Here is a 55,092-nt window from a genome sequence, read left to right as displayed (position 1 = left end):
GTTAAGCGGCCGAGACATGGAAGACTGAGCTTTCGAGCTGCTGAAATTTAAAATTCAGGCGCTGGCTTGCCTGCGATGTGGACGCTTCGGTTTCCCAGTAGGATCGCGATGATGCCATCGCAGGCAAGCCAGCTCCCACATCGAATCTGCTGCATCTGATCGAACTCGGTAAATTAAAAAGGCCCACTATGAAAATAGTGGGCCTTTTTTTTTGCCTTCAAAAAATCATGCTGGCTCGGGCGTTACTCGCTGCTGCGCTTTCCCCTGAGCCTGTGCCCAGTTTTCCGGCAGGTTGATGTAATCCACCAACTCTCGCAGTCGACCTTGATCGCGGCCATTGAAGTTGAACACCAAGCGCGTCAAATGGCTGAACCTCGGCTCATCGTGTTCCTCGCCGGTATAGGCAAGCTGCTGGAACTCACCACTCAGCCGCAGGCTGGCAAACTCGCTTTGCAAATGAGCCAGCGCCCGTTCACTGAGCGGATGGTTCATGCGCACCACAAACTCACGCTTCAACCAGCGCGTGGAGTGAAAGTTGGCATAGAACTGGTTGATTTCGTCCACGGCTTCTTCAGCACTGTGTACCAGTCGGACCAGCTTGAGGTCGGTGGGCAGGATATAGCGATTGGCTTCGAGCTGGCTGCGGATAAAGTCCAGAGCGCCTTGCCAAAAACCGCCGCCCGGAGCATCCAGCAGTACTACTGGCACTAGTGGGCTTTTGCCGGTCTGGATCAGGGTGAGCACTTCAAGCGCTTCATCCAGGGTGCCGAACCCGCCCGGGCACAACACCAGCGCATCGGCTTCCTTGACGAAAAACAGCTTGCGGGTAAAGAAGAAGTGGAAGGACAGCAGGTTCTCAGTGCCGTCGATGGTCGGGTTGGCGTGCTGCTCAAACGGCAGGGTAATGTTGAACCCCAGGCTGTGTTCCAGGCCGGCGCCTTCGTGGGCTGCCGCCATGATGCCGCCGCCACCGCCGGTGATCACCATCAGGTCCGATTGCGCTAGCTGGGCGCCGACTTCCCGGGCCAGGGCGTACAACGGGCTTTCAACCGGTGTTCGTGCCGAGCCGAACACGGTCACCTTGCGGCGGTCCTTGAACTGTTCGAGCACGCGGAAGGCATTGTCCAGTTCGCGGATCGCCTGCAAGGTGATTTTGGCGTTCCAACGGTTGCGATCGTCCTGGGCCATGCGCAGAACGGTGAGGATCATGTCGCGATAAAGGGGAATGTTCGGGCTGCTGGGCGCGACCAGCTGGAGTTGCGCGTCGACCTGCTGAGTGAGGTCGGTCCCGTGTTCTTCAAAATGACGGAGCAGACGGTCATTCGATTCGTAAGGCATTCAACTTCTCCTTCTTCACAGAACCTGGGCCCTCGGCGAGGTATTCGTCCGCGGCCACGACACTGCATGTGTCGCCGCACGCCAGGGGCATTGCACGGTATGCACCGAGCGGCGAAGCGGGCTCTGTATGTTCCTTGTGATTTGGAAACCTTTGCACTGCAAGTCGCAGGAGGGCAACCCTCTTTTGCCCTGAAAATGTTACAGAACGGCGTGGAAAATACGCGGGGCAGGCGGTCGGGATGACTTGATCATGAGCCGAAAAACCCTTGGCTGGCAACCGGTTATTGGCCGCACATCAAGCAGTTTAGTCGTCGGTAAGCATAGGCAGCGAGGGAAGTGCGCGCCACAGGACAGCAGCGCGCGATGGTCGAGCAATCGTTACTTTTTCTTCTTCGCTGCGGCAGGTGCCGGGCAATCGGCTTCGACAAACTTGACCGACGCCACCGGGCGGTTGGTCTTGTTCTCGGAGATGTCATAGCGCATCACGGCGCCCTTGGCCATCAACTCGCGGTAACCCTTGTTCAGGCAAACGCTTTGACCCAGCTGGAAATACACGGCCTTGGGGTTGGCGCGCATCTGTTCGGCACGGTCAGGCTGCACGCTGAGGTGATCGATCAGCTGCATGCCTTCAACGGTGTAGGCCACTTCCAGGGTTTTTTCATCGATTTCCCGGGGCAGGTCCTTGTTGCTTTCGGCCGCGACGCTTTGCAGCTTCCTATTCATTTGGGCCTCCAGCAGCGAGGCCGCGTGGGCGCCCATGGGCAATACCAGCGCGAGGGCGACGGATGGGGCAACAAGGCGCAGCATGGAACGCAGCATGAAAATCTCCTGATTCGGTTACTGGTGCATAGACCAGCCACTGCGCTGTGCGTTCAGTGGCGCGCAATTATAGGTGAGCGCCTGCCACTACAGCCAGGCGTATCGCTCAGAAGTGCCGGCGGCTCTGGTAAACTGCCGCCACTTAAGCCTGTCTCGAGTTCCCCAGTGTCGATTTTGCCTTCTACGGGTTGCACCCGATGAGCCATGCCGTTTCCCGCTTGCGTACCCAACGGCTGGCGCGGGCCGTGCGCCCGTTCCTCAACCGAGGTTCGCGCGCCGAACGTTGCCCCGGCTGCCGGGTGATTCCCGAATATTGCCTGTGTGCCTGGCGGCCGCAGGTAGAGGCGCGTTCGGCGATGTGCCTGCTGATGCACGATGTGGAGCCGATGAAGCCGAGCAACACCGGCTGGCTGATTGCCGATGTGATTGACGACACCACCGCGTTCGCCTGGTCGCGCACCGAGGTCGATCCCGCGTTGCTGACCCTGCTGGCCGACCCGCAGTGGCAACCCTACATCGTGTTTCCCGGCGAATTCGTCGCGCCAGAGCGGGTTGTCAGTGAGGTGAAAGTGGAGGAGGGCAAGCGCCCGTTGTTCATCCTGCTGGATGGCACCTGGAGCGAAGCGCGCAAGATGTTCCGCAAGAGCCCTTACCTTGAGCACTTGCCCGTGTTGAGCCTGGCGCCTGAACAGCTGTCGCGCTACAAGCTGCGCCGCTCCAAGCGGGATGATCATTTTTGCACCGCCGAAGTCGCGGCGCTGTGCCTGGAACTGGCCAGCGATCAGGCGGCCAGTGAAGTGCTGGATGCTTACCTTGACGTATTCAGCACCCATTACCTGGCGGCCAAGTTCCTGTTGCCGCTGGACCCGGCGGACAGCGTTCATGCGCGCCTCTCGCCCCACATCCCGGCGGTATGACCAGACGACGTTTGCATGATGGCACTGTAAACCTGCAACTCGCTAAAATGCCCGCGGGCGTAGTGCTTGACCCCCCAGGCTACGCTGGGCATGCTGGGCGCCGATTGGGGCGTAACCGTGAATTTTCAGCGTCGTTGCAGGTGTTTTTGACGCTGAGCCTGCCCCCGTGGCGGTGGCTGCCTGGCCGTTGCCTTGTGTACTGGCGAACCCTGAACCCGTCAGGGCTGCCATAAAAACAGGATCATTTAATCAATGGCCACATACGAAATCCTGATAGCCGATGACCATCCGCTGTTTCGCAGTGCGCTGCATCAGGCGGTAACCCTGGGCCTTGGCCCGGACGTGCGACTGGTTGAAGTGGCCAGCATTGCCGAGCTGGAAGCACGACTCACCGAAAAATCCGACTGGGACCTGGTGCTGCTCGACCTGAACATGCCCGGCGCCTACGGTTTTTCCGGGCTGGTGCTGTTACGCGGGCAATACCCGCAGATCCCGGTGGTGATGGTTTCGGCCCAGGAAGAAGCTGACGTGGTGGTGCGCTCCAAGGAGTTTGGCGCCAGCGGTTTCATTCCCAAGTCCAGTTCAATGGAAGCGATCCAGAAAGCCGTGCGTACCGTGCTTGACGGCGATGTGTCCTGGCCGCCGCAAGCGTTTGAAGAAATCAACGTGTCCGACGAAGCCAAGGCTGCCCGTGATGGCCTCGCCAGCCTGACGCCCCAGCAATTTCGGGTGTTGACCATGGTCTGCGAAGGCTTGCTGAACAAGCAGATTGCTTACGAATTGAGCGTGTCGGAAGCGACCATCAAGGCCCATGTGACGGCGATTTTTCGCAAGCTGGGCGTGCGCACGCGCACCCAGGCGGCGCTGCTCTTGCAACAACTTGAGTCAATTTCGCAGCACTAAGACATTGCCGATTCACGCTTTTTTGACTTTGCGTGATCTAGTTTCCCCACTTCTTTGGTTCAGTTGCCTACATCTATGTCGCCTTTCAAGGGTCAAACCGGTATCAAACGTATCTTCAACGCAGGGGGCTATTCCCTGGATGGCCTGCGTGCGGCTTTCACTGGCGAGGCGGCATTCCGTCAGTTGGTGCTGCTCAACGTGATCCTGATTCCGCTGAGCTTTTTCCTGCACGTCAGCCGGGTCGAGCGAGCCTTGCTCATCGCGGTGTGCCTGCTGGCCCTGATCGTCGAATTGCTCAACTCTGCGGTGGAAGCGGCCATCGACCGGATTTCCCTCGACCTGCACCCGCTGTCGAAAAACGCCAAGGACATGGGCAGCGCTGCGCAATTCGTGGCGCTGACCATGATCACCCTGGTGTGGGCCGTGATTCTGATCTAAAGCATCAGGCGATGCTCGGCAGCACGATTTCGTCGCTGCGCTGAACCCCGGCGGTGAAGGCGCGGCACAGTTCCAGAAACTCGCGCATTGCCGAGGTCTGGTACTTCTGTTTATGCCAGATGAAGTAAAACTGCCGGGCCAGATCCAGGTCCGGGGTTTCCACCGGCACCAGGCTGCCACGGCGGAACGCATCGCGCAGCGCCAGCCGGGAAATGCAGCCAATCCCCAAGCCCGATTCCACCGCACGTTTGATCGCCTCGGTGTGTTCCAGCTCCAGACGGATATTCAGCGCGCTGCGATGATGTCGCATCGCCTGGTCAAAGGTCAGCCGCGTGCCGGAGCCTTGTTCGCGCAGGATCCAGGCTTCATGGGTCAACTCTTCCATGGTTGCCACGCCGCGTTTGGCCAAGTGATGCTGCGGCGCGCAAAACACCACCAGCTCATCTTCCACCCAGGTTTGCACTTCGATGTCCGGGTGGCTGCAGTCGCCTTCGATTAGACCCAGGTCAATTTCGTAGTGCGCTACCTGATGCACGATATGCGCAGTATTCTGCACATGCAGCTTCACCTGGCTCTCGGGGTGCTGTTGCATGAAGCTGCCGATCAATAGCGTGGCCAGGTAATTGCCGATGGTCAGGGTGGCGCCCACCGCCAGGGAGCCAAAGCCTGACTTGCCGTTGAGCAGGTCTTCGATCTCCTTGGCCTGGTCCAGCAGTGCCACCGCCTGCGGCAACAACTGATGGCCGAGGGCGTTGAGGCTCAGGCGTTTGCCCGCGCGGTCGAATAATTGGCAGCTGGACTGACGCTCCAGCTCGGTGATCGAGGTGCTGGCGGCGGATTGAGATAAGGCCAGAAGGCCAGCAGCGCGTGAGACGCTTTCCTGCTGGGCGACGGCGACGAAGACTTGCAGTTGACGGAGAGTAAATCGCATATCGATATAACCGATAACCCTTATCTTAATAATCCAGTTAACAGATATTGTCGCCGCCATTAGAATGCTGTGCAATTGCGCACCTCAATCTTGGCGCAGACCCACTTCCAGGAGTCCCCCGTACATGAGCAACATGAACCACGAGCGTGTCCTCAGTGTTCATCACTGGAACGACACTCTGTTCAGCTTCAAGTGCACCCGCGATCCGGGCCTGCGCTTCGAGAACGGTCAGTTCGTGATGATCGGCCTGCAACAGCCAAATGGCCGCCCGCTCATGCGCGCATACTCCATTGCCAGCCCGAACTGGGAAGAGCATCTGGAGTTCTTCAGCATCAAGGTGCCCGATGGCCCGCTGACTTCCCAATTGCAGCACTTAAAGGAAGGCGACGAGATCATCATCAGCAAAAAACCGACAGGCACCCTGGTGCTTGACGATTTGAAGCCGGGCAAACACCTGTACCTGCTCAGCACCGGTACTGGCCTCGCGCCGTTCATGAGCGTGATCCAGGACCCGGAAACCTACGAGCGTTTCGAAAAAGTGATCCTGTGCCACGGCGTGCGTTACGTCAACGAAGTCGCCTACCGCGAATTCATCACCGAGCACCTGCCGCAGAACGAATTCTTCGGCGAGGCCCTGCGTGACAAGTTGATCTACTACCCGACCGTGACCCGCGAGCCATTCGAAAACGAAGGCCGCCTGACCGACCTGATGCGCAGCGGCAAGCTGTTCAGCGACATCGGCCTGCCACCAATCAACCCCGAAGACGACCGCGCCATGCTGTGCGGCAGCCCAAGCATGTTGGACGAAACCAGCGAAGTGTTGAACAGCTTCGGCCTGAAAGTTTCGCCACGTATGCGTGAGCCGGGTGATTACTTGATTGAGCGTGCGTTCGTCGAGAAGTAAAACAGTCAGGGCAACAAAGAAGATCTAAATGTGGGAGGGGGCTTGCCCCCGATGGCGCCAAGTCAGTCAACAGAGATGTTGAATGTACCACCGCTATCGGGGGCAAGCCCCCTCCCACATTTTTTCCGGTTTATCCAGCCGCAAGCACTTCCAGCACACAGATCAAGCCCGCCTCGGGATAGTGCCAGCGCACATCCACATCCCAGAACTGCGCGCCATATTCGCGCTCCGGCCCCGGCGTCTGATACGCCGGCCTTGGGTCCTGCGCCAGGCACTGATCAATCAACTCCACCAGAGGCTCGCCAAGACGCTGAGCATGGCCTTGTGCCTGTTGCAGCGCGGTCTTCAGCCACTGCACCGGAATCAGCTGCGGCGCGCCACTAGCGATGCTGTTGCTGGCCGTGTCGATAATATCGGCGTAGGGCACATACGGCTTGATATCCAGCACCGGCGTGCCATCGAGCAAATCAATCCCGGAAATCCACAACCGCCCCGGCTCCACCTTGTCCAGCTTCACCACCGACTGGCCAATGCCGTTCGGGCGGTGCGTTGCACGGGTGGCGAACACGCCCATGGACGTGTTGCCGCCCAGGCGCGGCGGGCGTACTTTGAGGCGTGGCTTGTCTTCCAGGGCCTGGTGGAACAGAAACAGCAACCAGACATGGCTGACCTGCTCCAGGCCCTGCACGGCCTCACCCCCGTCGAACGGCGCCACCAGTTCCAGCACGCCGCGGGCGGCAGGCGCCAGTTGCGGTTGGCGTGGGATGGCGAACTTCTCCTTGAAGCAGGAGCGCACGAAGCCGACGGGGGAGACGTTGTAGCTCATGGTTTACGCACGAACCCGCAGCGTCAGGCCCTTGAGGAAGTTACGCAGCAACTGGTCGCCACAGGTGCGGTAGTTGGTGTGGCCAAACTTGCGGAACAGCGCGCTCAGCTCAGGCTTGGACACCGGGAACTCGGCGGCCTTGAGGATCGCGTGCATGTCGTCTTCCTTCAGTTCGAAGGCCACGCGCAGCTTCTTGAGGATGATGTTGTTGGTCACCGGGGTTTCGATCGGCTGCGGCGGACGGCTTTCGTCCTTGCCGCGCTTGAAAATCACCAGGCCGTCAAGGAAGTGCGCCATGACGTCGTCCGGGCAGAATACAAAACCTTCTTCCTCATCTTTCTTGAGGTAGGTCAGCAAGTCTTCCTTGGTCACGTCCATGCCGCCGAGCTTGATGATCTCGACCATCTTGTTGTCGCTGATGTCGAGCATGTAGCGCACGCTGCGCAGTACGTCGTTGTGAATCATGGTGGGCAATCCTGGTATTCAACTGGGGACACCGCCCACTCAGGCGGCGTCGAGAAAGGGGCAGCGGCTTAGAACTTCTCTTTGCCGGACAGGTAACGCCATTGGCCGACCGGCACTTTGCCGATGGACACGCCGCCAATGCGGATGCGGCGGATGGCGATGACTTTCAAGCCAACGGCTTCGCAGAACAGCGCGATCACGCCCGGCTGCGGATTTTTCATCGCAAAGCGCAGGCGGTTTTCGTTCTGCCAGCTGGCTTTCACGGGGGGCAGCTCTTTGCCCTTGTAAGTCAGGCCGTGGTTCAGGCGATTGAGGCCGTGGGCGACCATGTCGCCTTCAACCTCCACCACGTATTCCTGCTCGATCTTGGCGGCATCGGCGGTCAACTTGCGCAGAATCTTCCAGTCCTGGGTGAATACCAGCAGGCCGCTGGCCTTGGCTTGCAGGTCGGCACTGGCGGTCAGGCGCAGGAAGTGGCCCTTGAGCGGGCGTTTGCTGAAGCGGTGTTCTTCGGACAGGGTTTCGGCGCTGATCGAGGCCATCGCCGTTTCCGCGTCCACGCCAGCCGGCGCGTGCAGCAGAATGGTCACCGGCTCCGGTGCAGTGGCTTTGGCCTCTGGGTCCAGCTCGACCTTCTGGGTGGTGACCTTGAACTGCGGTTCGTCGATCACTTCGCCGTCCACCGAGACCCAGCCGCCTTCGATAAACAGCTCAGCCTCCCGACGGGAGCAACCGACCAGTTCGATAAGGCGTTTGGAGAGGCGTATGGGGTCAGTCATGACAAGGGCCGTAGCAAAAGGGGGCGGCTATTGTACCTGCCTGGCGCGGGTTAATCCCGGCTCCATTTCAGCGCAGGGGCTTTATTGGTCAATACACGGTTCAAAATGTGGGAGCGGGCTTGCTCGCGAAGGCGGTGTATCAGCCCAAGGTGTGCTGATGGGGGCACCGCGTTCGCAGGCAAGCCAGCTCCCACATTTTATTCTGTGTTGCGTCAGCCTCTGCGCAGTTGCTGCTGGCGCAAACGCATGTGCAGCAACGGATATGGCTGGCCCAGGCCGTCATGCTCTGCGCGGCCGATCACCTCAAAGCCCTGCTTGAAGTAAAAGCCCAGGGCCTGCGGGTTCTGTTCGTTGACGTCCAGTGTGTCGGCGTTCATGTGCTCGATCGCATAACGCAGCAGTTGCCGGCCGAGGCCCTGGCCACGGTGCTGCGGGTCGATAAACAGCATCTCGACCTTGCCTGACGCCACGCCGGCAAACCCGGTGATGCGTTGGCGCGCGTCCTTGGTACAGATCAGCATCACCGAGTCGAGGTAGCGCGTCAGCACCAGCTCCTTGAGCAACACGATGTAGCTGTCCGGCAAAAAGTCGTGGGTCGCCCGCACCGAGTCTTCCCACAGTTGCGCCAGGTGCGCGAAGTCGCTGAGTTTGGGTGTATGAATTGCCGAAAGCTGACGCATGCCCGCTGCCCCTTGCCTGTTTCTACGCCAATGGGCAAACGATAGACCTAAAAAAGCCCCGCATCTTGTCCAGAGGCGGGGCTTTTAAGGTTTTTTTGATCAGTCGCGCTTGACGGCCCATAGGTCGTATTCGTCGGCGTCGGTCACGGTGCACCAGACCTTGTCGCCCGGCTTCAGGCCGCTGGCATCGTCGATAAACACGTTACCGTCGATTTCCGGCGCATCGAAGAAGCAACGGCCTACGGCGCCTTGCTCGTCGACTTCGTCGATCAGCACTTCGATTTCCCGGCCGATGCGCAGTTGCAGACGTGCCGAGCTGATGGCCTGCTGGTGCGCCATGAAGCGCTCCCAACGGTCTTGCTTGACCTCATCTGGTACGATGGCTGCGTCCAGCAGGTTGGCCGGCGCGCCTTCAACCGGCGAGTACTGGAAGCAACCAACGCGGTCCAGCTGCGCTTCGGTCAGCCAGTCCAGCAGGTACTGGAAGTCTTCTTCGGTTTCGCCGGGGAAGCCGACGATGAAAGTCGAGCGGATGATCAGCTCCGGGCAGATCTCGCGCCAGTTCTTGATGCGCGCCAGGGTCTTGTCTTCGAAGGCCGGGCGTTTCATGGCCTTGAGGATTTTCGGGCTGGCGTGCTGGAACGGGATGTCCAGGTACGGCAGGATCTTGCCGGCAGCCATCAACGGGATCAGCTCGTCCACGTGCGGGTACGGGTAAACGTAGTGCAGGCGCACCCATACGCCGAGGCTGCTCAAGGCTTCGCAGAGTTCGGTCATGCGGGTTCTTACCGGCGCGCCGTTCCAGAAACCGGTGCGGTACTTTACGTCGACGCCGTAGGCGCTGGTGTCCTGGGAAATCACCAACAGCTCTTTGACGCCGGATTTGACCAGGCGCTGAGCCTCGTCCAGCACATCACCGACCGGGCGGCTGACCAGCTTGCCGCGCATCGACGGGATGATGCAGAAGCTGCAGCTGTGGTTGCAGCCTTCGGAAATCTTCAGGTACGCGTAGTGGCGCGGGGTCAGCTTGATGCCTTGCGGCGGCACCAGGTCGATCAGCGGGTTGTGGTCCTGACGCGGCGGCACCACGTCGTGCACGGCGTTGACCACCTGCTCGTACTGCTGCGGGCCGGTCACGGCCAGCACGCTTGGGTGCACGTTGCGGATAGCGCCTTCTTCCACGCCCATGCAGCCGGTGACGATGACCTTGCCGTTTTCCTTGATGGCTTCGCCGATCACTTCCAGCGACTCAGCCTTGGCCGAGTCGATGAAGCCGCAGGTGTTGACCACCACCACGTCGGCGTCCTGATACGTGGACACGACGTCATAGCCTTCCATGCGCAGTTGCGTAAGGATGCGCTCGGAGTCGACCAGAGCCTTCGGGCAACCCAGGGATACAAAGCCGACCTTGGGGTTGGCTTTTGCGATGGTGGTGGACATGTCTAACCTCGGTATTGAATGGCGCCGCCAGTCGGGCACGACACGGCGGTAGACGGGCGCTTGGTGCGCCTCTGATCAAAAAGTGCGCAATTCTAGCGACGGGCAACGCACTTGACCAGCTTTATGCGGGGAAATGCGACGAGTGCTGCGCTATGCTTCGCGCCGTTGCGCATGGGTAAAACCCTTGGGTCAATAAAACGTCTGTTACGAGAAGTAAAACAGCGCATGCTACGGTCAGCTTAGGCGCGTTGTTTATAAAAGACCTTGGGTCAAAGGGCAGGAGTGGTTGATGGGTCAGGCAAATAGTCAGGCGGCAGGTGCCGAGCATTCCAATGCAAAGCCGATTGGCATGCTGGTGGCGGCAGTCGGGGTGGTTTACGGCGATATCGGTACCAGCCCGCTCTATACCCTTAAAGAAGTGTTTACCGGTGGTTACGGTGTTCAGGTCAACCATGATGGTGTGCTGGGGATCCTGGCGCTGATCTTCTGGTCGCTGATCTGGGTGGTGTCGATCAAATACATGCTGTTCGTGTTGCGCGCCGACAACCAAGGCGAAGGCGGCATCATGGCGCTGACGGCGTTGGCGCGACGAGCGGCAGGGGAGCGCAAGAAGTTGCGCAGTTTCCTGGTGGTGTGTGGCTTGTGCGGCGCGGCACTGTTCTACGGCGACAGCATGATCACCCCGGCGATTTCGGTGTTGTCGGCTATTGAAGGCCTGGAGTTGGCGTTCGATGGCCTCGACAAATGGGTCGTACCGATCGCACTGGTGGTACTGGTGGCGCTGTTCCTGATCCAGAAACACGGCACCGACCGCATCGGCAAGCTGTTCGGGCCAGTGATGGTGACGTGGTTCCTGGTGCTCGGCGGCCTCGGTGTGTATGGCATCACCCTGCACCCTGAAGTGCTCAACGCATTGAATCCGATGTGGGGCGTGCGTTTCTTCGAAGCTCACCCTGGTATTGGTGTGGCAATCCTCGGTGCGGTGGTGCTGGCATTGACGGGCGCCGAGGCGTTGTACGCCGACATGGGCCACTTCGGCCGCAAACCGATCGCTCGCGCCTGGTTCATTCTGGTGCTGCCGGCGCTGGTGCTTAACTATTTCGGCCAGGGCGCCATGCTGCTGGGCGATCCGGAAGCCGCGCGTAACCCGTTCTACCTGCTGGCGCCGAGCTGGGCGCTGATCCCGCTGGTGGTGTTGTCCACCCTGGCCACGGTGATTGCCTCCCAGGCGGTGATTTCGGGTGCGTTCTCGTTGACGCGCCAGGCGATCCAGCTGGGTTATATCCCGCGCATGCACATTCAACACACCTCCAGCGCCGAACAGGGCCAGATCTACATCGGCGCGGTGAATTGGTCGCTGATGGTCGGCGTGATCCTGCTGGTGATCGGCTTCGAGTCCTCCAATGCGCTGGCGTCCGCGTACGGCGTAGCGGTGACCGGCACCATGCTGATGACCACCATCCTGGTGTCGGCGGTGATGCTGCTGTTGTGGAAATGGCCGCCGATACTCGCCGTGCCGGTCTTGGTTTGCTGCCTGTTGGTGGACGGCCTGTACTTTGCGGCCAACGTGCCGAAGATCATCCAGGGCGGCGCCTTTCCGGTGTTGGCGGGGATCGTGCTGTTTGTGCTGATGACCACCTGGAAGCGCGGCAAGCAATTGTTGGTGGACCGCCTCGACGAGGGCGGCCTGCCGTTGCCGATCTTCATCAGCAGTATTCGCGTGCAGCCGCCTCATCGCGTGCAGGGCACGGCGGTGTTCCTCACCGCGCGCCCAGACGCCGTGCCCCACGCGCTGTTGCACAACCTGCTGCACAACCAGGTGCTGCATGAGCAGGTGGTGATGCTGACGGTGGTCTACGAGGACATTCCGCGTGTGCCGGCCTCGCGGCGCTTTGAGGTGGACGCCTATGGGGAAGGGTTCTTCCGGGTGATCCTGCACTTCGGGTTTACCGATGAGCCGGACGTGCCCGAGGCACTCAAGCTGTGCCATCTGGACGACCTGGATTTCAGCCCGATGCGCACCACCTACTTCCTCAGCCGCGAAACGGTGATTGCCTCGCGCATCAAGGGCATGGCCCGTTGGCGTGAAAGCCTGTTTGCCTTCATGTTGAAAAATGCCAACGGCAACCTGCGCTTCTTCAAACTCCCGGTCAACCGGGTGATCGAGCTGGGCACCCAGGTCGAAATGTAAGCCGCTGCTGCACGGGAGCCGGCAATCGGCTCCCGTTTTCCATCTGAACCCTATGCAAGCCACCGTTGTCGACTAGGCTCTAAGCACTGTTTGAATAGTGCCCACAGAACCCAGAAGAGGTGCGCCATGAGTCAGCTGCTCGAACCCTACACCCTCCGTCAATTGACCCTGCTCAACCGGATTGCCGTCTCGCCGATGTGCCAGTACTCATCCGACGATGGCCTGGCCAATGACTGGCACCTGGTGCACCTTGGCAGCCGCGCCGTGGGCGGCGCCGGGCTGATTTTTACCGAAGCCACCGCCGTGACCGCCGATGGCCGCATCACTGCCCAGGACCTGGGCCTGTGGAACGACGCACAAATCGAACCGTTGCAACGCATCACGCGTTTCATTGCTGCCCAGGGCGCAGTGGCGGGCATTCAACTGGCGCACGCTGGGCGCAAGGCCAGCACACACCGGCCGTGGATCGGCAAGCACGGCAGCGTCAAGCCGGAAGAGGGCGGTTGGGTGCCGGTTGGGCCTTCGCCGATTGCCTTTGATCCCAACCACACCCAGCCCAAGCCATTGGATGATGCGCAAATCCAGCAAGTGATCGCCGACTTTGTCGCCGCTGCAAAACGCGCGCTTACGGCTGGCTTTGAAGTGGTGGAAATCCATGCGGCCCACGGTTACCTGCTGCATCAATTCCTGTCGCCCATCAGCAATCAGCGCCAGGACCACTACGGTGGCTCGTTTGAAAACCGCATACGCCTGGTGCTGGAAGTGACCCAGGCTGTGCGCGAGGTCTGGCCACAGGAATTGCCGCTGTTTGTGCGCGTGTCGGCCACCGACTGGGTCGAAGACGGCTGGAACCCGGATGAAACCGTGGAGCTGGCGCGCCGCCTCAAAGACTTGGGCGTAGACCTGATCGACGTGTCGTCCGGTGGCACCGCCGCCAACGCCGAGATCCCCACCGGCCCCGGCTACCAGACGCGCTTTGCCGAGCGTGTGCGCAAAGAGTCGGGCATCGCCACCGGCACGGTCGGCATGATCACCGAGCCGGCCCAGGCCGAGCACATTTTGCGCACGTGCCAGGCCGATATCATCTTCCTGGCCCGTGAGCTGTTGCGTGACCCGTACTGGCCGTTGCATGCCGACGATGACTTGGGCGGCCGCCAGGCCACCTGGCCGGCGCAGTACCAACGGGCGACCCATCGTGATCAGCCGATTCATGAGTCTGATCTGCGGGACTGACCAGCGCCTGATTCACCGAAACCCACCCTGACCCGGTGGGTTTTTTCTTGCGCGCGTTTCTGACGACTTCCAGCGCTGGCGGTTGCCGCGTGCGAAAGGGCTGTAGGTCTTTGTTACCTAAGCGAATTATTTAAGTTAATACTCTAAAAAAATCCCACACGTGCCGAGATTGTTTCTACGCTTAAGGTAAGTCTGATTTCTGGCCCAGGGAGTCAGTCGGTGTGTCCGCGAAGGCATTGCGCCTCAGGGAAGGTGGGTGATGGGCGACAGGAGTCTTAGATCGATATCAGGAGAAACAGTCCATGGCCAAGTCCTATGGTGTAGCGGGTGTGGTGGCGTCTTTTCTAACCCGCAGGATGTTCTTGCGTGGCCGCAGGTTGAGTTCGGATGAAGCCGAATTGCTGGCGCAATATCGCGCCCTGACCGAAAACGATCAGGTCGCGATGCGGTATCTGATAGGGGCGATGAAGAGTGTGTCGCGGTTTTAGACAGCGCGCTGACCGTGTGGGCGCTGGCTAGTCAGCGCCCACTTTGTGGGTCAGGTGTACTTGCGCTTGTCCGGTGCAGGCGGGAAGTACTGGTACAACCAGGTTTCGCTCAAGGTGCGGTCCTGGGTGCGGATAAACAGCCGCAATTCCACCGGCTCCACGCTGTCGCTGGTCGGGTACCAATCGAACAGAATGCGATAGCCCTTGATGTTGTCGAGCACCAGCACGCTGAAGTCTTTCACTTCACCGTGAGAGCAAGTCACCACAGGCTCGATGCCGGTGCCGGCCGGCAGACGGTCCAGGCCGCCGCCCTTGAAGTCCACGGCAAAGCGGCGCGCCCACACTTCGGGGTAGTGCTCGCCCGGTGCCCAACCTTCGGTAAAGCCGCCCATGCCTGAACGGGTGGCATCGACTTGCGCCAGCGGTGTGCTCACGGGTGGCAATGCGCTCCAGTACAGCTTGTAGCCATAGTTGAGCGAATCGCCGGCGGCCACGGGCTTTTTCGGGGTCCAGAAGGCCACGATGTTGTCCAGGGTTTCGCCGGTGGTGGGGATTTCCAACAGGTCGATCGAGCCTTCGCCCCATGCGGTCGTCGGTTCAACCCACAGGCTTGGGCGCTTGCTGTACCAGTCGACGGTGTCCTGGTAGCTGGCGAACTCATGGTCGGTCTGCACCAGGCCAAAGCCTTTCGGGTCGGTGTCGGCGAACGCGTTGAATTGCAGTGTGGCCGGGTTGTTCAGCGGGCGGCAGATCCACTCGCCGTTGCCGCGCCACATCGCCAGGCGGTCAGAGTCGTGGATCTGCGGGTGGATGGTGTCGCACATGCGGCGCTCAACGGTGCCGCAACTGAACATGCTGGTCATCGCCGCGATACCCAATTGTTCGATGGCGGTGCGCGCATTGATGTTCGCGTCGATGGCCATCACCACCTGAGTGGCCTGGCAATCAATGTCGAAGCGGTAGGCACCGGTGGCGCTCGGCGAGTCGAGCAGGGCATAGACCACAAAACGCGTGGCGTCCTTGGCCGGGGTTTCGAACCAGAACTGCGTAAAGTCTGGGAATTCTTCGCGTTTTTTCGCGTAGGTATCAATCGCCAGGCCGCGTGCGGAAAGGCCGTACTGGCCGGTGGAATCCACCGCACGGAAGTAGCTGGCGCCAAGGAACGACAGCACGTCATGGCGATCCAGCTCCGGCGCCTTGAACAGCTTGAAACCGGAGAAACCCAAGTCGCCGGTCAGTTGCTTGGTGTCCACCGTGGTCCTTTCATAGTTGAACAACGACGGGCGGAAATGCACCTCGCGGGCTTCACGGGTCTTGGGGTCGACGCTGTGCATGCGCACCGGCGTCTTGAAACCCATGCCGACGTGGAAGAACTGCACGTCGAGTTGGCCGTTCAACTCCTTCCACAGCGAATGGTTGCCGTCGTAGCCGATGGCATTGAAATTCTGCGGCGTCATGTTTGCCAGGGTCGGCGGCAGCACCTGCCTGGTGTCTTTATACGCGGTGCCGGCGAGCTGTTTGGCCTGGGCTTTGAGTGTTTCAAAGTCAAACGCCACGGCCTTGCCATCGGCGGCACGGTTACCGGCCCAGGCCTGCGCGGCCAGCAGGCCACTGGCCGATAAACCGGTGTAAGCCGCAATGGCCATGGACGCTTTAAGCAAATTCCTGCGGTGCATAGAGACAACCTGTCGTGAGCAAATCCCGCGCCGTTCCTGGCACGTGCTGGATCAGAAATAACGGTTCGGACATGCCTTCGGCCAAACGCAACGGACTATAAACAGACGCCGGATAGCTTAAGCGGTTCGGCGACGCAGGAAAATTGATTGATGGCGGCGTGATGGCCTTGCATGTGAAACAAGTTATGTATCAGTCAGCTTATCGCTAGCTGGCTCACCGCCATCGGGGGAAAGCGCCTCCCACATTTATTTGCATTCTGTGCACGCTACATCAAATCCCATTGATAAATGAGGCCATCCGCTCAGATATACTCCCCTCCATTTGAATGGCCCTTCGAGGAATTACTGTGAAGAACTGGACCTTGCGCCAACGGATTTTGGCGAGCTTTGCGGTCATTATCGCGATCATGCTGTCAATGGTTGTGGTCTCTTATTCACGGTTGCTGAAGATTGAGGTCAGCGAGACGGCTGTCCGCGATGACGCGGTGCCGGGGGTTTATCTGAGCTCGATGATCCGCAGTGCCTGGGTCGACAGCTACCTGCAAACCCTGGCATTGCTCGGTCTGCGTGACGACAAGGGCCTGACCGACGCCGACAGGGCTGACTTCAAGTCATTTGAAGGGCGTGTCCGGGAGCAGATGGCCAACTACCAGCACACCATCAACGGTCGCGATGACCAGTCCGAGTTCGACAAGTTCGAAGCCCTGCACCAGGCCTATAACAAGAGCCTGGCCATCGTGCTCGACGCCCTGCAGCGCAATGACCTGGTTGCTGCACGCAAGGAATTCAACGCCAACCTGACGCCCGCCTGGACGGCAGGACGCATGAAGCTCAACGACATCATTACCGAGAACAAAGACGTCGCCGACCGTGCAACCACGGCGATTGATGACGCGGTGTCGGCTGCCAAAGTCAGCATGTTCGTGTCGCTGGCCCTGGCCATTCTCGCCGCCGGCCTGTGTGGCCTGCTGTTGATGCGCGCCATCATGGCGCCGATGCAGCGCATCGTGGCGATCCTCGGCACCATGCGTGACGGCGATTTGAGCAAGCGCCTGAACCTGGAGCGCAAGGACGAATTCGGCGCCGTCGAAACCGGCTTCAACGATATGATGACCGAGCTGACGGCCCTGGTGTCCCAGGCCCAGCGCTCGTCGGTGCAGGTGACCACCTCGGTCACCGAGATTGCCGCCACCTCCAAGCAGCAACAGGCCACCGCCACCGAAACCGCCGCGACCACCACCGAGATCGGCGCAACGTCGCGGGAGATCGCCGCCACGTCCAAGGACCTGGTACGTACCATGACCGAAGTGTCCACTGCTGCCGACCAGGCCTCGGTCGCTGCCGGTTCTGGCCAGCAGGGCCTGGCGCGCATGGAAGAAACCATGCACTCGGTGATGGGCGCCGCCGACCTGGTCAATGCCAAATTGGCGATCCTCAATGAGAAGGCCGGCAACATCAACCAAGTGGTGGTGACCATCGTCAAGGTCGCCGACCAGACCAACCTGTTGTCGCTCAACGCTGCCATCGAGGCCGAAAAGGCCGGTGAATACGGCCGCGGTTTCGCCGTGGTTGCCACCGAAGTGCGCCGCTTGGCCGACCAGACCGCCGTGGCCACCTATGACATCGAGCAGATGGTGCGCGAGATTCAGTCAGCAGTGTCGGCCGGCGTAATGGGCATGGACAAATTCTCCGAGGAAGTGCGCCGCGGCATGTTCGAAGTGCAGCAAGTCGGCGAGCAGCTGTCGCAGATCATTCATCAAGTGCAGGCGTTGGCGCCACGCGTGTTGATGGTCAACGAAGGCATGCAGGCCCAGGCCACCGGTGCCGAGCAGATCAACCACGCACTGGTGCAACTGGGCGATGCCAGCAGCCAGACCGTCGAATCCCTGCGCCAGGCCAGCTTTGCCATTGATGAATTGAGCCAGGTTGCGGTCGGTCTGCGCAGCGGCGTGTCGCGTTTCAAAGTCTGATGAGCGACCTCGCGGCTAAACGCGGCGCCGTCCCGGCAGCGAAAAAGGCGTTGTTTCTGGTGTTTCACATCGGCGGCGAACGTTATGCCCTCAAAGCCACGGAAGTGGCCGAGGTGCTGCCGCGCCTGCCGCTCAAACCCATCGCGCATGCGCCGGTCTGGGTGGCGGGGATTTTTGCCCACCGTGGCGCGCTGGTGCCGGTGATCGACCTGTGTGCGCTGACCTTCGGCACGCCGGCCCAAGCCCGCACCAGTACGCGGTTGGTGCTGGTCAACTACCAGCCGCAACCGTGGGTTGAAGCGCGCTGGCTGGGGCTGATCCTGGAACAGGCCACCGACACCCTGCGCTGCGGCCTTGGAGAGTTCAAGCCGTATGGCCTGGACAATCGCGAGGCACCCTACCTGGGGCTGGTGCGTGAGGACGCCTTGGGCTTGATGCAATGGATTGGTGTCAACGAATTGCTCACCGAGCCCGTGCGCACCTTGCTGTTTTCTGCCGAGCTGAGTCTATGAGCAACGACCCGCGCTTCTTTGCCTTCTTGAAGGAACGCATCGGCCTGGACGTCGCGTCAGTGGGCGAGGCGATCATCGAGCGCGCGGTGCGCCAGCGCAGCCAGATTGTGCAGGCGCAGACGCCAGAGGCTTACTGGAGGCATCTGCAGAGCTCGCATGATGAGCAGCAGGCGCTGATCGAAGCCGTGATCGTGCCCGAGACCTGGTTTTTTCGTTACCCCGAGTCCTTTGCCACCCTGGCGCGGCTGGCCAAGGCACGTCTGGCCAAGATCAAACAGATGCGCGCGCTGCGTATTCTGAGCTTGCCGTGTTCCACCGGCGAAGAGCCGTATTCGATTGCCATGGCCCTGCTCGATGCGGGCCTGGCGCCGCATCAATTCAAGGTGCTGGGCCTGGATGTCAGCCCGTTGTCGGTGGAGCGCGCCAAGCGTGGCGTGTATGGCAAGAATTCGTTTCGCGGCAGCGACATCGACTTTCGCGAGCGCCATTTCACCGAGGAGGCCGACGGTTTTCGCATCGCCGACCGGGTGCGCGAACAGGTGCGCCTGCAAGTCGGCAACCTGCTCGACCCGGGCCTGCTGGCCAATGAGCCGAGCTACGACTTCGTGTTTTGCCGCAACTTGCTGATCTACTTTGACCAGCCGACCCAAAAGCAAGTCTTTGATGTGCTCAAGGGCCTGACTCATCAGGACGGCGTGCTGTTTATCGGCCCGGCCGAAGGCAGCCTGTTGGGACGCCATGGCATGCGCTCGATTGGCGTACCGCAATCTTTTGCCTTCAGTCGGCACGTCGAGCCGGTCAAGCCTGAACCGGTATTCGTGCCCGTGCCTGCGCCGGTTCCGCAGCGCAGTGCCGCACCGATTCCGGTCAAGCCGCGGCCGTTCAGCACGGTCAGCGCGCAGGTGGTGCCGATCAAGGCGCCGCAGACGGATGCCGGCGACTTGCTCGGCCGTATCGCCACGCTGGCCAATGAAGGCAAGAGCGCCGAAGCCCGCGCCGCCTGTGAGCAGTATTTGAGTAACCATCCGCCGGCCGCCCAGGTGTTTTATTGGCTGGGGCTGCTCAGCGATGTGGCCGGCAGCGCCCTGGAAGCCCAGGGCTATTATCGAAAAGCCTTGTACCTGGAACCGCAGCACCCGCAGGCCTTGATGCACCTGGCGGCGTTGCTTGAGTCCCAGGGCGACAGTGCGGGGGCGCGCCGTTTGCAGGCGCGGGCCGCGCGTAGCGAGCGAGCTGACAGTGAGTCCAAACGATGAGTAGCACCGACGCGCTCAACACCGCAAGCCTGGACCTGACCCTGGCCGACACCCAAGCCATTGACGACTGCTGGAACCGCATCGGCATCCATGGCGACAAGTCCTGCCCGCTGCTGGCGGAGCATATTCACTGCCGCAACTGCTCGGTGTATTCCGCTGCCGCCACCCGGTTGCTCGACCGTTACGCCTTGCAGCAGGGCGGTGAGCGCGCCTATGCCGTGGCCGAACTCGACGAAGACATCGTTACCCGTTCCCTGTTGATGTTCCGTCTTGGCGAGGAATGGCTGGGCATCGCCACCCGGTGCCTGGTCGAAGTGGCGCCGCTGCAGCCGATTCATTCGCTGCCGCACCAGCGTTCCCGGGCGCTGCTTGGCGTGGCCAATGTGCGAGGCGCCTTGGTGGCATGCCTGTCGTTGGTGGAGCTGCTGGGGCTGGACGCGACCAGCAACGGTGCCAGTGGCGGGCGCATCATGCCGCGCATGTTGATCATCGCCGCGCAGGACGGCCCGGTCGTGGTGCCGGTCGATGAAGTCGACGGCATCCACGCCATCGATGAGCGTACCTTGAAGGCCGCATCGGCCTCTGGCACCCAGGCGAGTGCGCGCTTTACCCAAGGCGTGTTGCAGTGGAAAGGCCGCAGCCTGCGTTGGCTGGACGAGGCGCAATTGTTGTCCGCCGTGACCCGGAGCCTCTCATGACCCCCGAGCAGATGCGCGATGCCTCGCTGCTGGAGCTGTTCAGCCTGGAAGCCGATGCGCAAACCCAGGTGCTGAGCGCCGGCCTGCTGGCGCTTGAGCGCAACCCGACCCAGGCCGACCAGTTGGAGGCGTGCATGCGCGCCGCGCATTCACTCAAGGGCGCGGCGCGGATTGTCGGGGTGGACGCTGGGGTCAGCGTGGCCCACGTCATGGAGGATTGCCTGGTCAGCGCCCAGGAAAGCCGCCTGTACTTGCAACCCGAACATATCGACGCGCTGCTGCAAGGCACCGACCTGCTGATGCGCATCGCCACGCCCGGCAACGACGTTGGCCCGGCGGATATCCAGGCTTATGTGGCGTTGATGGAGCGCTTGCTCGATCCGTCGCAGCCGACCGCCAACATCGCGCCACCGCCGCCTGCGCAATCTGCACCGGCGCCGATTATCGAAGAGCCGCCAACGGAACCCGAGCCTGCGCCGCCCGTGACCAGCGAGCCGCCACGCCAGAACAAACGCATGACCGAAGGCGGCGAACGTGTGCTGCGGGTCACCGCCGAGCGCTTGAACAGCCTGCTCGACCTGTCGAGTAAATCCCTGGTCGAAACCCAGCGGCTCAAGCCTTACCTGGCGAGCATGCAGCGCCTCAAACGCATTCAAAGCAACAGCGCCCGCGCCCTGGACACATTGGACGGCCAGCTCAAGGCCCTGGATTTGAACCTCGAAGCCCAGGAAGCGCTGGCCGACACCCGGCGTCTGTTGAGCGAAGCCCAAGCCTTGCTGGCGGAAAAAACCGCCGAGCTGGACGAGTTCGGCTGGCAGGCCGGGCAGCGTGCCCAAGTGCTTTACGACACCGCGCTGGCCTGCCGCATGCGTCCGTTTGCCGATGTACTGGCCGGTCAAGTGCGTATGGTCCGCGACCTGGGGCGCAGCCTTGGCAAGCAAGTGCGCCTGGAAATCGAAGGCGAAAAAACCCAGGTTGACCGCGACGTACTGGAAAAGCTCGAAGCACCGCTCACGCACCTCTTACGCAATGCCGTCGATCACGGTATCGAAATGCCCGAGCAGCGCATGCTGGCCGGTAAGCCGGCCGAGGGCCTGATCCGCCTGCGCGCCTCGCACCAGGCAGGTTTGCTGGTGCTGGAATTGAGCGACGACGGCAACGGCGTCGATCTTGAGCGCCTGCGCGGCACCATCGTCGACCGGCACCTGTCGCCACTGGAAACCGCTCAGCGCCTGAGTGAAGAAGAACTGCTGACGTTCCTGTTTCTGCCCGGGTTCAGCCTGCGCGACAAGGTCACCGAAGTATCCGGGCGCGGCGTCGGCCTGGATGCGGTGCAGCATATGGTGCGCCAACTGCGCGGCGCGGTGGTGCTGGAGCAGACGGCGGGGCGTGGCAGCCGCTTCCACCTTGAGGTGCCGCTGACCCTGTCGGTGGTGCGCAGCCTGGTGGTGGAAGTCGGCGAGGAAGCCTATGCGTTCCCGCTGGCGCACATCGAACGCATGTGCGACCTGGCCCCCGATGACATCGTGCAACTGGAAGGCCGCCAGCATTTCTGGCACGAGGGCCGCCACGTCGGCCTGGTCGCCGCCAGCCAGTTGCTGCAGCGCCCGCCGGGGCAGAGCAATGAGGAGACGCTTAAAGTCGTGGTGATTCGCGAGCGCGATGCGGTGTATGGCATCGCGGTGGAGCGCTTTATCGGCGAGCGCACCTTGGTGGTGTTGCCGCTGGATGATCGCCTCGGCAAGGTTCAGGATATTTCTGCCGGCGCCTTGCTGGACGATGGCTCGGTGGTGTTGATCGTCGACGTTGAGGACATGCTGCGTTCGGTGGACAAGCTGCTCAATACCGGCCGCCTGGAACGCATCGCCCGGCGTAGCCAGCAGGCCACCGAGGCGCCGCGTAAACGCGTGCTGGTGGTGGACGACTCGCTCACCGTGCGTGAGCTGCAACGAAAATTGTTACTTAATCGCGGTTATGAAGTGGCTGTCGCGGTCGATGGCATGGATGGCTGGAACGCGTTGCGTTCCGAAGACTTCGACCTGCTCATCACTGACATTGATATGCCTCGCATGGACGGTATTGAATTGGTCACACTCTTGCGCCGTGACAGTCGCCTGCAATCGTTGCCGGTGATGGTGGTGTCGTACAAGGATCGCGAAGAAGACCGGCGTCGTGGACTGGATGCCGGCGCCGACTATTATTTAGCTAAAGCCAGTTTCCATGACGATGCCTTGCTGGACGCCGTGATGGAACTGATCGGAGGCGCACGGGCATGAGGATTGCGATCGTCAATGACATGCCCATGGCGGTGGAGGCCTTGCGCCGCGCCTTGAGTTTTGAACCCGCGCACCAGGTGGTGTGGGTGGCCAGCAACGGTCTGGAAGCCGTGCAGCACTGCGCCGAGGTGGTCCCGGACCTGATCCTGATGGACCTGATCATGCCGGTGATGGATGGCGTGGAGGCCACGCGGCGGATCATGGCCGAGACCCCGTGCCCGATCGTGATTGTCACCGTCGACCGCCAGGCCAATGTCAGCCGCGTGTTCGAAGCCATGGGCCATGGCGCCCTGGATGTGGTGGATACGCCGGCGCTGGGCGTTGGCAACGCCAAGGATGCGGCGGCGCCGTTGCTGCGCAAAATCCTCAATATTGGCTGGCTGGTCGGCCAGCGCGGCAGCCGGGTGCGCACCGAAACGGCGCCCCAGCGCGGCACCGGCAAGCGTCAAAGCCTGGTGGCGATTGGTTCCTCGGCAGGCGGGCCGGCTGCCCTGGAAATCCTGCTCAAGGGTTTGCCACGGGACTTTTCGGCGGCCATCGTGCTGGTGCAGCATGTGGATCAGGTGTTTGCCGCAGGCATGGCCGAGTGGCTGAGCAGCGCGTCCGGCCTGCCGGTGCGCCTGGCGCGTGAGGGCGAGCCGCCACAAAGCGGTGTGGTCCTGCTGGCCGGCACCAACCACCACATCCGCCTGTTGAAAAACGGCACGCTGGCCTATACCGCAGAGCCGGTTAACGAGATTTACCGGCCTTCCATCGACGTGTTTTTTGAAAGCGTCGCCAGCCATTGGAACGGCGACGCCGTCGGCGTATTGCTGACCGGCATGGGTCGCGACGGCGCCCAGGGGCTCAAATTGCTGCGTGAACAAGGATATTTGACCATCGCCCAGGATCAACAGAGCTCGGCGGTGTATGGCATGCCCAAAGCGGCGGCGGCCATTGATGCCGCTGTTGAAATTCGCCCACTGGACAGAATTGCGCCCCGATTGCTGGAGGTCTTTGCAAAATGATCAAACCCTCCGCGGTGCCGGCATGCAGGAAAGTAATTCAGGTGACTGCACATGAATGATTTACAGATCGACGACATCAAGACCGACGAAAATGCCGCCATGGTGTTGCTGGTCGACGACCAGGCCATGATCGGCGAAGCGGTGCGGCGCGGCCTGGCCCATGAGGAAAACATCGACTTCCACTTTTGCGCCGACCCGCATCAGGCGATTGCCCAGGCGATTCGCATCAAGCCCACGGTGATCCTGCAGGATCTGGTCATGCCGGGCCTTGATGGCCTGACGCTGGTGCGTGAATACCGCAACCATCCGGCCACCGCGAATATCCCGATCATCGTGCTGTCGACCAAGGAAGACCCGCTGATCAAGAGCGCGGCGTTCGCGGCCGGCGCCAACGACTATTTGGTCAAGCTGCCGGACAACATCGAGCTGGTGGCGCGCATCCGCTATCACTCGCGCTCGTACATGACGCTGTTGCAGCGGGATGCGGCGTATCGGGCGCTGCGGGTCAGCCAGCAGCAGTTGCTGGACACCAATCTGGTGCTGCAACGGTTGATGAACTCCGACGGTCTTACCGGGCTGTCCAATCGCCGGCACTTCGATGAGTACCTTGAGCTGGAATGGCGTCGCGCCATGCGTGACCAGACTCAGTTGTCGTTGTTGATGATCGATGTGGATTTCTTCAAGACCTACAACGACAGCTTTGGCCATGTCGAAGGTGACGAAGCGTTGCGCAAAGTCGCTGCGACGATCCGCGAAGCCAGCAGTCGTCCTTCCGATCTGCCGGCACGTTATGGCGGTGAAGAGTTTGCGCTGGTGCTGCCAAACACCTCGCCGGGCGGCGCACGCCTGGTGGCCGAAAAACTGCGCATGGCCGTGGCGGCGCTGAAAATCCCGCACATTGCCCCGGCCGAAGGCGCGAGCCTGACCATCAGCATCGGCTTGTCGACCCTGACGCCGGTGCAGGGCACGGATTGCCGGCAGCTGATCATGGCGGCGGATAAAGGCTTGTATACGGCCAAGCACAATGGGCGCAATCAGGTCGGTATCGAGTGACCTGAGGCCGTGCCCCATTCAATGTGGGAGGGGGCTTGCCCCCGATAGCGGTGGGTCAGTCACAACATCATTGACTGACAGGCTGCCAGCGGGGGCAAGCCCCTCCCACATCTGGATCTTCATGGGGCTTGGATTGCGTACAAATCCGGCCTTTTCGCCAAGCGGGCTGCCGTTTCCGCTGGTTTGTCGTTATACTCGTCGGCTTTCAAAAGTTCGCCAACGAGTGCTGCCCGCCATGGAAATCAACCCGATCCTTAACACCATCAAGGACCTGTCCGAGCGCTCCGAAACTATTCGGGGGTATCTTTGACTACGATCAAAAGCATGAGCGTCTGACCGAAGTCAATCGCGAGCTTGAAGATCCGGCTGTCTGGAACAAACCTGAATACGCCCAGGAACTGGGCCGCGAGCGCGCTGCGCTGGCACAGATCGTCGACACGCTCGACGAACTGAACACCGGTCTGGGCGATTGCCGCGACCTGCTGGACATGGCCGTCGAAGAAAACGACGAAGGCGCAGTGGGCGATGTCGTCGCCGAGCTGGCCCGTCTCGAGGAAAACCTCGCCAAGCTTGAATTCCGCCGCATGTTCAGCCACGAAATGGATCCGAACAACGCTTACCTGGACATCCAGGCCGGTTCCGGCGGCACCGAGGCCCAGGACTGGGCCAACATCCTGTTGCGCATGTACCTGCGCTGGGCTGACAAACGCGGTTTCGACGCGACCATCATGGAGCTGTCGGCCGGTGAAGTCGCTGGCATCAAAGGCGCGACCGTGCACATCAAGGGTGAATACGCCTTTGGCTGGCTGCGCACCGAGATCGGCGTGCACCGCCTGGTGCGCAAGAGCCCATTCGACTCCGGCAACCGTCGCCATACCTCGTTCTCGGCGGTGTTCGTCTCGCCAGAGATCGACGATAAGGTCGAAATCGAGATCAACCCGGCCGACCTGCGGATCGACACCTATCGCTCCTCCGGTGCCGGTGGTCAGCACGTAAACACCACCGACTCGGCCGTACGTATTACCCACGTACCGACCAACACCGTGGTCAGCTGCCAGAACGAACGTTCCCAGCACGCGAACAAGGACACCGCCATGAAAATGCTGCGGGCCAAGTTGTACGAGCAGGAAATGCAGAAGCGCAACGCCGCGTCCCAGGCGCTGGAAGACACCAAGTCGGATATCGGCTGGGGTCACCAGATCCGTTCGTATGTGCTTGATGCGTCGCGGATCAAGGATCTGCGCACTAACATCGAACGCAGTGACTGCGACAAGGTGCTCGACGGCGACATTGACGAATACCTGGAAGCCAGCCTGAAATCTGGCTTGTAACACATGCAATGCGGGATTGGCTGACACCCCTCGATCCCTGTGGGAGCGGGCTTGCCCGCGATCCCCAGCCACAGGCTGGGGCAACGAACCTGATGGAAAATTTAAAGACATGAGCGACCAACAACTCGACCCGCAAGCCCTGCAACAGGAAGAAAACTCCCTGATCGCCCTGCGCAAGGAAAAGCTTGCTGCCGAGCGCGCCAAGGGCAATGCCTTCCCCAACGACTTCCGCCGCGAAAACTACTGCGATGCCTTGCAGAAGCAATACGCGGACAAGACCAAGGAAGAGCTGGCAGAGGCTGCAATCCCGGTCAAGGTTGCCGGTCGCATCATGCTCAACCGTGGCTCGTTCATGGTGATCCAGGACATGACCGGTCGCATCCAGGTCTACGTCAACCGTAAAACCCTGCCGGAAGAAACCCTGGCCTCGGTGAAAACCTGGGACATGGGCGACATCATCGCCGCTGAAGGCACCCTGGCCCGTTCCGGCAAGGGCGACCTGTACGTCGAAATGACCAGCGTGCGCCTGCTGACCAAATCCCTGCGCCCGCTGCCGGACAAGCACCACGGCCTGACCGACACCGAACAGCGCTACCGCCAGCGCTACGTTGACCTGATCGTCAACGAAGACGTGCGCCAGACCTTCCGCGTGCGTTCGCAAGTCATCGCCCACATCCGCAGCTTCCTGATGAAGCGTGACTTCCTGGAAGTGGAAACGCCGATGCTGCAAACCATCCCCGGTGGTGCCGCAGCCAAGCCGTTCGAAACCCACCACAATGCGTTGGACATGGAAATGTTCCTGCGTATCGCGCCGGAGCTGTACCTCAAGCGTCTCGTGGTTGGCGGCTTCGAAAAAGTCTTCGAGATCAACCGCAACTTCCGTAACGAAGGCGTCTCGACCCGTCACAACCCAGAATTCACCATGTTGGAGTTCTACCAGGCTTACGCCGACTACGAAGACAACATGGACCTGACCGAAGAGTTGTTCCGCGAGCTGGCGCAGCTGGTTCTGGGCAGCACCGACGTGCCGTACGGCGACAAGGTGTTCCACTTCGGCGAGCCGTTCGTGCGCCTGTCGGTGTTCGATTCGATCCTCAAGTACAACCCTGAGCTGACCGCCGATGACCTGAACGACATCGACAAGGCCCGCGCCATCGCCAAGAAAGCCGGCGCCAAGGTGCTGGGTTTTGAAGGCCTTGGCAAACTGCAGGTGATGATTTTCGAAGAGCTGGTCGAGCACAAGCTGGAGCAGCCGCACTTCATTACCCAGTACCCGTTCGAAGTGTCGCCGCTGGCCCGTCGCAACGATGACAACCCGAACGTCACCGACCGTTTCGAGCTGTTCATTGGCGGGCGTGAAATCGCCAACGCTTATTCCGAGCTTAACGACGCGGAAGACCAGGCCGAGCGCTTCATGGCCCAGGTGGCCGACAAGGACGCTGGCGACGACGAGGCGATGCACTACGACGCCGACTTCGTCCGCGCCCTGGAATACGGCATGCCGCCAACCGCCGGTGAAGGTATCGGCATCGACCGGTTGGTGATGTTGTTGACCAACTCGCCGTCGATCCGCGATGTGATCTTGTTCCCGCACATGCGGCCACAAGCGTAACCGTAGTGAAATCCGAAGCCGCCTTTTATAAGGCGGCTTTTTTATGTGGCGTATTCAGCCGTCAAGAGAACGGCGCCAGGTGATCGTTCCCACACTGTGCGTAGGAACGCAGCCCGTGACGCTCCGCGTCACCCTTTAAAGGAAGATCTGTCGTGAACCGCGTAATGGCTCAAGAAGGTGCCGCCGGCATTGCTGCTGCCGTGGCTGAAAGTGTTCAGTACCAGGGCCGCAAGGCCAGTCGGCGGGGCAGCGAGCAGCGCAGGCAGGATATTCTCGATGCGGCCATGCGCATCGTCGTGCGCGATGGTGTACGTGGCGTGCGCCACCGCGCCGTGGCGGCAGAGGCGGGCGTGCCGTTGTCGGCCACCACCTACTATTTCAAGGACATCGATGACCTGCTCACCGATACCTTCGCCCAATACGTGGAACGCAGCGCCGCCTTCATGGGCAAGCTGTGGGTGCGCAACGAAGGCCTGCTGCGCGAGATGGTCGCCTATGGCGATGGCAGCCCGCAGTCGCGCTCGCAATTGGCCGATGACATTGCGCGGCTCACCGCCGACTACGTGATGCGCCAACTGACCAACCGCCGTGAACACCTGATGGCCGAGCAGGCCTTTCGCCAGGAAGCCTTGCTCAACCCGCGTCTGGCGCAACTGGTGCGCTCCCATCAGCAGATTCTGTTGCAGGGCACCGGGCAGTTTTTCCAGGTCTTGGGTTCCCGCGAGCCGCAACAGGATGCCAAAGTGTTGACGGCGATAATCGGTCGGATGGAATATCAGGGCCTGCTTGGCGGCCCAGAGCCTCTGACCGGTGAAGAGATGCTTGAGATCCTCAAGCGTTATATGCATTTGGTGCTGGCTTCGGTCTAGCACACCCTGTGCGCTATCCGCTTTATGTGGGGGCTGGCTTGCCTGCGATAGCATCGCCTTGGATTACCTGATGCACCGAGGCGCCTGTATCGCAGGCAAGCCAGCTCCGACACTTGATGGAGTACGCAATGAAAGCCTGGCATGTCGCGTTGATCGCCTTGTCGTTCCTGTTGCTCAGCGGTTGCCTGGTGACTTTCAAGGACCCGCTGCCGGCGCGCGACGCTGCGCCGGCCGCCTTGCTTGGCCATTGGTCGAGCAAGAATGCCTGGGGCGAGCCGCTTAACCTGCAGATCACGCGCGTCGGTGAGCACCGCTATAAAGCCGTGAGCTACCCTAAAGCCAAGCCGGCCCAGCGCGATGAGTACCTGTTTGCCGTGGTGCGCCATGGCAACCGCTGGTATTTGTCGGCGCCGTTGCCGGACAAACTGGGTGGGCATTTCATCCTCGCCGGCTTTGACTTTGAAAGCGAGGGCGACAAAAAGCCTGAATTGGTGGTCTACAACCTCGACCTTGAGCAGATCCACCAAGCCATCGGCCAACACGTGCTGCACGGCAGCACCGTCGACACGGTCGAAGGCGCCGGCGTGCTGGTGGACAGCTCCATGGACCAGGTGTTTGCCTACCTGGATGACCCGGCCAATGCCGATGTGTTCGTTGAAGCCGTGCGCTACCAGCGCGCGGGCAAATAACGTTTAAAGAGGAAGCACCGGGTGGACGATTACCAGCAGACGATACGCACCTTGTCTGATCGCATTGTGCTGGCGCAAACACCGATTCGCGTCCTCGACGCTGTGAAGTGGGACGAGAACATTCGTCAGGGTTTCCTCAAGGCCAAGGGCAAGGCGATGCCGGCCGTGGACCGCGACTACTACCTGAATCGGCCACTGTCGTTCGATTCCAGCGCAGTCAAGCTGGAGTTCCAGAACATCGAGCGCGACATTACCCGCCGCCTCGGCCAGTTCAGCCCGGTGGGGCAGATCATGCGGCGCATGTGCCGTGAATACCGCATGGTGGTGCGCATGCTCGAAGCGCGCGGCACCGAGGATTTCGGTCTGATCTCCCAGGAGCTGTATGGCGCCGCCTCCGATGCGTTCCACGCCGGCGACCCGACCCTGGCCGACTTGGGCCTGATGCTGTCTGACTACCTGAACAACATCGACGGCCGTGGCGATCTCAAGGACGAAGCCAAGACCCTCACCGCCAAGGATGCAGTGGCGTTGCTGCAAACCCGCCTGAACAAGGTGTTTGGCGAAGCCGAAGAAACCATCCGCGTGTTTGAGTCCGATGGGATTGTCGCGGACGCGGCGGCTGGCGCCGACTACATCAAGATCCGCGCCGATGCGATGTTCAACGACCGCGATGTGCGTGCCCTGGAAGTGCATGAAGGCCTGGTGCACGTCGGCACCACGCTTAACGGCCAGAACCAGCCGATCTGCACCTTCCTGTCCAAGGGCCCACCGTCGTCCACGGTGACCCAGGAAGGCCTGGCGATTCTGATGGAGATCATCACCTTCGCCTCCTACCCGAGCCGCTTGCGCAAATTGACCAACCGCACCCGTGCCATCCATATGGTCGAGGAGGGCGCCGATTTCCTGCAGGTGTTCGAATTCTTCCGTGAGCAAGGCTTTGAGATGGCCGAAAGCTACGGCAATGCCAGCCGGGTTTTCCGCGGCTCGACGCCGACCGGTCTGCCGTTTACCAAGGATTTGTCCTACCTCAAGGGCTTTATCATGGTCTACAACTACATCCAGCTGGCCGTGCGCAAAGGCAAGCTGGAACAAGTGCCGCTGCTGTTCTGCGGCAAGACCACGCTGGAAGACATGCGCACCCTGCGCCAATTGGTCGATGAAGGCCTGGTGGTGCCGCCCAAGTACCTGCCCGAGCAGTTTCGTGACATGAACGCGCTGGCGGCGTGGATGTGCTTCTCCAACTTCCTCAACCACTTGAGCCTGGACCGGATCGAGGCGGATTACTCGAATATCCTGTAGGCGATAGTCCTGAAAAAGCCGGATCAAAAGGTGGGCGCTGGCAAGCCAGCTCCCACCTTTGATCTCTATTGATCTTAAGACTGATTTCCAACCCACTTGCGAGGCTTCAACGGATGAGAATCCTCGGCATTCTTTGCCTGCTACTCACATTGAACGGCTGCAGCTCGCTGCTGTTCTACCCTGAACCCGGCCTGCCGTTCACGCCGGAAAAAGCCCATCTGCAGTACCGCGATGTCACCCTGACCACCGCCGACGGGGTAAAGCTTCACGCCTGGTGGCTGCCGGCCAAATCCGGTGTGCCAGTCAAAGGCACGGTGCTGCACTTGCATGGCAACGGCGGCAACCTGGCGTGGCACCTGGGGGGCAGTTGGTGGTTGCCGGAACAGGGCTATCAAGTGCTGCTGCTGGACTACCGCGGGTACGGTTTGTCGGAAGGCAAGCCGTCGTTGCCGGCGATCTACCAGGACATTGATGCGGCGTTCAACTGGATCGACAAGGCGCCCGAAACCCAGGGTCAACCGTTGATTGTGTTGGGTCAAAGCCTGGGTGGCGCGCTCGCCGTGCATTACCTGGCGGCGCACCCGCAGCGCCAGCCGCAGCTCAAGGCGCTGGTATTGGACGGGGTGCCCGCCAGTTATCGTGACGTAGGACAATTCGCTCTGAGTACGTCCTGGATAACATGGCCGTTTCAAGTGCCCCTGTCCTGGCTGGTGCCCGATGCTGACAGTGCGATCAACGCCATGCCGCAACTGACCGGCGTACCCAAGCTGCTGTTTCATAGCCTGGATGATCCGATCGTGCCGCTGGCCAATGGCATTCGCCTGTATCAGGCCGCGCCGCCGCCCAGGGTGTTGCAGTTGACGCGTGGCGGCCATGTGCAGACATTTGCCGACAAGACTTGGCAAACCGTGATGCTGCGTTATCTGGACGACCCGCAGCACTTCAATGGCCTGCGCCGCCTGGGGGAAATCCCCAACTACCCGAACCCTAACGTTGACACGTCAGAGAGCCCGCAATGAGCGAAGAACGCAACATGATCCCGCTGATCCTCACCGGCGTCGGCACCATCATCGGCACCGTCGGGTGCCTGTGGTATTACGGCTACCTGCACTTCGCCAAGCCGGAAGATGCGTTGCTGCTCAGCGACTTCACCCTGCTCAAGACGGTGCCGGGCGAGGACTACAAAATTTCCCTGACGCCAGCGGCGCAAGTGGCGCAGTGCGTCGACGGTGTGTTGGTGATGTTTGATACCGAACAAAAAGGCTTGAGCGGCGTGCTGGTGAACAACAAGAAGCAGGCCGTGCGTTGCATGGGCCAGGAGACGCCGCAACTGCAGGAGTGACCTGCGCTTCATCGCAGCCACATGATCACGGAAATATCTGGAACCGTATCGCGTAAGAAGCCACTGAATGACGTGTCAGTGTTGCTGATAGTTAACTTGCGTATATCGAATCCGGGAGAGTGATCATGGTTGGTGGAATTGGCGCGATCAGTAAGATGTTGGAAATGGCCCAGGGCGCAGCAAAGCTGGGGCAGGGCGGCGAGGACGGCGCTCAAGACGCCCAGAAGCAAGAGAAGCAAGACCCGATGAAGATGCTCATGGACATGCTGTCGAAGGCGGCGGGCGGGTCTCAGGGCGGCAGCGCCGAGGACCAGAAGGGCCCGCAGGAACTGGAGAAACTGATGGCGGGCCGACAAGGTATGGAGGCCATGATGCCCGCCGATGACAGCAGCCGTAAAATCGAAGTCTGAGGCATAAAAAAACCCACCAAAAGGTGGGTTTTTTTTACTGCTTCAATCGATCAATTAGCAACGGAAGAACGTGGCTTGACCGGCTGGTTGTCGTTGGAGATGGTCACTTCAACGCGACGGTTCATGGCACGGCCCGAGGCGCTGCCGTTGTCGGCAACCGGGTATTCCTTGCCGTAACCCTGGGTCACGATGCGCGAGATATCCACGCCTTGTTGAGCCAGTGCGCGTTGTACGGAAGCGGCACGACGCTCGGACAGGCTCTGGTTGTACGAGTCGGAGCCGGTGCTGTCGGTGTAGCCTTCGACGATCACTTTACGGTCCGGGTTGTCACGCAGGAACTGCGCCAGCTTGGTGATGTTGACCAGGCCGCTGGATTTCAGATCGGACTTGTTGGTGGCGAACAGCACATCACCGAAAGTCACCAGGGTGCCGCGATCAGTTTGCTTGGCGTTCAAGCTGTCTTGCAGTTGCTTGATCTGGGCGTCACGGGCTTGCAGCAGGGCGCGAGCACGTTCGTCGCCAGCGTTTTTCAGCTTGGCTTCGGATTCACGCAGCACGATGGTGTCTTTGGCCACTTCAACGCGCTGGTTGGTCAGGTAGGCCAGTTGGTCGACCTTCTTCTCGTCTTCCTTGTCGCGGTAGGCCTTGTCAGCCTTGTCCAGCCAGTCGCTGGCGTCCTTGGTTTCCAGCGCCGCAAGCTTGGTGGCTTGTGGGTTGGTCTGCAGGGCCGAGAAGTTGGTCCGTGCGTTTTCCAGGTTCGCGTTCGGCGGGGTGGAGCAGGCCGCCAGGGCAACGCTCATCGCCAGCAGAGCAGGGATCATCAATTGTTTACGCATAGTCGTGTCGTCCTTTCAATTCGATTTCTGGTGCAATGCAATCAGGGGCGTTGGCTTATTGCTGTTGGATAACAGCCGGGCGCATGCCTTCCTGACGCAGCTCCTGAACAGCCTTCTGGGAGTCCTTCACAGCCTGTTGGGCTTTGGCGGCCTGGGCTTTGCGCTCTGCAACGCGAGCGTCCCACTCGGCTTGTTCGGCCAGCTGACGAGCCTTGTCGTAGTTCTTGTCATGCATGGCGATTTCGGCTTCTTTGAGCTTGTCCTGAGCCGACTTCATTTCCACAGCTGCGTACTCGGTGCCGCCGGCGCTTACAGCGCTGTTGACCGCAGATTGGGTCACGGCGTATTGCTCGGTCGGTGGGTTGCCGGCGCAGCCCGCCAGAACGAAGCTGGTGCCGATTGCCAGCGCGGCCAATTTAAGCCCGCGCAGGTGGTTAAACGAGGTTTTGGCAGTGCTGGTCTTCATCGTCTTCAACTCCATTGGGTAACTCCTGAAAAACATCAAAATCCATGGCACTGGTCGGCGGTTCGGGTCTCGGCGGCAAGGCTCGAAACACTTATTCAAACGGCCGTTCCAAGTGATGGCTTACTGGCTGTGACCGGAGGCTTTTTTCAAAAGTTCAGAGAAGATGGCGAATTGCCTAAAAAAATATCTGACTGAATGGTCAGCGTTTAAAAGTTGGAACTTTCGCCACGCGCAGAGGTACTCCGGACCCGTGAAAGGCCCGGAATACTTGGGTCAAAAGAGGTTTTGCAGGTGTGTATCAGTGCTGCTGTTCGTCAGCACTGTCTGACAAATCATGCAGATAGCGCCGGGACAACGTGAGAAAGCGTGGCGTCGGGCCCACGTCTTCGTACAGGGGATCACCCTCTTCATCGGTGGCAATCACGTGCTGGCCCTTGACGTAAGGAAAGCTCGCTTCCAGCTCTTCAAGGGCGGCGCCGATCAGCTCGCCGAGCAGTTCTTCGGTGTGGCGCTTGGGGTACATCTCGGCAATGGCGGCCAGCCGTGCAGCGGACTCCACATCCAGATGAATCGCGTACTCGGTCTTGGTCAGGCGACCCGTGGCGTTCTCTTCCCAATGCTGGGCCAGTTCTCGAATCTTCATGGCAACCTCAATGAGCTCGCAGTAGCAGGCAGTGATGAGTGTCCGGCCGCCAGCGCGGTTAACGCGGCGACTCACTGTTGAGACTAGCTGCAACTCACAAGGTTTAAAGTGTCTTGTCAGAAACCGACGCGGGCGGCACTCTGGAACCCCTGCGCGTCCCGGATTTCTGGCTGGAGATTGGCTGATGAGTGATATCGATGCACGCTTGCGTGAGGATGTTCACCTGCTGGGTGAGCTGTTGGGCAACACCATTCGAGAGCAGTACGGCGACGAGTTTCTCGACAAGATCGAGCAGATCCGCAAAGGCGCCAAGGCCGACCGCCGTGGAGCCGTAGCCGAGCAAGCCGCCGGCGAGGAACTCAGCGCCAGCTTGAACCAATTGCAGGAAAACGAACTGCTGCCCGTGGCGCGAGCCTTCAACCAGTTCCTCAACCTGGCCAATATTGCCGAGCAATACCAATTGATCCACCGGCGCGATGAGTCGCAACCGGCACCGTTCGAATCCCGTGTGTTGCCCGAGTTGCTGGCCCGCCTGCAAAGCGAAGGTCACAGCAACGAGTCGCTGGCCCGCCAGTTGGCGCGACTGGAGATTGAACTGGTCCTCACTGCCCACCCCACCGAAGTGGCGCGGCGCACCCTCATTCAGAAATACGATGCGATTGCCGCGCAACTGGCGCTGCAGGACCACCGCGACCTCACCACTGCCGAGCGCGAACAGATCCGTGAACGCCTGCAACGGCTGATCGCCGAAGCCTGGCACACCGAAGAAATCCGCCGCGTACGGCCCACCCCGGTGGACGAAGCAAAATGGGGCTTTGCGGTGATCGAGCATTCGCTGTGGCACGCCATCCCCAACTACTTGCGCAAAGCCGACCATGCCCTGCACGCCGCCACCGGCCTGCACTTGCCGCTGGAGGCAGCGCCGATCCGCTTTGCTTCGTGGATGGGCGGCGACCGTGACGGCAACCCGAATGTCACCGCACCGGTGACCCGTGAAGTGCTGTTGCTGGCGCGCTGGATGGCGGCGGACCTGTACCTGCGCGACATCGATCACCTGGCGTCCGAGCTGTCGATGCAACAGGCCAGCCCGGCGCTGCAGGCCAAGGTGGGCGACAGCGTTGAGCCTTATCGCGCCTTGCTCAAGCAACTGCGCGAACGTCTGCGCGCCACGCGCCAATGGGCGCACACCTCGCTGACCGCCAGCACCCCGGCGCCGGCCGAAGTGTTGCAGAACAACCGTGACCTGCTGGACCCGTTGGAGTTGTGTTATCAGTCGCTGCACGCGTGCGGCATGGGCGTGATCGCCGATGGCCCGCTGCTCGACTGCCTGCGCCGTGCGGTGACCTTTGGCCTGTTCCTGGTACGCCTGGACGTGCGCCAGGATTCCAGCCGGCATTCGTCGGCCATGACCGAAATTACCGATTACCTGGGCCTGGGTCGTTATGAAGACTGGGACGAAGAGGCGCGCATCAGTTTCCTGACCCAGGAGCTGACCAATCGCCGACCGCTGCTGCCGGGCTACTTCAAACCGTCGGCGGACACTGCCGAGGTGTTGAACACCTGCAAGGAAATCGCCGCCGCGCCCGCTGCGTCGCTCGGCTCGTATGTCATCTCGATGGCAGGCGCCGCCTCCGATGTGCTGGCGGTGCAACTGCTGCTTAAAGAGTCGGGCGTGCAACGGCCGATGCGGGTGGTGCCGTTGTTCGAAACCCTGGCCGACCTGGATAACGCCGGGCCGGTCATGGAAACCCTGCTGCAATTGCCGGGCTATCGCGCGCGGTTGCAAGGCCCGCAGGAAGTCATGATTGGCTACTCGGACTCAGCCAAGGATGCCGGCACCACTGCCGCCGCCTGGGCACAGTACCGGGCACAGGAACGCTTGGTGGATATCTGCCGCGAACAACAGGTGGAATTGTTGTTGTTCCACGGTCGCGGTGGCACCGTCGGCCGTGGCGGCGGCCCGGCGCATGCGGCGATCCTGTCGCAGCCGCCGGGCTCGGTGGCGGGGCGTTTCCGTACCACCGAGCAAGGCGAAATGATCCGCTTCAAGTTCGGCTTGCCGGACATCGCTGAGCAGAACCTCAACCTGTACCTGGCCGCCGTCTTGGAAGCCACGCTGTTGCCACCGCCACCACCGGAGCCTGCCTGGCGCCATTTGATGGATGAATTGGCAGCAGACGGTGTCAGCGCCTACCGCGCCGTGGTGCGGGAAAATCCGCAGTTCGTCGAGTACTTTCGCCAGTCCACGCCAGAGCAGGAGCTCGGCCGCTTGCCGCTCGGCAGTCGCCCGGCCAAGCGCCGCGCGGGCGGGATCGAAAGCCTGCGGGCCATTCCATGGATCTTCGGCTGGACCCAAACCCGCCTGATGCTGCCTGCGTGGCTCGGCTGGGAAGCAGCACTCAGCAAGGCCCTGGAGCGGGGTGAAGGCGAGTTGCTGGGGCAGATGCGCGAGCAGTGGCCGTTCTTCCGCACGCGCATCGACATGCTCGAAATGGTGCTGGCCAAGGCCGATGCCGATATTGCGCGCCTGTATGACGAGCGCCTGGTGCAACCGGACCTGCTGCCATTGGGTGCGCACTTACGCGACCTATTGTCGCAGGCGTGCAGCGTGGTGCTTGGCCTGACTGGCCAGTCGCAACTGCTGGCCCATAGCCCGGACACCCTTGAGTTCATCCGTCTGCGCAACACCTACCTCGACCCGTTGCACTTGCTGCAGGCCGAGTTGCTGGCGCGCTCGCGTGAGCAGGAGGCCGCACAGGACAGCCCTCTGGAACAGGCGCTGCTGGTGTCTGTGGCCGGTATTGCCGCCGGTTTGCGCAACACCGGTTAAGGTTTTCTGCGTGTTCTCAACGGCTTGCAGATAAACCATGACGACCGCCCCGAAAAGGGCGGTCGGCGTTTGCGGGGCAAGGTTGCACTCAGGCACACCCGAGCTGTGACGCATGCCGGGCGTGGGTTCCTGCGACTTTCGGCGGCTTGTATGGATAGAGCCCGCTGTGTATCTTGATCAGCCTTTGGCCGTTTGATCGGCCTGGACCCATATTTTTACGAGATTGGCCCCACGCGGCGAATCCGAGCGTCATCTCTATAAAAAATTGAGGAGCACATCGATGCGCGTCATTCTGCTGGGAGCTCCCGGGGCCGGTAAAGGTACTCAGGCAAAGTTCATCACTGAAAAATTCGGCATTCCACAAATCTCCACCGGCGACATGCTGCGCGCGGCCGTCAAGGCCGGCACCGAGCTGGGCCTGATCGCAAAAAGCGTGATGGACAGCGGCGGCCTGGTGTCCGATGACCTGATCATCAACCTGGTCAAGGAACGCATCAGCCAGGAAGACTGCAAGAACGGCTTCCTGTTCGACGGTTTCCCACGCACCATTCCCCAGGCTGAAGCCTTGGTGAAAGCCGGCGTCGAGCTGGATGCCGTGGTTGAAATCGCAGTTGAAGACGAAGAAATCGTCCAGCGCATCGCCGGTCGTCGTGTTCACGAAGCCTCGGGCCGCGTTTACCACATCGTCTACAACCCGCCTAAAGTGGCCGGCAAGGACGATGTCACCGGCGACGACCTGGTGCAGCGTAAAGACGACACTGAAGAAACCGTGCGTCATCGCCTGTCGGTCTACCATTCGCAGACCAAGCCGCTGGTGGATTTCTACCAGAAGTTGTCTGCTGCCAACGGCAAGCCGAAGTACAGCCACATTCCTGGCGTCGGCTCCGTGGAAGCCATCACCGCCAAGGTGCTGCAAGCCTTGAGCTGATCCATGGATCGGCTTCACTGACAACGGCCCGCTTGCGGGCCGTTGTTGTTTATACTGGCGCACTTTTTTTCGACTTGGACACCTGCACCCATGAGCACCCTGCTGGCCCTGGACACCGCGACTGAAGCTTGCTCCGTTGCCTTGCTGCACGATGGCAAGGTAACGAGCCACTACGAGGTGATCCCGCGCCTGCATGCGCAGAAGCTGTTGCCGATGATCAAGCAACTGCTTGAGGACGCGGGCACCACGCTCGCGGCCGTCGACGCCATTGCCTTTGGCCGTGGCCCGGGTGCGTTCACCGGGGTGCGGATTGCCATCGGCGTGGTCCAGGGCCTGGCCTTTGCGTTGGAGCGTCCGGTATTGCCGGTCTCCAACCTGGCAGTGCTGGCCCAGCGTGCCTTGCGTGAACACGGCGCTTCGCAAGTCGCCGCGGCCATCGACGCGCGCATGGACGAAGTCTATTGGGGTTGCTACCGCGAGCACGCTGGCGAAATGCGCCTGGTGGGCGTCGAAGCAGTGCAATCGCCGCAGTCCTCTGTGTTGCCGGCGGATGCCAGCGGTGACTGGTTCGGTGCCGGCACTGGCTGGGGTTATGGCGAGCGCATTGGCGTAAAGCTGGTGGGCCAGGACGCTGGGATGTTGCCTCATGCCCAGGACTTGCTGACGCTGGCACGCTTCGCTTTCGAGCGTGGCGAAGCGATTCCGGCCGATCAGGCGGCGCCGGTTTATCTGCGTGATAAAGTCGCGCAGACCAAGGCTGAACGCGGGATTATTTGACGTCAAAAATGATGGCAATTTGGGGCAAAGTTCGCCAATCGTCAGAATTTGGCCCCGTTTTTAAACCTTTTACAAATTATGTGTTCTAGTTATCACCAGAGCATTTGCGCATCACGGAAAGTGCCGCTAAATTGCCATCATTGATACCGAGTCTGCATGTATGCGTATAGACGGCTTCTCCTCACAGTCCTACCCTCTCAAACGTAAGCCGCGCAAGGCGAACGTGACGGTAGACGATTCCGTCGAGGATTCGCCGGACTTCATCGAGGTCCAATCCGAGTCGCATGCCAGTTCTCATTCCAGTACCCAAGGTTCAGCCGGCGCGCGTATCAGCGGTCTTCCCGCGCGTCAGCAGGACATGGTCTTCCCTCGCTCCATGAGCAAAAGCGTTGCTACCGCCCTGGCCAGCTACCTGACCACTGCCGGCTTTGTCGAATGGGATATGGAAGTGCTGGGTCTCGACATCCATATCTGATGCGTCTGCCTTACTTTATCGGTTGCCCGTCCTGGAGTGAAAACGCCTGGCGCGAGTACCTGTACCCAGCCGATGCACGCGCCAGCGACTACCTTTCGCTGTATGCCCAAGTCTTCAACGCCGTTGAAGGCAACACCACGTTTTATGCCCGACCCTCGGCCGCCACCGTGCAGCGCTGGGCTGAAATCATGCCCGCCGATTTTCGCTTCACCGCCAAATTCCCCGGCGACATCAGCCACAGTGGCGACCTGCGTGAGCAGTTGCCGGCAGCGGAAAGTTTTGTCGGCTTGATGAGCCCATTGGGTGAGCGTGTCGCGCCGCTGTGGCTGCAACTGCCGGCGAGCTTTTCGCCCCAACGCCTGGGTGAACTGGCCGGTTTTATTGATGGACTGGAGCGCCCGCTGGCGGTGGAAGTGCGCCATCAGGCGTTCTTCGCCAAGGGCGATGACGAGCGCAGCCTCAACCGTCTGCTGCGTGACCGTGGCGTTGAGCGAATCTGCCTCGACCCGCGCGCGCTGTTCAGTTGCACCTCTACCTCAGCCGCCGTGCTGCACGCTCAGTCGAAGAAACCCAAGGTGCCGCCGCGTCCGGCCGCGCTGACGCTGTTTCCCCAAGTGCGTTTCATTGGTCATCCGGAGCTGGAAGCCAACGACCCGTTCCTGGTGCCGTGGGTGGAAAAAGTCGCCGGTTGGATCGAGGAAGGGCGCACGCCGTATGTGTTCCTGCACACCTCGGATAACCGCCTCGCCGCGCAACTGGCGCTGCGTTTTCATCAACAACTGATGGCGCGTTTGCCGGGCCTGCCACCGCTGCCGACCTTGCATCGAGAACCCGCAGCGGAGCAACTGGGGTTACTCTAAGGCTCCTTTTTCCGCCAGGAGTCAGACATGGATGCCCAAACCCTTCGCGCCGAAACCTTCAAAGCCTTGCACGAGCGTGATCGCGCGTTCGTGATGCCCAACCCGTGGGACGCCGGCTCGGCCATCATGCTCGCCAGCCTGGGTTTTGAAGCCCTGGCCACCACCAGCGCAGGTTATGCATTCAGCCTGGGGCGGCCGGATGCGGAAGGTGCGTTGTCGCTGGAGGACACGCTGGGCAATGCGTCAGCCATCGTTCGGGCGACCGCACTGCCGGTGGCGGCCGATCTGGAAAACGGTTTCAGCGATACCCCCGAAGGCTGCGCCCAGACCATCCTGCGCGCGGCCGCCACGGGCATCGTCGGTGGCTCCATCGAAGACGCCACAGGCATTGCCGTCGACCCGATCTATCCGTTTGATTTGTCTGTTGAGCGCGTCGAAGCGGCGGTTGCGGCGGCCCGCAGTCTGCCATTTGCGTTCACCCTGACGGCCCGCGCAGAAAACCTCCTGCATGGTCGCCTGGATTTGCCTGACACCATTCGCCGCCTGCAGGCCTACGCCGAGGCGGGTGCCGACGTGCTCTATGCGCCGGCGTTGCGCAGTGCCGAAGACGTGTTGGCGGTGGTCAGGGCGGTCGCGCCCAAACCGGTGAATGTGTTGATGTCCGGTGGCTTGAACCTCAGCGTCGCGCAGTTGAGCGAGATGGGCGTGCGCCGCATCAGTGTCGGCTCGGCCATGGCGCTGGCGGCGTATGGCGAGTTCTACCGCGCTGCGCAGGAGGTCTACCAGTTGGGCACCTTTACCTTCACCGAGCGCAAGATGCCATTCAGCCAGGCCAACCAATTCTTCAAGGGCTGAGCCGTGCGTTTTCTTAACGTGAGCGGTGCGCTGCTGTTGCTGGCGGGTGTGTTTGCAGTGGGCGTGTGGCGTGGCTGGGTGCCGTTGCCTGCCGAGTGGAACCCCTGGGCGCCGCTGGATGTGCGTGCGAAGCCGAACCTGCTCACGCGCTTCAAGCTCGGCCGCCTGCAGGATGATCCAGCGCTGTGCGATGAGGTGCTGAAAACCTCGGGCTTGCGCGTCAGCCATCAGGCTGACAGCCCGGCTGATGCCGCGTGCCCATTGCGCAATGTCTTGCGCGTACAAGGCGCTGACGTAGCCTTGAGCAGCAGCTTTCTCGCCAGTTGCCCGCTGGCCGTCGCCTTTGCCCTGTTCGAACGCCATAGCCTGCAACCTGCGGCGCAGGCGGTGTTTGGCCAGGCGGTGACGCGGGTCGATCACCTGGGCAGCTTTGCCTGTCGCAATATGTATAACCGTGCAGACGGGCGGCTCAGTCAGCACGCCTCGGCCAATGCCCTGGATATCGCCGGCTTCCGCCTGGCGGATGGGCGCAGCATCAGTGTGCTCAAGGATTGGCCGGGGACGGGCGACAGCGCGCGGTTTCTGCGCCAGGTGCGCGATGGCGCCTGCGATGATTTCAACGTGGTGTTGAGCCCGGACTACAACGCTGCTCATCGCAACCACTTCCATCTGGACATGGGGCGTTGGGGAGTGTGTCGTTGAGCCTCAGGCGGCCAGGCGCAGGTTGTTGAGGATCAGTGGGCGCGCCCAGTGGTAGTCGAAGTCGAGCGCTTTCTGTTGCGCCACCAACTCTTCCTTTGGATAAGGCACGGCGGGCGGCGGCAGCAAGTCCAGTTCGAACTCGGCGATGGGCAGGTGCAGCGGCTGCGGTTCCGGCGCCGGCCCAGGCTCAGGCAGCGGCTGGCCGGCATTCAGCACCAGCGGGCGTACCCAGCCACTTTCAAAGTTCTGCTGGCGCTGTTGGGCAACGATTTCTTGCGCCGGGAATGGCGTAGCGGGTGGCGGCAGCAACTCGGTTTCGAATTCGGCGATCGGCAGGAACAGCGGTTCCGGCGGGGCGATCTCGGTGTCTTTCACGTCGCATTCACGCTGGGTGAGGATCTGCGATAGCAGGTCGGCGCCTTCGCTGGGTTCTACCGTCGGGTCTCTGGGTGCCGGTGCTTTGGCGGCGCGCGCGTCCGGCGTGTCGCCGAGCTGCTCGGCCAGCGCCCGGGCAAAGAAGTCCTGCCACACATGACTCACCCCGGCCAGCGCTTGAGTATTGCGCAGGCCGTAGTGGTTGTGGGTCGGCAGTACACCGATGGTTAGGGGAAGAATGTCTGACATTTTTCTCGGTCGACGCTCAGCTCTGGCAAAATACCTGACTGTTGTTTTTATCGGCCGCTGTTTGCCGATCCTTAATATTTTTGAGCGTAGCGATTGATGAGCGAACAACCAGCGGCCAGCCGCATTCGGGTCGAGGCTTTGGCCGAAGGTTTTCAGGCGCGTGCCGAGCAGTGGGCGTCGCAGCTGGGCCTGCCTGTGCAACTGGAAGAGGCGGACTTTTCCCTGCAAGTGGGCGAGCACGGCCTGCAACTGCAGCAGCTCGGGCCCGATGCACCGGGGCCGGTGCGCGTGGATTTTGTCGAAGGTGGCGCGGCGCACCGGCGTCTATACGGCGGTGGCAGCGGGCAGATGATCGCCAAGGCGGTGGGCATTGCCCAAGGCGTGCGCCCACGCGTGCTGGACGCCACGGCGGGGCTGGGCAAGGACGCGTTCGTGCTGGCCAGTCTTGGCTGCGAGATGAGCCTGATCGAGCGCCAACCACTGATCGGCGCCTTGCTCGAAGACGGCCTGGCGCGTGGCGCGGACGACTTCGAAGTGGCGCCGATTGTGGCGCGCATGAAGTTGCTCAAGGGCAACTCCATCGACGTGATGCGCAATTGGGAAGGTGAGCCGCCGCAGGTGATCTACCTCGACCCGATGTTCCCTCATCGTGAGAAAACTGCGCTGGTGAAGAAGGAAATGCGCCTGTTCCGGCCACTGGTGGGCGATGACCCGGACGCACCGGCGTTGCTCGCCGCGGCCTTGGCCTTGGCCAGTCACCGCGTGGTGGTCAAGCGTCCACGCAAGGCGCCGTGCATTGAAGGGCCAAAGCCGAGCCATGCGCTGGATGGCAAGTCGAGCCGGTATGACATTTATCCGAAGAAAGCGCTCAAGCCTTAAATTTTCATTGGTTTGCCGGGCCTCTTCGCGAGCAAGCCCGCTCCCACATTTGGAATGCATTCCAAGGTGGGAGCGGGCTTGCTCGCGAAGGGGGCTTTCAAGGCGCTACAAGGCTCAGGGCCGATAAGCCCGCATAAACAACCCCACCACCTCCTGCACATGCGCCTCGGCGGCTTCTTCGCTCAGTTGCCCGCCGCAGCCATACAGCAAGCAGAAATTCGCCGTGCCCTTGAGCAGGCAAAAGAAGTGCTCGGCTGCCGTAAACGGTTTGTCGATGCTCAGCGCGCCGCTCTGGTGGATGCGGCTGAGCAGGCGCTCCATGCCCTGCAGCATGCGCATCGGCCCGGCTTCAAAGAAGATCTGTGAGAGTTTCACGTCCTGATTGCCGGTGGTCATCATCAGGCGATGCAGGTTCACCGACTCCTCGCTGTTGATCAGCCGATGAAAGCCCCGTGCGATGTTCAGCAGCACGGTTTCCACCGGCATGCCGGCGGGCAGCTCGAAATACATCACCGGCAACTGTTCTTCGCATGTGGCCACGACGGCGGCGGTGAACAGCGTCTCTTTGTCGGTGAAGTGGCTGTAGACGGTCAGTTTCGACACGCCGGCCTCCATTGCCACGGCATCCATGCTGGTGCTGGCGTAGCCATTGCTCAAAAACAGATTTTTCGCGGCTTCGAGGATTGCCTGGCGTTTTGCCATGTCCTTGGGACGCCCGGGGCTATTGGTGTTTACAGGATTGTCGGACATTTTCACCTTTAATACTGGACTGGTGAGTTTGGTATTAATAACATACCGGCCAGTATAATTATTCCTAGCTCCATTTGCGAAAGGTCCTACAGCATGCGCAGCACTTTCCTGCACCTTGCGTTGCCTGTCAGCCTGATCTTCCTGTTGGCCGCCTGCGGCCATGAAGAAGCGGCCCAAACCACCCTCCGTCCAGCCATGGTGGTGCAACCGCAGCCCTCGGCGCAGGCGATGGACAGCTTTCCAGGCGAGGTGCGTGCCCGTTATGAGCCGGACCTGGCCTTTCGCATTGGCGGCAAAGTCAGTAAGCGCCTGGTGGAGGAGGGCGAGCGGGTCAAGGCCAACCAACCGCTGGCCGAACTCGATCCGCAGGACGTACGCCTGCAACTGGAAGCCACCCGCGCCCAAGTGGCCGCCGCCGAAGCCAACCTGAGCCTGGTGCGCGCCGAGCGTGATCGCTACAAGACCCTGATGGACCGTCAGATGGTCAGCCGTTCTCAGTACGACAATTCCGAAAACCTCTACCGATCCGGTGAAGCACGCCTCAAGCAGATCAAGGCCGAGTTCGACGTGTCCAGCAACCAGGCCGGTTACGCCGTACTGCGCGCGCCCCAGGACGGTGTGGTCGCCAAGCGCGCGGTGGAAGTTGGCCAAGTGGTGTCGGCCGGCCAAACCGTCTTCACCCTGGCCACCGATGGCGAGCGCGAAGTGCTGATCAGCCTGCCGGAGCAAGGTTTCGGCCGGTTCAAGATCGGCCAGCCTGTGTCGGTTGAGTTGTGGAGTCAGCCCGACCAACGTTTTGCCGGGCGTATCCGTGAACTGTCGCCCGCTGCTGATCCAAAATCGCGCACCTTTGCCGCCCGGGTTGCCTTCACCGGCGGCAAAGTCCCGGCCGAACTGGGCCAGAGCGCCCGCGTATTCATACAGGCTGACGGCGTGATTGCGCTGGCGGTGCCGCTGTCAGCGCTGAGTGCAGAGAATGGCGCGTCCTACGTCTGGGTGGTGCAGCCAGACAACACGCTCAAGCGCACGCCGGTGCGGATCGGCGCCTTTGGTGAAAAAACCGTGCCGGTACTGGAAGGCCTGGCCCCCACCGATTGGGTGATTGCGGCCGGTGTGCATGTGCTCCATGAGGGCCAGCAGGTGCGCCCGGTGGATCGCTCCAACCGCGTGGTGAGTCTGGCGGCCAACAAGGAGTAGTCCCCGATGGGTTTCAATCTTTCCGAATGGGCGTTGCGTAATCGCCAGATCGTACTGTTCCTGATGATCCTGCTGGCGGTCGTCGGTACGCTGTCCTACACCAAGCTGGGGCAAAGCGAGGACCCACCGTTTACCTTCAAGGCCATGGTGATCAAGACCAACTGGCCCGGGGCCACGGCCCAGGAAGTCTCGCGCCAAGTCACCGAGCGTATCGAGAAAAAGCTCATGGAGACCGGCGACTACGAGCGCATTGTTTCCTTCTCGCGCCCCGGTGAATCCCAAGTCACTTTCATAGCGCGCGACGCGATGCACTCGGCGCAGATTCCGGACTTGTGGTACCAGGTGCGCAAAAAGATCAGCGACATTCGCCAGACCTTGCCGCCGGATATCCAGGGGCCGTTTTTCAACGATGAATTCGGCACCACCTTCGGCAATATCTACGCGTTGACCGGTGATGGCTTCGACTACGCGGTGCTCAAGGACTACGCCGACCGCATCCAGATTCAACTGCAACGTGTGCCGGATGTGGGCAAGGTCGAGCTGCTTGGCCTGCAGGACGAAAAAATCTGGATTGAATTATCCAACCTCAAGCTCGCCACCCTCGGCCTGCCATTGGCCGCCGTGCAGCAGGCGTTGCAGGAGCAGAACGCCGTCTCTACCGCCGGCTTCTTCGAAACCCCGACCGAGCGTGTGCAGTTGCGCGTGTCCGGCAACTTCAAGACGGTGGAGGAGATCCGTAATTTTCCGATTCGCGTCGGTGACCGCACCTTTCGCATTGGCGACGTGGCCGACATCCACCGTGGTTTCAACGACCCACCGGCACCGCGCATGCGCTACATGGGCGCGGACGCCATCGGGCTGGCCGTGGCCATGCGTGACGGCGGCGACATTCTGGTATTGGGCAAGGCCCTCGAAGGTGAATTCGCACGCCTGCAGAAGAACCTTCCGGCAGGCATGGAGCTGCGCAAGGTGTCGGACCAACCGGCCGCGGTGAAAACCAGCGTCGGCGAATTCGTCCAGGTACTCGCCGAAGCACTGGCGATCGTGTTGTTGGTGAGCTTCTTTTCCCTCGGTGTGCGCACCGGCATGGTGGTGGCCCTGGCGATTCCGCTGGTGTTGGCGATGACCTTCGCCACCATGTATTACCTGGGCATCGGCTTGCACAAGATCTCCCTCGGCGCATTGGTCCTGGCCCTGGGCCTGCTGGTCGACGACGCGATCATCGCCGTGGAAATGATGGCGATCAAAATGGAGCAAGGCTACGACCGGCTCAAGGCCGCCAGCTTTGCCTGGACCAGCACTGCGTTCCCGATGCTCACCGGTACGTTGATCACCGCTGCAGGGTTTCTGCCGATAGCCACTGCGCAATCGAGCACCGGTGAATACACCCGCTCGATTTTCCAGGTCGTGACCATCGCGCTGCTGGCCTCATGGGTGGCCGCCGTGGTGTTTGTGCCGTACCTGGGGGAAAAACTCCTGCCGGACCTGGCGAAAATTCATGCCGCCAAGCACGGCACCGATGGGCCAGATCCCTACGGCACGCCGTTCTATCAGCGTGTGCGACGTTTGGTTGAATGGTGTGTGCGTCGGCGCAAAACCGTGATCGTGCTGACATTGCTATTGTTTATCGGCTCGGTCGCGCTGTTCCGCTTTGTGCCGCAACAGTTCTTCCCGGCTTCCGGTCGCCTGGAGTTGATGGTCGATCTCAAGCTGGCTGAAGGGGCGTCCCTGAGCAACACCGCCGAGCAGGTCAAACGCCTGGAAGCGCTGCTCAAGGAACACGCCGGCATCGACAACTATGTGGCCTATGTCGGCACCGGTTCGCCGCGCTTCTACCTGCCGCTGGACCAGCAATTGCCGGCCGCGAGCTTCGCGCAATTTGTGGTGCTGGCCAAGACCATCGAAGAGCGTGAAAGCCTGCGCACCTGGCTGATCGAAACCCTTGACGAGCAATTCCCCGAACTGCGTTCGCGGGTCACGCGCCTGGAGAACGGTCCACCGGTGGGTTACCCAGTGCAGTTTCGCGTGACCGGCGAACACATCGAAGAGGTCCGTGCCCTGGCCCGCAAAGTGGCGGCCAAGGTTCGTGAAAATACCCATGTGGTCAACGTGCACCTGGACTGGGAAGAGCCGAGCAAAATCGTCTACCTCAATATTGATCAGGACCGCGCCCGCGCCCTGGGTGTAAGCACCGCCAACGTGTCGAAGTTCCTGCAGAGTTCGCTGACTGGTGCAAGCGTCAGCCAGTACCGCGAGGACAACGAGTTGATCGAAATCCTCCTGCGCGGCACCGTGCACGAGCGCACCGAGTTGTCGTTGTTGCCAAGCCTGGCCGTGCCGACCGACAACGGCAAAAGCGTGGCGCTGTCGCAGATTGCCACCCTTGAGTACGGCTTCGAAGAGGGCATTATCTGGCACCGCAACCGCCTGCCGACGGTGACTGTGCGCGCCGACATCTATGGCAAGGAACAACCGGCGACCCTGGTCCAGCAGATCCTGCCGACCCTTGAAGGCGTGCGCGCCGAACTGCCGGAAGGTTACTTGCTGGAGGTCGGCGGCACCGTTGAAGACTCTGCGCGTGGCCAGAATTCGGTCAAAGCCGGCGTGCCGCTGTTTATCGTAGTTGTCCTGACCTTGCTGATGCTGCAACTGCGCAGCTTCTCACGCACTGCGATGGTGTTTCTGACGGCTCCGCTGGGCCTTATCGGCGTGACTTTGTTTCTGCTGGTGTTCCGTCAGCCCTTCGGGTTTGTCGCCATGCTCGGGACTATCGCCTTGTCGGGCATGATCATGCGCAACTCGGTGATCCTGGTCGATCAGATCGAGCAAGACATCAAGGCCGGCCTGACACCCTGGCAAGCGATCATTGAAGCGACCGTGCGACGCTTCCGCCCGATTGTGCTGACGGCGCTCGCGGCGGTGTTGGCCATGATTCCACTGTCACGCAGCGTGTTCTTCGGGCCGATGGCCGTGGCGATCATGGGCGGGTTGATTGTGGCGACGGCGTTGACCCTGTTGTTCCTGCCGGCCCTGTATGCTGCGTGGTTCCGAGTGAGGAAGGACGTCGCGTAATCATGCTGGCCACTGTTTCAGCCTTACTGTTGTTGCTGCTTGCCCCTGGCCCGACCAACACCCTGTTGTTTCGTGCCGGGGTGTTGTTCGGCTATCGGGCGTCGTGGACGCTGGCGCTGGTCGAGTGCCTGGCGTACCTGTTGCAGGTCTCGGTGTGGGGCGTGGCGTGGCTGTATCTGGCGGCGCATTCGCCGTGGGCGTTGAAAACCACGCAACTGGCGGCGGGTTGCTACCTGCTGTATGTCTCGTTCAAGTTGTGGCAACGCAAACACAGCGCCATCGACTCGACCCGTGACCGCTTCTCTGGCGTGTATTTTTTCTGGCTCACTGTGATGAATCCCAAGGGCCTGTTGATCGTTTCGTTCATCGCCCCGCTCAGCGCATTTGCATCCTTGCAGGGCTATGCCGGGTTCATGGCCACGCTGGCGTTGGTGGTGGTGCCGGTGGGGTCTGCCTGGATCGTGCTGGGCAGCCGCTTTGAAGGGATTCAGAAGACGTGGCTCACGCCCCTGAAGATCAACCGCGCGGCATCCGTGGCGATTTGTTGTTTTGCCACGCTCATGCTTGGGCGGTTGGCGCAGGCGGTTATCCAGGGCTGAAACAACAGCGCCAAGGCCCGTGAACAGCGGCCTTGGCGCAGTGATTGAAGGTTTACTGCCAGCGTTTACAGGGCGCCGAACACCTTCTTCGCCAGGCTGGTGGCAGCCGCGGCCGGGTTCTTGCGAATGGTTTCTTCCTGCTGCGCGATCATCTTGAACAGACCGTCCAGCGCCTGTTCGGTCACGTAGCTTTCGACGTTGGCACTTTTGGCATCAACCGCGCCAAACGCTGCGGCCTTGCCGGCCAGGGCGTTGTATTGCTGGGCGACGCCGACCTTGTCGGTGGCGGCCTTGACGATCGGCAGGAACTTGGCACGAATCTCTTCGCGGCTGCTTTTGTTCAGGTATTGAGTGGCCGAGTCCTGGCCGCCGGTGAGGATGCCCTTGGCGTCGGTCACGCTCATGTTCTTCACCGCATTGACCAGAATCGGCTGAGCCTGGGTCACGGCGGTTTCTGCCGCTTTGTTCATGCTGGTTTCGAGCTGCGTGACCTGATCACCCATGCCGAACATTTTCAGCTTGTCGGCGACTTTGCCGAGTTTGCCGGGCAGGCCGATTTTCACTTGCGGGTTGTTGCTGAAGCCACCGGGCGCGCCCAGTTGTTTCACGGCGATTTGTGCGCCTTGGGTCAGTGCATCCTTGAGGCCGCCGCTGGCGTCGCCCTGGGACAGGCTGCCAAGTGACACCGCCATGGCGTTGGCGCCAAGCAGCAGGCCGGCGCACAGGGCAGTGAGGCGAAGAGAATTACGGAGCATGGGCGCTTCCTTTTTCAAGCTGGGAATAATCAGTGTGAGACCGCATCAACCCGCAGACGCATTGGTTGTGGGTCTTGGCCGTTGAGTTGCACGGCGTGCTGCTCGGTGGTGATAAACAGTAGCTTGCCATCGAGCTCGATGCGAGCGCTGACCGAGTACGTGTGGCCTGGTTTGATCTGGGCCGGGTCGTAGCTCAGGTGAAATGGCAGCGGCACCTGGCCTTTGACCGGTCCTTTCTGTTCGGCAAGGGTCATGGCCGGAGCGTCCATCAAGGACACGTCCTGCAGGCTGACGCTCAAGGTGGCGGCGGGCGGCAGCGCAATGCGTTGCAGGTAGAACACTTCGCCGTCGAGGCTGGCCTTCGGGGTCATGGATTGGCAGGCTCCGAGCAGGGCGGTCAGGCCCAGGAGGATGATCTTTTTCATGGTACAGCTCCTTTTCAACGGCGCCGGAAACCGCCCGGCGCCTCGTTCAATCTAGCGGCGTTCTTCAGCGTTTACCGGCTCGGTTTCGGTCGGCGTTTCGGCTGCGCCATCGACGCGGTGCAACGCCACCTGGCGAATCGACAAACGAATGTCGGCGGGCAGCACGCGTTTGGCTGCACCTTCGGCCAACTCACCGAGCAGGTCGTGATAACTCAACTTGCCGGCTTCATCGCGACGCAGCACATCTTGCTCCAGCAACGTCTGGATAAAATGTCGGAAAAGGCTCTTGTCGAAGAACTCCGGGGCATTGAGGCCATGCAGGATCGACAGGCGCTGAGCCATGATCGTGCACAGGTCTTCCAGCTCTTCGGCGCTGATGGTGTTCTGGCCGCTGTTGAGCAGCAGCGAGATCGCCATGTAAAAGCGTTGCAGGGTCTGGGCGATGCTCTTGGACAGCAGCGTCAGCAGCACAAAATGCCGCGAACTCGGTGCCGGGCGCAGGTACACCTCATTCTCGAAGCGCAGCAGGCCTTGTTCGACGAACGCCTCCAGCCAGTGGTCGACCACCGCGTCCAGCTCATCCAGCGACCAGCGGATAAACAGCTCCGATTGCAGGTACGGGTACAGCGCACGGGTGTAGCGCAGGATTTGTTCGCGGCTCATGCGCGAGCTGCTCTGGAAGAAACTCGCCAGCAACGCCGGCAGGGCGAAGATGTGCAGCACGTTGTTGCGGTAGTAGGTCATCAGGACGGCATGTTGCTCGTCCAGGTACAAAATCTTACCCAGGGCGTCGCTCTGCTCCGACAGCAGGTGCATGTCCTTGACGTGCTTGATCAGCGCCAGGCCATCGCCTTCCGGCAAGGTGGTGTGCGGTGAGTAGGGCACGCGGCGCAGCAGCGCCAGGTACAGGTCCAATTGGCGCGCCATGGCCTGTTCATCCAGCGCCAGGCGCGTGGTGGAAAGCAACGCCAGGGCCACCAGGTTCACCGGGTTGACCGCGGCGGCTTCGTTCAAGTGGCGCGCCACCAGCTCGCCAAGGCGGTTGGTGGTCTCGTTGAGCCACGCCGGTTTGTAGTTCGGGCCCAGCTCCTGGGCGCGCCAGTCGGGTTGCTCGGCGTCGAGGAACTCGGCCAGTTTGATCGGCTCGCCAAAGTTGACCGCGACCTGGCCAAAGCGCTGCTTGAGCGCGCCAACCACTTTGAAAATATCGAAGATCGACTCTTTTTTCTTGCTCGCGCCGCGCAGCTCGCCGAGGTAGGTGCGGCCTTCCAGCACGCGCTCATAGCCGATGTACACCGGCACGAAGACGATCGGCATGCGTGAGGAGCGCAAAAAGCTGCGCAGGGTAATCGCCAGCATCCCGGTCTTGGGTTGCAGCATGCGCCCGGTGCGCGAGCGTCCGCCTTCGACGAAGTACTCCACCGGAAAGCCCTTGGTGAACAAGGTGTGCAGGTATTCGTTGAACACCGAGGTGTACAGCGGGTTGCCCTTGAAGGTGCGGCGCATGAAAAACGCACCGCCCCGGCGCAGCAGGCTGCCGATCACCGGCATGTTCAGGTTGATACCGGCGGCGATGTGCGGCGGGGTCAGGCCGTTTTTGAACAGCAGGTAGGACAGCAGCAAGTAGTCGATATGGCTGCGGTGACACGGTACGTAGATCACCTCGTAACCCTGGGCAACCTTTTGCACGCCTTCGATGTTATTGACCTTGATGCCGTCGTAGATCTTGTTCCAGAACCAGCTGAGCACCACTTCCAGGAAGCGAATCGCGGTGTAGGTGTAGTCCGAAGCGATCTCGTTGCCGTAGCGCAAAGCCTGGGCCTTGGCTTTTTCCGGGGAGATTTTCTCGCGTTCGGCCTCTTCGCTGATGGCTTGGCGCACCAACGGCATGTTCACCAGGCCTTTGACCAGGTTGCGCCGGTGCGACAGGTCGGGGCCGATCACGGCGGTCTTCAGGTTGCGAAAGTGCACCCGCAGGATGCGCTGGGCCATGCGCACGGTGCGTTCGTGACCTTTATTGTGCTCGATCAATTCACGCAGGTTGATAGGCGCGGAGAATTGCACGCGGGTCTTGCGACCCAGGATCAGGATGCTCAGCAAACGGCGCAGGCGCCCGGTGACGGCCCAGCTGTCGGCAAACAGCAGTTTCCACGGGCTGGACTCGCTCTCGGGCGACTGGCCCCAGAACACGCTGACCGGAATGATTTGTGCATTCTCTTCGGCGTGTTCGGTCAGGGTGTTGACCAGCCGGGTCAGGGTCGGCGGCGCGCCGCGCTTGTCCTGACGGCCGAGCCAATCCGGCTCGGGCGTGAGGTAGAAGAACGCGGCGGGTTCGATCTGCGGGCCTACCGAGACCGGCAGCACCGGGCGCGGCAAGCCGGCCTTGGTGCACTCGGTATCGACCACGGCCAGTTCGGTGAGGGAGGGCGATTGCAGGACGTAAAACACCGGCCGGCTGCGGTCGAGGTTAAGGGTTAGGGACGACTGGTTGATCGTCTCCGAGCGAACCCAGAGGTACAACAGTCGGCGCAAGGTGCCAAACACCAGACGGCGGAACGGAGAGCGGGTCATAGGCGTGCTGCTTCAAGTGGAAAAAACCGAGCAGGCGCTCGGGCGGGTAGTGTGCCGTATTCGCCGAAAATCGGCAAAAAAGCAGCGATGTAAACTTGAGTTGATCGTTTTTGAGCCTGTCTTATACTCGGCAGTTCAATGCGACTGACTCAACAATAAAAAGCATGTGGGAGCAAAACAGATGGCAACGCGCGAAACCGGCAATGTGAAGTGGTTCAACGATGCAAAGGGCTATGGCTTTATTCAACGCGAGGACGGCAAGGATGTGTTTGTGCACTACCGCGCCATTCGCGGTGATGGTCACCGCTCACTGGCCGAGGGCCAGCAGGTGGAATACGCCGTGGTGACCGGCGAGAAGGGGTTGCAGGCGGAGGATGTGGTGGGGTTGTAACCTGATTTTGCTACACAGCTGAACCCCTGTGGGAGCGGGCTTGCTCGCGAAGGCGGTGTGTCAGTCACAATAAAGGCGACTGACCCACTGCTTTCGCGAGCAAGCCCGCTCCCACATTTTGATTGGGTTCACACTTCAGGTTCAGGCCGTTTTCCAGGTGATCTGTTCTTCACCGTCCACGCTGATGCGAATCCAGGTGTCGGCGCTTTCCTCACCTTCTTCCTCCACCCAGGTACCCGGCGCACAGCGCACTTCAACGTTGAGTGCGGCAAAGGCTGCGCGGGCGCAGGCGATGTCGTCATCCCACGGGGTCTGGTCGCTTTCCAGGTACAGGCTGTTCCATTTGCCTACGGCCTTGGGCAGCCAGGTGACGGGCACATTGCCGGCCTTGCACTTGTAGGTCTGGCCCTTCTGGACCCAGTCGGTGCACGGGCCCAGCGCGGCGCCCAGCCAGGCGGCGATGGCTTTGTGGTCGACGTCGGCGTCCTTCAGGTAAATCTCGATATCAGGTTGGCGCATGGATGTTCCTCGTTGCGGGATTCGAAAATCCATTCGCGGATGCTTAAAAGTCGGTTATTGAAGCACGAAATAATCGTAGCGCATCGACACCGTGACCTGCAGCGGCTCGGCGGCCTCGATCACCTCGGCGCGGCGTTCGGCACTCGCGCGCCAGCCGTGCGGCGTCATCGCCAGCAGGTTGGCGCGGTCGTTGGGCTCGGCCAGGCTCAAGGTGAATTCCAGGGTTTCGCTGTGTGCCAGGCTCATGCCATCCGGCACCAGGGCCAGATGTTTGTCGTCGGTGTACTCGCGCACTTCGTCGTACAGGCGTTCGCGCAGTTCCATCAGGTGGCCGGCCGTCGGGCCGACTTTCATCAGACCGCCGCCAGGGCTGAGCAGACGCTTGGCCTCTTGCCAATCCAATGGGCTGAAAACGCTGGCGAGAAATTGGCAACTGCCCGAGGCCAGCGGTACGCGCGCCATGCTGGCAATCAACCAGGTCAGCGCCGGGTTGCGCTTGCACGCACGCTTGACGGCTTCCTTGGAGATGTCCAACGCATAGCCGTCGGCGTGGGGCAGGGCCTCGGCGATTTGCGCGGTGTAGTAACCCTCGCCACAACCGATGTCCACCCAACGCTGCGGTGCGCGGTCAGCGGCCAGTTCAGCCAGGCGCTTGGCCACCGGCGCGTAATGCCCGGCGTTAAGGAAGTCGCGGCGTGCCTCGACCATCGCGAGGTTATCGCCCGGGTCGCGGCTGTTTTTGTGCTGCACCGGCAACAGGTTCAGGTAACCCTGGCGCGCGCGGTCGAAACGGTGCCCGACCGGGCACGCCACGCCATTGTCCACCGCGTGGAGCGGTGCGCTGCAAATGGGGCAAGCGAGCATCAGGCGAGCAACTTGATCAGGGTCTGGTAATAGATTTCGGTCAGCACATCGAGGTCGCTGGCCAGAATGCGCTCGTTGACCTGATGGATTGTCGCGTTGACCGGGCCCAGTTCCACGACCTGAGTGCCGAGGGTGGCAATGAAGCGCCCATCGGAGGTGCCGCCGCTGGTGGAGGCTTTGGTTTCGCGCCCGGTGATCGCCTTGATGCTGGCCGACACCGCATCCAACAACGCGCCGGGTTCGGTGAGGAACGGCAGGCCCGACAGCGCCCATTCCACGTGCCAGTCCAGGCCATGTTTGTCGAGAATTGCCGCAACGCGCTGTTGCAGGCCTTCGACGGTGGACTCGGTGGAGAAACGGAAGTTGAACACCGCCGTCAGGTCACCGGGGATCACGTTGGTGGCGCCGGTGCCGGAATTGAGGTTGGAAATCTGGAAGCTGGTCGGCGGGAAGAAGGTGTTGCCGTCGTCCCAGTGCTCGGCGGCCAATTCGGCCAAGGCCGGGGCGGCGAGGTGGATCGGGTTCTTCGCCAGGTGCGGGTACGCCACGTGGCCTTGCACGCCGCGCACGGTCAGGGTGGCGCCGAGGGAGCCACGACGGCCGTTCTTGACCACATCGCCCACCAGCGTAGTGCTCGACGGTTCGCCGACGATGCACCAGTCCAGGCGTTCCTTGCGGGCTGCCAGGCGTTCGATCACGGCTTTGGTGCCGTGGTGCGCCGG

Annotated in this window: 55 protein-coding genes (2 of these 55 running past the window's edge); 35 read left to right on the top strand and 20 right to left on the bottom strand. The window is 61.2% G+C overall.

Going from position 1 to position 55,092, the window contains the following annotated elements; all coding sequences use genetic code 11:
- Positions 1–28: the 3' portion of a recombination regulator RecX gene (gene recX, locus ACP7B3_RS26695; RefSeq protein ID WP_017137076.1), read on the top strand. The gene continues 440 nt to the left of window position 1, outside the view; 28 of the gene's 468 nt are visible here — the last part of the coding sequence; the start codon falls outside the window, past its left edge; it ends in the stop codon at positions 26–28.
- Between the two features lie 197 nt (positions 29–225).
- On the opposite strand, the gene ACP7B3_RS26690 is transcribed toward recX, so the two are convergent.
- Positions 226–1,338 carry a TIGR00730 family Rossman fold protein gene (locus ACP7B3_RS26690; RefSeq protein ID WP_145161636.1) on the bottom strand — a complete coding sequence of 371 codons (1,113 nt, stop codon included), beginning with the start codon at positions 1,336–1,338 and terminating at the stop codon, positions 226–228.
- A 378-nt stretch (positions 1,339–1,716) separates the two neighbouring features.
- The gene (locus ACP7B3_RS26685; RefSeq protein WP_106577233.1) at positions 1,717–2,157 is read right to left on the bottom strand and encodes a PA3611 family quorum-sensing-regulated virulence factor; all 441 of its coding nucleotides are present in this window, start codon (positions 2,155–2,157) and stop codon (positions 1,717–1,719) included.
- 197 nt (positions 2,158–2,354) lie between these two features.
- Here ACP7B3_RS26685 and ACP7B3_RS26680 point away from each other — a divergent pair, with 197 nt between their 5' ends.
- From ACP7B3_RS26680 to ACP7B3_RS26670, 3 genes are all read left to right on the top strand, one after another.
- On the top strand, positions 2,355–3,074 hold the full coding sequence (locus ACP7B3_RS26680) for a tRNA-uridine aminocarboxypropyltransferase (protein WP_145161639.1): 720 nt from the start codon (positions 2,355–2,357) through the stop codon (positions 3,072–3,074).
- 252 nt (positions 3,075–3,326) lie between these two features.
- A complete protein-coding gene (erdR, locus tag ACP7B3_RS26675; RefSeq protein WP_106577231.1) occupies positions 3,327–3,977 on the top strand; it encodes a response regulator transcription factor ErdR in 651 nt (216 codons plus the stop codon).
- A gap of 75 nt (positions 3,978–4,052) precedes the next feature.
- A complete protein-coding gene (locus tag ACP7B3_RS26670; protein ID WP_094949927.1) occupies positions 4,053–4,415 on the top strand; it encodes a diacylglycerol kinase in 363 nt (120 codons plus the stop codon).
- A 4-nt stretch (positions 4,416–4,419) separates the two neighbouring features.
- Here the strand turns inward: ACP7B3_RS26670 and ACP7B3_RS26665 are convergent, their stop codons facing one another.
- On the bottom strand, positions 4,420–5,346 hold the full coding sequence (locus tag ACP7B3_RS26665; protein ID WP_169368331.1) for a LysR family transcriptional regulator: 927 nt from the start codon (positions 5,344–5,346) through the stop codon (positions 4,420–4,422).
- Positions 5,347–5,470: 124 nt separating this feature from the next.
- Between ACP7B3_RS26665 and fpr the strand changes: the two genes are divergently transcribed.
- Positions 5,471–6,250 (top strand): ferredoxin-NADP reductase, encoded by a 780-nt coding sequence (fpr, locus tag ACP7B3_RS26660; RefSeq protein ID WP_003189055.1) that lies wholly within the window; start codon positions 5,471–5,473, stop codon positions 6,248–6,250.
- A 130-nt stretch (positions 6,251–6,380) separates the two neighbouring features.
- Here fpr and tsaA read toward each other — a convergent pair whose 3' ends face one another.
- From tsaA to rimO, 5 genes are all read right to left on the bottom strand, one after another.
- A complete protein-coding gene (gene tsaA / locus ACP7B3_RS26655; protein WP_426182060.1) occupies positions 6,381–7,076 on the bottom strand; it encodes a tRNA (N6-threonylcarbamoyladenosine(37)-N6)-methyltransferase TrmO in 696 nt (231 codons plus the stop codon).
- 3 nt (positions 7,077–7,079) lie between these two features.
- On the bottom strand, positions 7,080–7,541 hold the full coding sequence (locus ACP7B3_RS26650; protein WP_003189058.1) for a DUF1456 family protein: 462 nt from the start codon (positions 7,539–7,541) through the stop codon (positions 7,080–7,082).
- A gap of 68 nt (positions 7,542–7,609) precedes the next feature.
- Entirely contained in the window at positions 7,610–8,320 is a 711-nt protein-coding gene (locus tag ACP7B3_RS26645) for an rRNA pseudouridine synthase (RefSeq protein WP_426182057.1), read from the bottom strand.
- 212 nt (positions 8,321–8,532) lie between these two features.
- Positions 8,533–9,000: a GNAT family N-acetyltransferase gene (locus ACP7B3_RS26640; RefSeq protein ID WP_106577228.1), complete on the bottom strand. Its 468-nt coding sequence runs from the start codon at positions 8,998–9,000 to the stop codon at positions 8,533–8,535.
- A gap of 99 nt (positions 9,001–9,099) precedes the next feature.
- On the bottom strand, positions 9,100–10,440 hold the full coding sequence (gene rimO, locus ACP7B3_RS26635; protein ID WP_426182053.1) for a 30S ribosomal protein S12 methylthiotransferase RimO: 1,341 nt from the start codon (positions 10,438–10,440) through the stop codon (positions 9,100–9,102).
- A 289-nt stretch (positions 10,441–10,729) separates the two neighbouring features.
- On the opposite strand from rimO, the gene ACP7B3_RS26630 reads away from it, so the two are divergent.
- The 3 genes from ACP7B3_RS26630 (at position 10,730) to ACP7B3_RS26620 (ending at position 14,352) form a co-directional block, all read left to right on the top strand.
- The gene (locus tag ACP7B3_RS26630; protein WP_145161742.1) at positions 10,730–12,631 is read left to right on the top strand and encodes a potassium transporter Kup; all 1,902 of its coding nucleotides are present in this window, start codon (positions 10,730–10,732) and stop codon (positions 12,629–12,631) included.
- 126 nt (positions 12,632–12,757) lie between these two features.
- The gene (locus ACP7B3_RS26625) at positions 12,758–13,864 is read left to right on the top strand and encodes an NADH:flavin oxidoreductase/NADH oxidase (RefSeq protein WP_106577225.1); all 1,107 of its coding nucleotides are present in this window, start codon (positions 12,758–12,760) and stop codon (positions 13,862–13,864) included.
- A gap of 302 nt (positions 13,865–14,166) precedes the next feature.
- A complete protein-coding gene (locus tag ACP7B3_RS26620; RefSeq protein WP_106577224.1) occupies positions 14,167–14,352 on the top strand; it encodes a hypothetical protein in 186 nt (61 codons plus the stop codon).
- 50 nt (positions 14,353–14,402) lie between these two features.
- Here ACP7B3_RS26620 and ACP7B3_RS26615 read toward each other — a convergent pair whose 3' ends face one another.
- Positions 14,403–16,028: a glucan biosynthesis protein D gene (locus tag ACP7B3_RS26615; protein WP_426182048.1), complete on the bottom strand. Its 1,626-nt coding sequence runs from the start codon at positions 16,026–16,028 to the stop codon at positions 14,403–14,405.
- Between the two features lie 347 nt (positions 16,029–16,375).
- Between ACP7B3_RS26615 and ACP7B3_RS26610 the strand changes: the two genes are divergently transcribed.
- The 15 genes from ACP7B3_RS26610 (at position 16,376) to ACP7B3_RS26540 (ending at position 32,352) form a co-directional block, all read left to right on the top strand.
- The gene (locus tag ACP7B3_RS26610) at positions 16,376–17,998 is read left to right on the top strand and encodes a methyl-accepting chemotaxis protein (RefSeq protein WP_242194347.1); all 1,623 of its coding nucleotides are present in this window, start codon (positions 16,376–16,378) and stop codon (positions 17,996–17,998) included.
- Positions 17,998–18,510 carry a chemotaxis protein CheW gene (locus ACP7B3_RS26605; RefSeq protein ID WP_145161752.1) on the top strand — a complete coding sequence of 171 codons (513 nt, stop codon included), beginning with the start codon at positions 17,998–18,000 and terminating at the stop codon, positions 18,508–18,510. Before ACP7B3_RS26610 ends, ACP7B3_RS26605 begins: the two co-directional genes overlap by 1 nt.
- A complete protein-coding gene (locus ACP7B3_RS26600; protein WP_426182043.1) occupies positions 18,507–19,766 on the top strand; it encodes a CheR family methyltransferase in 1,260 nt (419 codons plus the stop codon). Before ACP7B3_RS26605 ends, ACP7B3_RS26600 begins: the two co-directional genes overlap by 4 nt.
- Positions 19,763–20,464 carry a chemotaxis protein CheW gene (locus ACP7B3_RS26595; protein ID WP_404487178.1) on the top strand — a complete coding sequence of 234 codons (702 nt, stop codon included), beginning with the start codon at positions 19,763–19,765 and terminating at the stop codon, positions 20,462–20,464. Before ACP7B3_RS26600 ends, ACP7B3_RS26595 begins: the two co-directional genes overlap by 4 nt.
- Entirely contained in the window at positions 20,461–22,740 is a 2,280-nt protein-coding gene (locus ACP7B3_RS26590; protein ID WP_426182040.1) for a hybrid sensor histidine kinase/response regulator, read from the top strand. The genes ACP7B3_RS26595 and ACP7B3_RS26590 overlap by 4 nt, the downstream gene beginning before the upstream one ends.
- Positions 22,737–23,747: a chemotaxis response regulator protein-glutamate methylesterase gene (locus tag ACP7B3_RS26585; protein WP_145161771.1), complete on the top strand. Its 1,011-nt coding sequence runs from the start codon at positions 22,737–22,739 to the stop codon at positions 23,745–23,747. The genes ACP7B3_RS26590 and ACP7B3_RS26585 overlap by 4 nt, the downstream gene beginning before the upstream one ends.
- A gap of 51 nt (positions 23,748–23,798) precedes the next feature.
- Positions 23,799–24,800, top strand: a complete 1,002-nt coding sequence (locus ACP7B3_RS26580) for a response regulator (RefSeq protein WP_145161774.1) — start codon at positions 23,799–23,801, stop codon at positions 24,798–24,800.
- 235 nt (positions 24,801–25,035) lie between these two features.
- Positions 25,036–26,131, top strand: a protein-coding gene (gene prfB / locus ACP7B3_RS26575; protein WP_096236834.1) for a peptide chain release factor 2 whose coding sequence is annotated in 2 segments (ribosomal slippage) — positions 25,036–25,107 and positions 25,109–26,131 — 1,095 coding nt in all. Because the reading frame shifts where the segments join, the coding sequence is not laid out codon by codon here.
- A 109-nt stretch (positions 26,132–26,240) separates the two neighbouring features.
- Entirely contained in the window at positions 26,241–27,743 is a 1,503-nt protein-coding gene (lysS, locus tag ACP7B3_RS26570; protein WP_145161776.1) for a lysine--tRNA ligase, read from the top strand.
- 152 nt (positions 27,744–27,895) lie between these two features.
- Positions 27,896–28,612 (top strand): TetR/AcrR family transcriptional regulator, encoded by a 717-nt coding sequence (locus ACP7B3_RS26565; RefSeq protein WP_145161779.1) that lies wholly within the window; start codon positions 27,896–27,898, stop codon positions 28,610–28,612.
- A 128-nt stretch (positions 28,613–28,740) separates the two neighbouring features.
- Positions 28,741–29,301 (top strand): hypothetical protein, encoded by a 561-nt coding sequence (locus tag ACP7B3_RS26560; RefSeq protein ID WP_426182033.1) that lies wholly within the window; start codon positions 28,741–28,743, stop codon positions 29,299–29,301.
- A gap of 21 nt (positions 29,302–29,322) precedes the next feature.
- Complete coding sequence (locus tag ACP7B3_RS26555) at positions 29,323–30,600, top strand: flavohemoglobin expression-modulating QEGLA motif protein (protein WP_106577204.1); 1,278 nt, start codon at positions 29,323–29,325, stop codon at positions 30,598–30,600.
- Positions 30,601–30,713: 113 nt separating this feature from the next.
- Complete coding sequence (locus tag ACP7B3_RS26550; RefSeq protein WP_145161785.1) at positions 30,714–31,619, top strand: alpha/beta hydrolase; 906 nt, start codon at positions 30,714–30,716, stop codon at positions 31,617–31,619.
- The gene (locus tag ACP7B3_RS26545; RefSeq protein ID WP_106577202.1) at positions 31,616–31,942 is read left to right on the top strand and encodes a hypothetical protein; all 327 of its coding nucleotides are present in this window, start codon (positions 31,616–31,618) and stop codon (positions 31,940–31,942) included. The genes ACP7B3_RS26550 and ACP7B3_RS26545 overlap by 4 nt, the downstream gene beginning before the upstream one ends.
- A gap of 125 nt (positions 31,943–32,067) precedes the next feature.
- Positions 32,068–32,352, top strand: coding sequence for a hypothetical protein (locus tag ACP7B3_RS26540; protein ID WP_242194332.1), 285 nt, complete (start codon positions 32,068–32,070; stop codon positions 32,350–32,352).
- Positions 32,353–32,402: 50 nt separating this feature from the next.
- On the opposite strand, the gene ACP7B3_RS26535 is transcribed toward ACP7B3_RS26540, so the two are convergent.
- The 3 genes from ACP7B3_RS26535 to ACP7B3_RS26525 form a co-directional block, all read right to left on the bottom strand.
- Complete coding sequence (locus tag ACP7B3_RS26535) at positions 32,403–33,188, bottom strand: OmpA family protein (RefSeq protein ID WP_106577200.1); 786 nt, start codon at positions 33,186–33,188, stop codon at positions 32,403–32,405.
- A gap of 55 nt (positions 33,189–33,243) precedes the next feature.
- Complete coding sequence (locus ACP7B3_RS26530) at positions 33,244–33,669, bottom strand: DUF4398 domain-containing protein (RefSeq protein ID WP_145161788.1); 426 nt, start codon at positions 33,667–33,669, stop codon at positions 33,244–33,246.
- A gap of 283 nt (positions 33,670–33,952) precedes the next feature.
- Positions 33,953–34,297, bottom strand: coding sequence for a pilin assembly protein (locus ACP7B3_RS26525; RefSeq protein ID WP_145161793.1), 345 nt, complete (start codon positions 34,295–34,297; stop codon positions 33,953–33,955).
- 184 nt (positions 34,298–34,481) lie between these two features.
- Between ACP7B3_RS26525 and ppc the strand changes: the two genes are divergently transcribed.
- The 7 genes from ppc (at position 34,482) to ACP7B3_RS26490 (ending at position 41,724) form a co-directional block, all read left to right on the top strand.
- The gene (ppc, locus tag ACP7B3_RS26520) at positions 34,482–37,127 is read left to right on the top strand and encodes a phosphoenolpyruvate carboxylase (protein ID WP_426182025.1); all 2,646 of its coding nucleotides are present in this window, start codon (positions 34,482–34,484) and stop codon (positions 37,125–37,127) included.
- Between the two features lie 280 nt (positions 37,128–37,407).
- Positions 37,408–38,055 carry an adenylate kinase gene (gene adk / locus ACP7B3_RS26515; RefSeq protein WP_145161799.1) on the top strand — a complete coding sequence of 216 codons (648 nt, stop codon included), beginning with the start codon at positions 37,408–37,410 and terminating at the stop codon, positions 38,053–38,055.
- Positions 38,056–38,145: 90 nt separating this feature from the next.
- On the top strand, positions 38,146–38,832 hold the full coding sequence (gene tsaB / locus ACP7B3_RS26510) for a tRNA (adenosine(37)-N6)-threonylcarbamoyltransferase complex dimerization subunit type 1 TsaB (RefSeq protein ID WP_242194327.1): 687 nt from the start codon (positions 38,146–38,148) through the stop codon (positions 38,830–38,832).
- Positions 38,833–38,992: 160 nt separating this feature from the next.
- Entirely contained in the window at positions 38,993–39,307 is a 315-nt protein-coding gene (locus ACP7B3_RS26505) for a hypothetical protein (protein WP_179606653.1), read from the top strand.
- Complete coding sequence (locus ACP7B3_RS26500; RefSeq protein WP_369300826.1) at positions 39,307–40,167, top strand: DUF72 domain-containing protein; 861 nt, start codon at positions 39,307–39,309, stop codon at positions 40,165–40,167. Before ACP7B3_RS26505 ends, ACP7B3_RS26500 begins: the two co-directional genes overlap by 1 nt.
- Positions 40,168–40,194: 27 nt before the next feature.
- Positions 40,195–41,022, top strand: a complete 828-nt coding sequence (locus ACP7B3_RS26495; RefSeq protein ID WP_106577192.1) for an isocitrate lyase/PEP mutase family protein — start codon at positions 40,195–40,197, stop codon at positions 41,020–41,022.
- A gap of 3 nt (positions 41,023–41,025) precedes the next feature.
- The gene (locus tag ACP7B3_RS26490; RefSeq protein WP_242194322.1) at positions 41,026–41,724 is read left to right on the top strand and encodes an extensin family protein; all 699 of its coding nucleotides are present in this window, start codon (positions 41,026–41,028) and stop codon (positions 41,722–41,724) included.
- Between the two features lie 3 nt (positions 41,725–41,727).
- Here the strand turns inward: ACP7B3_RS26490 and ACP7B3_RS26485 are convergent, their stop codons facing one another.
- On the bottom strand, positions 41,728–42,348 hold the full coding sequence (locus ACP7B3_RS26485; protein ID WP_426182018.1) for an energy transducer TonB: 621 nt from the start codon (positions 42,346–42,348) through the stop codon (positions 41,728–41,730).
- A 96-nt stretch (positions 42,349–42,444) separates the two neighbouring features.
- On the opposite strand from ACP7B3_RS26485, the gene ACP7B3_RS26480 reads away from it, so the two are divergent.
- The gene (locus ACP7B3_RS26480) at positions 42,445–43,227 is read left to right on the top strand and encodes a class I SAM-dependent methyltransferase (RefSeq protein ID WP_145161817.1); all 783 of its coding nucleotides are present in this window, start codon (positions 42,445–42,447) and stop codon (positions 43,225–43,227) included.
- Between the two features lie 114 nt (positions 43,228–43,341).
- On the opposite strand, the gene ACP7B3_RS26475 is transcribed toward ACP7B3_RS26480, so the two are convergent.
- A complete protein-coding gene (locus tag ACP7B3_RS26475; protein ID WP_426182014.1) occupies positions 43,342–43,977 on the bottom strand; it encodes a TetR/AcrR family transcriptional regulator in 636 nt (211 codons plus the stop codon).
- A 93-nt stretch (positions 43,978–44,070) separates the two neighbouring features.
- On the opposite strand from ACP7B3_RS26475, the gene ACP7B3_RS26470 reads away from it, so the two are divergent.
- Genes ACP7B3_RS26470 through ACP7B3_RS26460 form a run of 3 tightly spaced genes read left to right on the top strand, consistent with a single transcriptional unit; the run spans position 44,071 to position 48,845 of the window.
- Positions 44,071–45,174 (top strand): efflux RND transporter periplasmic adaptor subunit, encoded by a 1,104-nt coding sequence (locus ACP7B3_RS26470; RefSeq protein ID WP_426182011.1) that lies wholly within the window; start codon positions 44,071–44,073, stop codon positions 45,172–45,174.
- A gap of 6 nt (positions 45,175–45,180) precedes the next feature.
- Positions 45,181–48,246, top strand: coding sequence for an efflux RND transporter permease subunit (locus ACP7B3_RS26465; RefSeq protein WP_242194315.1), 3,066 nt, complete (start codon positions 45,181–45,183; stop codon positions 48,244–48,246).
- A gap of 2 nt (positions 48,247–48,248) precedes the next feature.
- Positions 48,249–48,845 carry a LysE family translocator gene (locus ACP7B3_RS26460; protein ID WP_145161828.1) on the top strand — a complete coding sequence of 199 codons (597 nt, stop codon included), beginning with the start codon at positions 48,249–48,251 and terminating at the stop codon, positions 48,843–48,845.
- A gap of 65 nt (positions 48,846–48,910) precedes the next feature.
- On the opposite strand, the gene ACP7B3_RS26455 is transcribed toward ACP7B3_RS26460, so the two are convergent.
- The 3 genes from ACP7B3_RS26455 to plsB are packed head-to-tail and all read right to left on the bottom strand — an operon-like array spanning position 48,911 to position 52,596.
- Positions 48,911–49,600: a DUF4197 domain-containing protein gene (locus ACP7B3_RS26455; protein WP_119738730.1), complete on the bottom strand. Its 690-nt coding sequence runs from the start codon at positions 49,598–49,600 to the stop codon at positions 48,911–48,913.
- Between the two features lie 29 nt (positions 49,601–49,629).
- A complete protein-coding gene (locus ACP7B3_RS26450) occupies positions 49,630–50,025 on the bottom strand; it encodes a YbaY family lipoprotein (protein ID WP_426182006.1) in 396 nt (131 codons plus the stop codon).
- 51 nt (positions 50,026–50,076) lie between these two features.
- A complete protein-coding gene (plsB, locus tag ACP7B3_RS26445; protein WP_242194307.1) occupies positions 50,077–52,596 on the bottom strand; it encodes a glycerol-3-phosphate 1-O-acyltransferase PlsB in 2,520 nt (839 codons plus the stop codon).
- A 181-nt stretch (positions 52,597–52,777) separates the two neighbouring features.
- On the opposite strand from plsB, the gene ACP7B3_RS26440 reads away from it, so the two are divergent.
- Positions 52,778–52,987, top strand: a complete 210-nt coding sequence (locus ACP7B3_RS26440; RefSeq protein ID WP_032891681.1) for a cold-shock protein — start codon at positions 52,778–52,780, stop codon at positions 52,985–52,987.
- A gap of 141 nt (positions 52,988–53,128) precedes the next feature.
- On the opposite strand, the gene ACP7B3_RS26435 is transcribed toward ACP7B3_RS26440, so the two are convergent.
- The 3 genes in view from ACP7B3_RS26435 to dapE are tightly spaced (at most 54 nt apart) and all read right to left on the bottom strand, a layout consistent with a single transcriptional unit that may run on beyond the window.
- The gene (locus ACP7B3_RS26435) at positions 53,129–53,506 is read right to left on the bottom strand and encodes a hypothetical protein (RefSeq protein WP_058425300.1); all 378 of its coding nucleotides are present in this window, start codon (positions 53,504–53,506) and stop codon (positions 53,129–53,131) included.
- A 54-nt stretch (positions 53,507–53,560) separates the two neighbouring features.
- The gene (locus tag ACP7B3_RS26430) at positions 53,561–54,370 is read right to left on the bottom strand and encodes a putative RNA methyltransferase (protein WP_369300819.1); all 810 of its coding nucleotides are present in this window, start codon (positions 54,368–54,370) and stop codon (positions 53,561–53,563) included.
- Positions 54,370–55,092 carry the 3' portion of a succinyl-diaminopimelate desuccinylase gene (gene dapE, locus ACP7B3_RS26425; RefSeq protein WP_145161842.1) on the bottom strand. Its footprint extends 429 nt past the window's final position, so the window shows 723 of its 1,152 coding nt (coding positions 430–1,152); its start codon lies beyond the right edge, outside the window; it ends in the stop codon at positions 54,370–54,372. The genes ACP7B3_RS26430 and dapE overlap by 1 nt, the downstream gene beginning before the upstream one ends.

This window comes from Pseudomonas sp. TWRC1-2 (genome assembly GCF_049896685.1).
GTDB lineage: Bacteria > Pseudomonadota > Gammaproteobacteria > Pseudomonadales > Pseudomonadaceae > Aquipseudomonas.
The sequence above is the reverse complement of the archived record's forward strand: the minus strand, read 5'-3'. Positions and strand labels throughout refer to the sequence as shown.

Excerpts from the sequence above, each read along its gene's own strand:
- tsaB (WP_242194327.1), top strand. The coding sequence starts at position 38,146 with ATGAGCACCCTGCTGGCCCTGGACACCGCGACTGAAGCTTGCTCCGTT.
- ACP7B3_RS26500 (WP_369300826.1), top strand. The coding sequence starts at position 39,307 with ATGCGTCTGCCTTACTTTATCGGTTGCCCGTCCTGGAGTGAAAACGCC.
- tsaA (WP_426182060.1), bottom strand. The coding sequence starts at position 7,076 with ATGAGCTACAACGTCTCCCCCGTCGGCTTCGTGCGCTCCTGCTTCAAG.
- ACP7B3_RS26435 (WP_058425300.1), bottom strand. The coding sequence starts at position 53,506 with ATGCGCCAACCTGATATCGAGATTTACCTGAAGGACGCCGACGTCGAC.
- ACP7B3_RS26465 (WP_242194315.1), top strand. The coding sequence starts at position 45,181 with ATGGGTTTCAATCTTTCCGAATGGGCGTTGCGTAATCGCCAGATCGTA.
- ACP7B3_RS26620 (WP_106577224.1), top strand. The coding sequence starts at position 14,167 with ATGGCCAAGTCCTATGGTGTAGCGGGTGTGGTGGCGTCTTTTCTAACC.
- fpr (WP_003189055.1), top strand. The coding sequence starts at position 5,471 with ATGAGCAACATGAACCACGAGCGTGTCCTCAGTGTTCATCACTGGAAC.
- ACP7B3_RS26485 (WP_426182018.1), bottom strand. The coding sequence starts at position 42,348 with ATGTCAGACATTCTTCCCCTAACCATCGGTGTACTGCCGACCCACAAC.
- adk (WP_145161799.1), top strand. The coding sequence starts at position 37,408 with ATGCGCGTCATTCTGCTGGGAGCTCCCGGGGCCGGTAAAGGTACTCAG.
- ACP7B3_RS26430 (WP_369300819.1), bottom strand. The coding sequence starts at position 54,370 with ATGCTCGCTTGCCCCATTTGCAGCGCACCGCTCCACGCGGTGGACAAT.
- ACP7B3_RS26525 (WP_145161793.1), bottom strand. The coding sequence starts at position 34,297 with ATGAAGATTCGAGAACTGGCCCAGCATTGGGAAGAGAACGCCACGGGT.
- ACP7B3_RS26545 (WP_106577202.1), top strand. The coding sequence starts at position 31,616 with ATGAGCGAAGAACGCAACATGATCCCGCTGATCCTCACCGGCGTCGGC.
- ACP7B3_RS26460 (WP_145161828.1), top strand. The coding sequence starts at position 48,249 with ATGCTGGCCACTGTTTCAGCCTTACTGTTGTTGCTGCTTGCCCCTGGC.
- ACP7B3_RS26450 (WP_426182006.1), bottom strand. The coding sequence starts at position 50,025 with ATGAAAAAGATCATCCTCCTGGGCCTGACCGCCCTGCTCGGAGCCTGC.
- ACP7B3_RS26580 (WP_145161774.1), top strand. The coding sequence starts at position 23,799 with ATGAATGATTTACAGATCGACGACATCAAGACCGACGAAAATGCCGCC.
- ACP7B3_RS26590 (WP_426182040.1), top strand. The coding sequence starts at position 20,461 with ATGACCCCCGAGCAGATGCGCGATGCCTCGCTGCTGGAGCTGTTCAGC.
- plsB (WP_242194307.1), bottom strand. The coding sequence starts at position 52,596 with ATGACCCGCTCTCCGTTCCGCCGTCTGGTGTTTGGCACCTTGCGCCGA.
- ACP7B3_RS26600 (WP_426182043.1), top strand. The coding sequence starts at position 18,507 with ATGAGCAACGACCCGCGCTTCTTTGCCTTCTTGAAGGAACGCATCGGC.
- ACP7B3_RS26550 (WP_145161785.1), top strand. The coding sequence starts at position 30,714 with ATGAGAATCCTCGGCATTCTTTGCCTGCTACTCACATTGAACGGCTGC.
- ACP7B3_RS26530 (WP_145161788.1), bottom strand. The coding sequence starts at position 33,669 with ATGGAGTTGAAGACGATGAAGACCAGCACTGCCAAAACCTCGTTTAAC.
- ACP7B3_RS26470 (WP_426182011.1), top strand. The coding sequence starts at position 44,071 with ATGCGCAGCACTTTCCTGCACCTTGCGTTGCCTGTCAGCCTGATCTTC.
- ACP7B3_RS26585 (WP_145161771.1), top strand. The coding sequence starts at position 22,737 with ATGAGGATTGCGATCGTCAATGACATGCCCATGGCGGTGGAGGCCTTG.
- ACP7B3_RS26475 (WP_426182014.1), bottom strand. The coding sequence starts at position 43,977 with ATGTCCGACAATCCTGTAAACACCAATAGCCCCGGGCGTCCCAAGGAC.
- ACP7B3_RS26630 (WP_145161742.1), top strand. The coding sequence starts at position 10,730 with ATGGGTCAGGCAAATAGTCAGGCGGCAGGTGCCGAGCATTCCAATGCA.
- lysS (WP_145161776.1), top strand. The coding sequence starts at position 26,241 with ATGAGCGACCAACAACTCGACCCGCAAGCCCTGCAACAGGAAGAAAAC.
- ACP7B3_RS26615 (WP_426182048.1), bottom strand. The coding sequence starts at position 16,028 with ATGCACCGCAGGAATTTGCTTAAAGCGTCCATGGCCATTGCGGCTTAC.
- ppc (WP_426182025.1), top strand. The coding sequence starts at position 34,482 with ATGAGTGATATCGATGCACGCTTGCGTGAGGATGTTCACCTGCTGGGT.
- ACP7B3_RS26480 (WP_145161817.1), top strand. The coding sequence starts at position 42,445 with ATGAGCGAACAACCAGCGGCCAGCCGCATTCGGGTCGAGGCTTTGGCC.
- ACP7B3_RS26650 (WP_003189058.1), bottom strand. The coding sequence starts at position 7,541 with ATGATTCACAACGACGTACTGCGCAGCGTGCGCTACATGCTCGACATC.
- ACP7B3_RS26495 (WP_106577192.1), top strand. The coding sequence starts at position 40,195 with ATGGATGCCCAAACCCTTCGCGCCGAAACCTTCAAAGCCTTGCACGAG.
- ACP7B3_RS26455 (WP_119738730.1), bottom strand. The coding sequence starts at position 49,600 with ATGCTCCGTAATTCTCTTCGCCTCACTGCCCTGTGCGCCGGCCTGCTG.
- ACP7B3_RS26625 (WP_106577225.1), top strand. The coding sequence starts at position 12,758 with ATGAGTCAGCTGCTCGAACCCTACACCCTCCGTCAATTGACCCTGCTC.
- ACP7B3_RS26595 (WP_404487178.1), top strand. The coding sequence starts at position 19,763 with ATGAGTAGCACCGACGCGCTCAACACCGCAAGCCTGGACCTGACCCTG.
- ACP7B3_RS26640 (WP_106577228.1), bottom strand. The coding sequence starts at position 9,000 with ATGCGTCAGCTTTCGGCAATTCATACACCCAAACTCAGCGACTTCGCG.
- ACP7B3_RS26560 (WP_426182033.1), top strand. The coding sequence starts at position 28,741 with ATGAAAGCCTGGCATGTCGCGTTGATCGCCTTGTCGTTCCTGTTGCTC.
- ACP7B3_RS26685 (WP_106577233.1), bottom strand. The coding sequence starts at position 2,157 with ATGCTGCGTTCCATGCTGCGCCTTGTTGCCCCATCCGTCGCCCTCGCG.
- ACP7B3_RS26670 (WP_094949927.1), top strand. The coding sequence starts at position 4,053 with ATGTCGCCTTTCAAGGGTCAAACCGGTATCAAACGTATCTTCAACGCA.
- ACP7B3_RS26605 (WP_145161752.1), top strand. The coding sequence starts at position 17,998 with ATGAGCGACCTCGCGGCTAAACGCGGCGCCGTCCCGGCAGCGAAAAAG.
- ACP7B3_RS26440 (WP_032891681.1), top strand. The coding sequence starts at position 52,778 with ATGGCAACGCGCGAAACCGGCAATGTGAAGTGGTTCAACGATGCAAAG.
- ACP7B3_RS26540 (WP_242194332.1), top strand. The coding sequence starts at position 32,068 with ATGGTTGGTGGAATTGGCGCGATCAGTAAGATGTTGGAAATGGCCCAG.
- ACP7B3_RS26535 (WP_106577200.1), bottom strand. The coding sequence starts at position 33,188 with ATGCGTAAACAATTGATGATCCCTGCTCTGCTGGCGATGAGCGTTGCC.
- ACP7B3_RS26505 (WP_179606653.1), top strand. The coding sequence starts at position 38,993 with ATGCGTATAGACGGCTTCTCCTCACAGTCCTACCCTCTCAAACGTAAG.
- ACP7B3_RS26690 (WP_145161636.1), bottom strand. The coding sequence starts at position 1,338 with ATGCCTTACGAATCGAATGACCGTCTGCTCCGTCATTTTGAAGAACAC.
- ACP7B3_RS26680 (WP_145161639.1), top strand. The coding sequence starts at position 2,355 with ATGAGCCATGCCGTTTCCCGCTTGCGTACCCAACGGCTGGCGCGGGCC.
- erdR (WP_106577231.1), top strand. The coding sequence starts at position 3,327 with ATGGCCACATACGAAATCCTGATAGCCGATGACCATCCGCTGTTTCGC.
- rimO (WP_426182053.1), bottom strand. The coding sequence starts at position 10,440 with ATGTCCACCACCATCGCAAAAGCCAACCCCAAGGTCGGCTTTGTATCC.
- ACP7B3_RS26665 (WP_169368331.1), bottom strand. The coding sequence starts at position 5,346 with ATGCGATTTACTCTCCGTCAACTGCAAGTCTTCGTCGCCGTCGCCCAG.
- ACP7B3_RS26645 (WP_426182057.1), bottom strand. The coding sequence starts at position 8,320 with ATGACTGACCCCATACGCCTCTCCAAACGCCTTATCGAACTGGTCGGT.